Here is a 57,671-nt window from a genome sequence, read left to right as displayed (position 1 = left end):
CCGGAGTTCCACAAGATCATCGCCGAATCCGCCTCGCGGGCGGCGAAGACGCTCGAGGAAGCCGAGATCACCGACAACGGCCTCGACCTCGAGGACGTCGGCGTGCGGCGGGCGAACACGACGTGGACGTACCTGGTGCACGACAACCCGTTCGACTCGGACTTCGAGCAGACGGTCAAGAAGGTCCGCAGCATGATGCGGATGAAGAAGTCCTGATTCCTTCTTTCGGAGGGCCCCTCGCCGCGGGTGAGGGGCCCTCCGCCGTTCTCTGGCTCACCTCTGCGTAGTTTCTGTCGGTGCGGTGGGACAGAATGGCGGCATGCCGCAACTGCGCATCGCACTGGCCCAGGTCAACACCACCGTCGGCGACATCGACGGGAACACCGCGCTCACCGTCGAGTGGACCCGCAAAGCCGCCGAGGCGGGCGCGCACGTCGTCGTGTTCCCGGAGATGTCCCAGACCGGTTACCCGGTCGAGGACCTCACGCTCCGGCGCACGTTCGCCGACGCGTCCCGGCGCTCGGTGACCGAACTGGCGCGCCGGCTCGACGAGGCGGGTTGCGGCGAGGTGCTCGCGTACGTCGGCTATCTCGACCACGACGAGGTCGGCCCGCGCGACGCCGCGGCCGCGCTCTACCGCGGCGAGGTCGTGGCCCGGCAGTTCAAGCACCACCTGCCCAACTACGGCGTGTTCGACGAGCACCGGTACTTCAAGCCGGGCACCGAACTCGAGGTGCTGCGGCTGCACGGCGTCGACATCGGCATGGTGATCTGCGAGGACATCTGGCAGGACGGCGGCCCGATCTCCGCTCTGGGCAAGGCCGGGGTCGACCTGGTGGTCGCGCCGAACGCGTCGCCGTACGAACGGTCGAAGGACGAACAGCGGCTGCCGCTCATCGCCCGCCGCGCGGCCGAAGCGGGCGCGCCGCTGGTGTACACGAACCAGGTCGGCGGACAGGATGATCTGGTTTTCGACGGCGACTCGCTCGTGGTCGGCGCGGACGGGACGCTGCTCGCGCGGGCGCCGCAGTTCGTGGAGCACCTGCTGGTGCTGGACCTGGATCTCCCCACTGCGGACGCGTCGGCCACGGGCTCTTTCGACGGCTTGGAGGTCCACCGTCGAGTGCTGACCGATGCGCCGTTGCCCGCGTACGAACCGCTTTCGGCCCGGACGATCAGCGAACCACTGTCGGACGAGGCCGAGGTGTGGTCCGCGCTGGTGGTCGGGCTGCGGGACTACGTGCACAAGAACGGCTTCTCGACGGTCACGTTCGGCTTCTCCGGCGGAATCGACTCCGCGGTATGCGCGGCCCTGGCGGCGGACGCACTCGGCGGCGACAACGTGTACGGCGTTTCGATGCCGTCGAAGTACTCGTCCTCGCACTCGCGGGACGACGCTTCGGATTTGGCGGAGCGGATCGGCGCGCACTACCGGGTCGAGCCGATCGGCGAGATGGTCGATGTGTATGTCAACCAGCTGCAGCTGACCGGGCTCGCCGAGGAGAACATCCAGGCGCGGGTGCGCGGAATGCTGCTGATGGCTCTGTCCAATCTGGACGGACACCTGGTGCTGGCGACCGGCAACAAGACCGAACTGGCCGTGGGTTACTCGACCATTTACGGCGACGCGGTCGGAGCGTTCGCGCCGATCAAGGACTTGTTCAAGACGCACGTGTGGCAGCTGGCGCGGTGGCGGAACGAGGAGGCGGCCAAGCGAGGGGAAACGCCGCCGATCCCGGAAAACTCGATCACGAAGCCCCCGTCGGCGGAGCTGCGGCCGGACCAGAAGGACTCGGACTCGCTGCCGGACTACGAACTGCTGGACGACGTCCTGGACGATTACGTCGAGAACGACCGCGGGTACGCGGATCTGATCGAGGCGGGGTTCGATCCGGAGACGATCGACCGGGTGGTGCGGATGGTCGACAGAGCCGAGTACAAGCGGCGGCAATATCCGCCGGGCACGAAGATCACGTTCAAGGCGTTTGGGCGGGACCGGCGTCTTCCGATGACGAACGGGTGGCGGGAACGGAAGTCCTGAGCGGGATTCTGGCGCTGGTTGTTGTTCGGACTCGGTTGGCTGGGCTGGCTGGATTGGCTGGCGCGGTCGGCTGGGTTGGCCGGTCGGCTGGGTTGGCCGGGCTGGCTGGCGCGGTCGGCTGGACTGGCCGGTCGGCTGGGTTGGCCGGGCGGCCGGGCGGCCCGGGTTGGCGGGCGCAGTCGGCTGGGTGAACTTGGCTGACTGGGATTTCCGGCTCCACGGCCTGGTTTTCGGCCTGGCTCGCTGAAAATCCGATGCCCGGCCGGCTCACTGGGCGCGATCAGCCGCGTTGCTGAATGCGGCTGCAGGGTCATGTCGTTTTCTCGCCAGTTTCTGTCGGTGCCGGGTCGTACGCTGGCGATATGACGGTTGGGTACACGGTGTTCGACACTCCGATCGGGGCGTGCGGCCTCGCCTGGCGGGACGGTGCGGTGGTCGGAACCGCGTTGCCGGGGAGTACGGCTGAGCGGACTCGCGCGCACCTCGCGAAGCGCTTCCCTGATGCGGTGGAATCGCCGGTGCCGGAGGAACTGCGCGCGGTGGTGGATGACGTCGTCGCGCTGCTGTCGGGGGAGGCTCGCGATTTGCGTGCGGCTCCGTTGGATTACCGGGATGTGCCGGAGTTCAACCGGCGGGCGTACGACGTCGCGCGGGCTATTCCGCCGGGGAAGGTGCTGACGTACGGGGACATCGCGCATCAGCTGGGTGCGCCGGGATCCGCGCAGGCTGTTGGGCAGGCGATGGGGAGCAATCCGTTCCCGATCATCGTGCCGTGCCATCGGGTTTTGGGCGCGGGCAAGAACACTGGCGGGTTTTCGGCACCGGGAGGGGTCGAGACCAAGCGGCGGATGTTGGTGATCGAAGGGGCGTTTCCGGAGGAACCGACTCTGTTCTGACGCATCGGCTGCGGGAATCGGACCGGCCTCGGTGCCTGCACGACTTGGGCGTCGGCGCGCTCGGTCGGGTTCCAGCCGCACCCCCAGTGCCGCTGGACGCCAACCGAGCACGCCCCAAACCTGCTCAGCCCAACCGAATGAATTGACTGCACGCCTCCCCAAGTGCAGCGCAGCCAGATCGCTTGGCTTCGCGGTCCCGGGCCCATCGGCGCGCCTCGGCGAGCCGACCTGCCAGCCCGCCGACGAGCGCTCCGGCTCCCCGGGGCAGGCCGGTCTGCTCAGCAGCCAAGCCAGCTTCCCGACCGCATCAGCCACTGGGAAAAACCCGACCCGGGTAGCTCAGGCGCTGCTGCCGGAGCGACGACTCACCAAGCCAGCCCCCTGGGCGGCCACACCAACTCCCCGGCCGCCACCTGGCAGACCTAACCGGCATGGCTCAGCCCCAGCTAGCGAAGCGATCGCCTCGCCGATCGATCAGGTCAGCTGTCCCGACCGCGTGAGCCACAGGGGAACACGAGCCGCATGGCTCAGGCCCAGCTAACTCCCCCGACCGCGTCAGCTGCCGGGAACCCGACCCGCATCGCCCAACCCCAGCCATCGGAGCGAGCGCCTCGCCGATCGACCAAGCCAACTCCCCCGACCGCATCTGCCACCGGGAAACCCGACCCGCATCGCCCAAGCCCAACCACCGGAGTGACAACCTCGCGGAGCAACCAAGCCCTGTCCCTCCCGCAACCGAACCAGCCCCAACAGCCATCCGAAAAAGCTCGGCCCATCTCGATCAAGCCCAGCCCGCGTGGAAAGTCAGCTCATTCAGCCGGTTTCCAAGGCTTCAGCCAGTCCGTCTCCGGCCAGCCCTCAGCCGCGGCTTGCAGGGGCATGGCGGTGGCTCCGTCGATGGACTCGCGGACGATGTCGGCGTGGCCCGCGTGCCGGGCGGTTTCTTCGATCAGGTGCAGCAGCACCCAGCGGACGGACCAGGCAGACGCGTCGTCCGGGTACCACGGGACGCCTTTCGGGATGGGGACTTCCTGGTTCAGGTCCGCGATCCCGGCGATGACCTCTTCGGTGCGGGCGGCGACCTGGTCGTAGGCGGCGATGACCGACTCCAGCGTTTCGTCCGGGCCCAGCCGGTAGTTCTCCTGGAAGGCCTCCACGGCTTCGGCGAAGGGTTTTGGCTCGATCTTCAGCACCAGGTCGATCCAGCCGCTTTCGGTGGACGACACGTGTTTCAGCAGGCCGCCTACGCTCAGCGCGCTCGCGCTGGGGACGGCGCGTGCCTGGTCGTCGGTCAAGCCGTACGTGGCGACCTTCATTGCCTGACGCTGTTGTGCCAGGAAACCGAGCAGACCGCCGCGTTCGTCGGGGGTCGGGGAGAGCTTTCCAGCCATGGTGGCCTCACTTCCGGTGTCTGTTGCTCCGCAGCATCGCACCTGCCACCGACAATTTTCGGCCGCGGACCGGAACGGGAGTCTGGACGATGTACGCGCCGCCGATCACAACCTGCGCCGAGTGCACCACCAACTGAACCCTCGTGAACACGCCTTCCAGGTGCCCGGTCAGCTTCGACGCCACCACCAGCGCCCACGCGAGCAGCACGACTACCAGGCAACCCACCGCGCAGGCTCGCCAGCCCGACGGCCACCAGAAGACAAGGCTCAGCGCTCCGACCGCGACGGCGGCGCTCAGCAGGTTCGGGGTCACCGCGGTTTCCGGAACCCCGGCGTACACCATCAGCATGATTCCGAACGCGGACACCGAAACCGACGTCAGCCGTCCGCTCCAGTGTGCTGGCGCGAGTCGCATGAGGGCGGGGCCGGTGAGAAGAAAGGCCAGGCCGCCGATCGCCGTCGCGACCGGAAAGACCGGTTGCGCGCTGAACAGGTCCCAGACCGGCTGTTCGGTCGGCGACACCCCGGTCTGCATGAAGAACTCCAGCAGCCACGCGGAATATCCCGCCAAACCCAGTCCGAGCAGGACTATCGAAGCCACCCGCGCAGCATGCACTTGCCCACCCTAAGCGAATCTCTGCGACGAAGTGCCGGATGGTGTCACACCCGTGACTTACCGGAGGTTCCGGACACCATCCGCTACCACGAACTCACGCACCGAATCCCTGGTGGAGGTTACCGGATCCGAGTTGGCGGACTGCCAATACCTGCCTCGGGGACGGGCCGGGACTGACAGTGGCCAGCCGGATGAGGGCGAAGCGGGCCGGTGCCGAGCGAGGCGCATCAGGGCTGGGCAGGCAAGGGGTCCCTGCCGAACGAAATGCGTAGGGCCGGGCAGGCGAAGCGAGTCGAAGCCGAGCAAAGCGCATCGAGGCAGGCAGGCGAAGGGGCCAGGGGCGAGCGAGGCGCGTCGGAGCCGAGCAGCAAAAGGCCGAAGCCGAGCAAAGCGCACCGGCATCAGGCAGGCAGGCGAAGCCGAACGAAGCGTATCGGCACTAGGCAGACAAAGCAGGCGAAGCCGAATGAAGGGCGTCGGGGCCAAGCAGGCAAAAGGACAGCCAGCTCGGAAACGCCACCCTCACCCCTGCGGTCGGACGAACGGAAAGAGCACCGTCTGCCGAATAGACGTCCCGCTCAGCATCATCAGCAGCCGGTCCACTCCGAGGCCCAGACCACCGGTCGGGGGCATTCCGTGTTCCAGTGCCAGCAGGAAGTCCTCGTCCAGTTCCATCGCCTCGACGTCCCCGCTCGCGGCGCGCAGCGACTGTGCCTCCAGCCGGCGGCGCTGTTCTAGCGGGTCGGTCAGTTCCGTATAAGCGGTGCCGACTTCCGAGCCGAACGCGATCAGGTCCCAGCGTTCTGCCAGGAGCGGGTCGGTACGGTGCTGGCGGGTCAGCGGGGAGACCTCGGTCGGGTAGTCCGTGTAGAAGGTCGGCAGGACGGTCGAGCCTTCGACTAAGTGCTCGTGTGCTTTCAGGACCAGGTCGCCTGCACCGGCTTCCTCCGGCACGGGGACTCCGGCGGCGGCGCACAGTTTTCGCAATGTCGCGACCGGCGTTTGCGAGTCGACTTCTTCGCCCAAGGCCTCCGACACGGCTTTGTGCACCGGGATCACGGGCCAGTCGCCGGAGATGTCGTGTTCGACGATGCGGCCGTCGGCGTCTGGGCGTCGCACGATCTGTGCGCCGTACGCGGCTTCGGCGGCGTACTGGATCAGGTCGCGCATCAGGTGGCGCATCGCGTTGTAGTCCGCGTACGCCTGGTACGCCTCCAGCATCGTGAATTCCGGGTTGTGGGTCGCGTCGACACCTTCGTTGCGGAAGTTCCGGTTCAGCTCGAAAACCCGCTCGACGCCGGCCACGCACAGGCGCTTCAGGTACAGCTCCGGGGCGATGCGCAGGTACATCCGCATGTCGTACGCGTTGATGTGCGTGACGAACGGCCGTGCGTTGGCGCCGCCGTGGATGGTTTGCAGCATGGGGGTTTCGACTTCGAGGAAGTCGCCCTGGTGCAGACGTTCGCGGACGGCGCGGACGACTGTCGAGCGCAGGCGGAGCATGTTCGCGGAGTCGGGGTTGACCGCCAGGTCCAGGTAGCGCTGCCGGACGCGCGTCTCCGGGTCGGTGAGGCCCTTTCGCTTGTCCGGCAACGGGTGCAGGCACTTCGCCGTCACGGTCCATTCGTCCACCAGCACCGACAGTTCGCCGCGGCGGGAGGTGATGACCTCGCCGCTCACGCCGACGTGGTCGCCGAGGTCAACGCCGGTGCGCCAGCCGGTCAGGTCGAGGACCTTCGCATCGAGCATCAGCTGCAGTTCGCCGGAGAAGTCCTTGATCCGCGCGAAACACAGGCCGCCGAGGGTGCGCAGGGCGAGCACCCGACCGGCTACCCGAACGCGTTTTCCGGTGCGGGAATCCGGTTCCAGTCCGGAAAACGCGTGCACGATGTCGCCGAGGTGGTCCTCGCGGGAGAAGCCGACCGGGTACGGGTCCACCCCGAGTTCCCGCAGTTTGTCCACTTTGGCCACTCGCACGCGGACCTGTTCCGGACGGCGCTTCGCGCGAGGCACGACCTGCGCCGCTTCCTCGTCGATCCGCCGGACCTGCGCGACGAAATCCTCGCCGACGTTCTCCAGCCGCAGCGACCGCGCGCGCCCGGTGGGCACGAAGCCCTCCAGCGCGCCCGCGACGATGCCGACTCGCGGGAGCCGTCGCGCCGACGAGTAGCAGAGGAACCGCGGTTCCCAATCCGGGCCGTACTTGGCGTTCGACCGGTACAGCGATTCCAGCTGGAAGAACCGCGACGCGACGCCGAGCACCGCCCGCCACGCGCGCAGTACCGGGCCGGCGCCGATGCGCTCGCCCTCGGAGAACACCGCGCGAAACATCGCGAAGTTCAGCGAGATCCGCTGTGCGCCGATGTGCTGGGCGGCCGAAACGACCTCGGCGACCATGAACTCGTTGAGCCCGTTTTCGGCGTCCCGGTCACGGCGCATCAGGTCGAGAGAAAGGCCTCGGCGGCCCCACGGAACGAACGACAGCAAGCCGCGCAGCTCGCCGTGCGCGTCGTACGCCTCGACCATAACGCTGCGGCCGTCGCTCGGGTCGCCGAGCCGGCCGAGCGCCATCGAGAAGCCGCGTTCGGTCTCGTCGACGCGCCACTGCTGCGCGCGGGCGAGCAGTTGCACCATCTCGTCTTCGGGGATTTCGCTGTGCCGCCGGACCTGCGAGGTGTACCCGGCGCGCTGAATCCGCTTCACCGCCTGTCGCACGGACTTCCGCTCAGGACCGGTCAGCGAGAACTCGCGGACGTCGAGGACCGCTTCGTCGCCGATCTGCAGCGCGCGCAGCCCCGCGGCGGCGTACACCTTCGCGCCCTTCTCGCTCGCGCCGAGCACGCCCGGCGTCCAGCCGTACGTACGCGCTTCGTGGAGCCACGCCTGCACCGCGTCCGGCCACGCGTCCGGGTCGCCGATCGGGTCCGCGCTCGCCACTGTGGTCCCGGCGAGCACGCGGTACGTCACCGCGGCGCGGCCGTTGGGCGCGAACATGACGCTCTTGTCGCGGCGCGTTGCGAAGTAGCCGAGAGAGTCGTCCTCGCCGAACTCTCCCAGCAGACGGCGCAACTGCAGCTCTTCGTCGTCTGTCCGAATGCGACGGCTGCGTACGCCGCGGAAGAGCGTGTACAGCGCGGCTGTGGACACGAAGGTCGCGCCGAGGTCGAGAACCACGTCGATCCACGCCGGGCCTTCGCCGACGCCGATCCGGCGCAGTTGCAGGTTCTCGCCGGTGGCGTGGTTGACCACCCAGGCGAAGCGCTCCCACGCGTCGCCGAGACTGCCCGGGAACACCTCGGTGAGTGCCCAGCCGAGCACGATCACGCCGAGGAACCCGACGAACAGCACGGAAAGCCCGTTCCACCAGGCACCGGGGGCGAGCCGCGCGGGGAACGCCGGACGCAGCGACAGCAGGAACACGATCAGCAGGATCGAGATCACGTCGGCGATGGCGAGCGCGCCGACCTGCGTCGGGATGTGGCGCATCTGCCGGGCGTTGAGGGTGAGCAGGTCGGGAGCCCACAGCAGCAGGGCCTGCAGGACCAGCGTCGTCACCAGGCCGGCGACCTGGAACAGCACGAGCACGTACAGCGCAGCCTTTTTGCGCCTGCGCAGCGCCGCGCCGAGCACGACGAGCAGCAGCACGATCACCAGGCTCGAACTGGTCGGCACGCTCACCACGCCGAAGGCCATGTCGATGCCGTTCAGCAGGTGCCCGTGCCGTCCGCCGGCGAGCAGCAGCACGACGGAGAAAAGCGCTGCCAGCTGCACGACAGTGGCCACGAGGCCGCCGGCGCGGGCTTTCCAGCCGAGGCTGCGCGGACGGGCGCTCACTGGGGTTCCCATCGGTACCTTTCTTGCGGCGCGACCGCGTCGCGGGACGCGCCGGACCTTCTCACCCACCGGGCGCAAATCGGCCCGATGCCTATCAAGACGTCACAGGAGGCAAAACGGTTGTCGCTACCCGGCCGTGTGAAGCTGGTCGCACGACCTTGGGGCCCTCCGGCGCGCGTGTCACGCTGTGTCCGGTACTGACTCCACGACCCGGGGACCTCTGCGAGGCCTCGAGGGAAGGACGGTCGACGACGATGTCTGCCCAGTCTGCCCAACCCGACGGCGCCGCCGGCGAGGTGGCCGCCCCTTACGGAACCGGCCCCGCGACCAGTGCGGGCCCGGGCAAACCGAGAAAAGTCCGGATTCATCATCTGCGCGAGCTGAAGGACCGCGGCGAACCGTGGCCGATGCTCACCGCTTACGACATGTATACCGCTGAGCTTTTCGACGAAGCAGGCATCCCCGTGCTGCTGGTCGGCGACTCCGCGGCGAACAACGTGTTCGGCTACGACACGTCGCTTCCGGTCACCGTCGACGAACTGCTCCCGCTGGTCCGCTCGGTCACCCGGGCGGCGAAACGGGCGCTCGTGGTCGCCGACCTGCCGTTCGGCTCCTACCAGCTTTCCCCGGAGCAGGCGCTGGCCACCTCCGTCCGGTTCATGAAGGAGGGCCGCGCGCACGCGGTCAAGCTCGAGGGCGGGCACCGGTTCGCGGCGCACGTCGAGGCGCTCACCTCGGCCGGGATCCCGGTCATGGGCCACATCGGCTTCACCCCGCAGAGCGAGCACAACCTCGGCGGCTACCGGGTGCAGGGGCGCGGCGAGGCGGCGGAGAAGCTGCTCGCCGACGCGCTGGCGCTGCAGGAAGCCGGCGCGTTCGCGGTCGTGATGGAGATGGTGCCCGCCGAGGCCGCCAAGCGCGTCACGCACGAGCTGAAGATCCCGACGGTCGGCATCGGGGCCGGTCCGGACTGCGACGCCCAGGTGCTGGTCTGGCAGGACATGGCCGGGCTGCGCCGCGGCAAGGCGCCGCGGTTCGTGAAGCGGTACGCCGACGTCGCCGGGGTGCTGCAGAACGCCGCGACGGCGTTCGCCGAGGACGTCCGGCGCGGCGAGTTCCCGGCGCCTGAGCACGCGTTCCACTGAGCTGCCTCGTGAGTGCCGGTGCGAGCCGGCACTCACGAGCGGCGGAACCGTTCGGCGAGTTCCGGATCGTTCTCCCACCACAAGCCCTTCGCCGGTGCCTCGCCTGCCGCTGCCTCCTCGTCCAATTTCCGGTCGAGCCGTTTCGCCCGTTTTTCGTCGTCGCGGGCCCACCTGATGAAGAGCGCGCCGACGAACGGCAGCCCGGCGACGTCGCCGCCGATCCACAGCACGCCCGCGCCGATGATCTGGTCCGTGCGCCGGTCCGGACCCCAGTCGCGGTGCACCGCGTCGTAGTGCGCGGGCGCGAGCAGCGGACCGAGCCACAGCACGAGGCCGAGCGCGCCGTCGAACACCACTTCGGTGAACGAGATCCACACCGACACGAGGTGCGAGCCGTTGCGCGGCGTCGGATCGAGCTGCACGCGGCTGTAGAAGTACAGGAAGCCGGCCAGTACGAGCGCTACGCGTACGAGGCCGCCGACGACCGCTGAGTCGAGCGAGAGCTCGTACAGCGGCGTCAGGTAGATGAGCAGGAACGGCGCGATCAACACCACGGTGACGCACAGCGGGAAGGTGATGAACTGCGCGAAGCGGCCACGGCCATGCGTACGCAGCCACGTGGCGAGCTTCGGCGGCGCGGTGCGCATCAGCAGCGTCACGGGCGCGCCTAGCGCGAGAAGCAGCGGCGTGACCATCAGGAGCACGGTGTTCTGCGTCGCGCGTACCCAGAACAGCGTCGTGTCGTACACGCCGAGGAACGAGCACGTGACGAGGACGAGCGTGGCCAGCCCGGTGAGGAATGCTGTGGTCCGCCCGGCGCTCCACTCCTGACGGCGGGCCGCGGCCACGTATCCGACGCCGAGCGCGAGCGCGACGAGCACGGCCGGGACGTCGAAGGTCCAGGCCGTCAACAACGTCGATCCGCTCAGCGGTGGCAGGTCAGGCACGATTTCGATGCGTTCAGTGTGCACCCGGCGAAATTGCGCCTTACGCCGCCCCTGACACCGTGAAGAAGATCAGGCTGCCGATTCCGGCGACCGCGCAGTAGATGGCGAAGGGGGTCAAGGTGCGCGTTTCAAAGTATTTCGTCAGAAAACGGACAGAAATGTAGGACGCCGCGAACGCGACCACGCTGCCCACCAACGCCGGCCCGAGCGACGGCTTGTTCTCCGGCGTGAACAGCGACGGCATCTTCAGCGCGCCGGCGGCGAGGATCACCGGAGTCGCCAGCAGCCAGGCGAACCGGGCGGCGTCCTCGTGGTCGAGCCCGCGCCGCAGCCCGGCCACCATGGTGATGCCGGAGCGGCTGATTCCGGGCAGCAGAGCCAAAATCTGCGCCGAACCGATGAGCACGGCCTCTTTCACGCTCAGTTTGGACAACCGGAGGTCGGTGGCTTCGTCGACGGTCACCGCGCGCATCACCATCGTCTCCTCGGCGCTGAAGTCGATCGTCTCCTCCTCGCGCGCGACCCGCGCGACCTCCGGCTTCGGCTTCCGGGAGAACTTCTCCGCGGCGTAGAGCACGCCGCCGTTGAGCGCGAGAAAGATCGCCGACGGCACCGGTTTGCCGAGGACGTCGCGCAGCAGGCTTTCCAGCAGCAGCCCGGCGATCCCGACCGGGATCGTGGCGAGGATGAGCAGCCACGCGAGCCGCTGGTCGGCCGTGCGGACCTCGCGATCGCGGACCGACGTCCACAGGCCGGTGACGATGCGCACCCAGTCGCGCCGGAAGAAGAGGATCAGCGCGATCGCGGTGGCGACGTGCATCGCCACCAGCACGGCGAGATACGGCGAATCCTTCCCGATGCTCAGGTCGCGTCCCCAGCTTCCGCCGACGAGCGCGGGCAACAGGACGCTGTGCCCGAGACTGGACACCGGAAACAATTCCGACACGCCTTGCAAAGCGCCGACGACAATGGACTCGAGGTAGCTGACCGCGGACATTCACGAAGCCTTTCTCGCCGCAGTTCGGGCATTCCGCGGAAAAGCTACCGAGGATCGGGTTAACTCCGAGCAAGCCGGGCGGGAACAGACGCAGCCGACACTTTCCGGCCACGCTTTGTTCATCCCGTTCACATCCATGAACATCAATCATGTACTTGACCAGTGTTCTCTCGATGTCTTAGCGTGAGCGCACGCCGCATCCGAAGTCATCGAGCCTCGACGAGGAGGGTTGGAATGCGCGTCCGCGACCGAGTTCTGGCAGTCACTGCCGGGGCCGCAGCACTGCTCGCACTCGCCACGCCCGCGGCGTCCGCCGGGACCGTCCCGGTCAAGAACTCCGCCGAGCTGAAGACGGCGCTGGCCTCGGCCAAGCCGGGTACCACGATCCAGCTGGCCGCGAACACCACTTACACCGGCAACTTCAAGGCCGCCGCCAGCGGCACCGCGAACGGGCGCATCACGCTCACCGGCCCGCGCAGCGCGGTCGTGCAGGCGTCCGGCGGCCGCACCATCGAGCTGACCGGCAGCTACTGGACGCTGTCCGGGTTCACCGTCACCGGCGGCCAGAAGGGCGTGATGGCGCTCGGCGTCAACCACACGCTGGTCGACGGGCTCAAGGTGACCGGCATCGGCAACGAGGGCATCCACTTCCAGCACGGCAGCAGCGACAACGTCGTGCAGAACTCCGAAATCTCCGACACCGGCAAGGAAAACGGCGGGTTCGGCGAGGGCATCTACTTCGGTTCGGCCAAGAGCAACTGGCCGGACGGGCAGCCCGATCACAGCGACCGCAACAAGGCGATCGGCAACAAGATCGGGCCGAACGTGCGCGCGGAGTCGATCGACGTCAAGGAAGGCACCACCGGCGGCGAACTGCGCGGCAACACCTTCGACGGCACCGGGCAGAGCGGCGAGAACTACGCCGACAGCTGGGTCGACGTGAAGGGCAACGGGTACCTGGTCACCGGCAACAAGGGCTGCAAGGTCTTCGTGCACGACGCGACCTACGGGTCGTTCGAGGTCCACGTGCAGCTCGACGGCTGGGGCCAGAACAACACCTTCTCCGACAACACCGCGGACGTGCAGGCGCCCTCGGCCTACGGTTTCTACGTGGTCAAGGCGGCCACCGGGAACAAGGTCTGCGCCAGCAACAAGGTGACGAACGCCGGGAAGGGCTTCGCGAACGTAGCCGCGACACCAGGCTGCTGACCGCGATCACAGACGGGGGCCCGCTCAGCCCGGCGGCGGGGGCGGGCCCCCACCCTGCTTTTGAGATGCCGGGAGCTTTCGGGAAGAGTGCCCGGTATGGACGAGCTCTACCCGCCGGCCCCGGTGCGCGCCGACGGAATGCTGGACGTCGGCGACGGGCACCGGATCTACTGCCAGGAGGCCGGGAACCCGCAGGGGAAACCGGTGGTGGTGCTGCACGGCGGGCCCGGAAGCGGCATCGCCCCGATGACCCGGCGGCACTTCGACCCCGAGGCGTACCGGATCATCCTGTTCGACCAGCGCGGCGCCGGCCGCAGCACGCCCAACGCGGGCGACGACCTGTCGGCGAACACGTTGTGGCACTTGGTGTCCGACATGGAGCTGCTGCGCGAACGGCTGAACATCGAACGCTGGCAGCTGTTCGGCGGGTCGTGGGGCTCGACGCTTGCCCTGGCGTATGCGGAAACCCATCCGTCGCGGGTGTCCGAGATGGTGCTGCGCGGGATTTTCACCGTGCGGCAGCGGGAACTGGACTGGCTTTACCGCGGTGGCGCGGCGAATCTCTTCCCCGCGGAGTGGGACGCTTTCCTGGAGCCACTGGACAATGTGGACGATCCGCTCGCCGGGTACGCGGAACTGCTCCACTCCCCCGACCGCGCGGTGCGTGAACGGGCCGCGATCGCTTGGAGCGTCTGGGAAGGCGCGACGGTGGCGTTGCTACCGCAACAGTCCTTTGTGAACCAATACGCGAATCCGCAGTTCGCGCTGACGTTCGCTCGCCTTGCGGTGCACTACTTCCAGCATGGCGCGTGGCTCGAAGAAGGCCAGCTGATTCGCGACGCGGGGAAGCTCGCCGGGATCCCGGGCGTGCTGGTGCAGGGGCGTTACGACGCGGTGTGCCCGCCCATCACGGCGTATCAGCTCCACCGCGCCTGGCCCGGTTCAACGCTGAAGCTCACCGAATCCGCGGGACACGCGGTCACCGACCCCGGCATCCTCGCCGCTCTCCGCGAGGCCACCGACAGCTTCCGGTAAAAGCGCGAAAGGGCTCCTTGCGGGATTCCCGCAAGGAGCCCTTCACGGACTTCGGAGCTAGATCCGGCCGCCGCTGGAGCTGTCGCCGCCGGAAAGCCGCTGTGCCAGGTAGACCGGCACCGTCGAGACGATGATCAGTACCGCCGCGACCACGTTGACCACCGGGGCCTGGTTCGGGCGGAACAGGTTGTTGTAGATCCAGATCGGCAGCGTTTCCATGCCGGTGCCGAGGGTGAACGTCGTCACGATGATCTCGTCGAACGACAGCGCGAAGGCGAGCAATCCGCCTGCCAGCAACGCGGATCGCAGCATCGGGAACGTCACCAGGCGGAACGTCGTCATGCCGTCCGCGCCGAGATCCATGGACGCTTCTTCGAGATTCCCGCCCATCCGGCGCAACCGGGCGACGACGTTGTTGAACACCACCACGATGCAGAACGTGGCGTGCGCGACGATCGCCGTCATCAGCCCGAGGTCGAGCCCGAAGATCGTCCGGAACGCGTTGTTCAGCGCGATGCCGGTGACGATGCCGGGCAGCGCGATCGGCAGGATCACCAGCAGCGACAACGAGTTCCGGCCGAAGAACCGGTACTTCTGCAGCGCGAACGCGGCCATCGTGCCGAGCACCAAAGCGATCGCGGTCGCCGAGAGCCCGGCGATGACGCTGGTCCACAAGGCGTGCAGGGCGCCCTCGTTGGTGATCGCCCTGCCCCACCATTCCAGGGTGAAGCTCTTGGGCGGCCAGCCGAACGTGGTGTCGGCGTTCACCGAGTTCAGCAGGACCACCAGCAGCGGGAAATAGATCACCGCGAATCCGATGCCGAGCGCGGTCCACAACAGCACCCGGGCGGGTTTCGACATCCGCACGGCGGTCTCCTAGAGGTTGTCCAGCGCACCGGTGCGACGCACCGCGGCCAGGTAGACGAGCATGATGACGACCGGAACCGTCGCGACGGTCGCGGCGAACGGCAGGTTGTTGGCCGCGCCGATGTTGTCGTACACGACGTTGCCGAGCATCTGCGAGGTGCCGCCGACGATCTTCACCGCGATGTAGTCGCCGAGCGACAGCGAGAAGGTGAAGATCGAACCCGCGACGATCGCCGGGAACGTCAGCGGCAGGATCACCGAACGGAACGTGCGGAACGATTTCGCGCCGAGGTCGCCGGAAGCGTCCACCAGGGATGTCGGAAGCTTTTCCAGGCCCGCGTAGATCGGCAGGATCATGTACGGGAGCCAGAGGTAGGACAGCGTGATCACGGTCGCGGTGACGCCGTATCCCGGCCCGGACAGGCCGAGCGGGTCCAGCAGCCAGTTCAGCACCCCGTTGCCGGACAACAGGGTCCGCCACGCGTAGGCCTTCACCAGGTAGCTCGCCCACAGCGGCGTCATCACCATGATCACCAGCAGCCGCTGCGCCCGCGGCGACGCGAGCTTGGCCATGGCGAACGCCATCGGGAACGCGATCACCGCGTCGATCACCGTCACCAGCAACGCGATGCCGACAGTGCGGAACGTGATCGTGCGATAAACAGAATCACTGAAAAGAGTGACAAAGTTGTCGAAGGACCAGTCGGTGACCACCTTGCCGGTGAAGACGTCGGTGGACCAGAAGGCCGTGATGAAGAGGGCGGCGAGCGCGCCGAGGTAGGCCAGGCCGAGCCAGAGCATCGGCGCGGTGAGGAGAAGTCCGAGGCGCAGCTGGGGTTTGCGGTGGAAGAAAGCCGAGATGCGGTGACTCGGCGGGCTCACGGCGGTCATGTCTTAGCGCTTTCGGGTGCGGAAGGGAGAAAAGCCGGGGGCTGCGGGAACATTGGGGAGGGCCCGCAACCCCCGGCGGGCTCGCGGACGCCGGCGCGGTGGGTACCGGCGTCCGCGAGGGTCGGTCAACCCTTGATCTCGGTCCAGGCCCGGGTCCAGTCGCCGTAGTCCTTGCACTTGACGTCCGTGCGGCCGTCGAGGCACTGCGGGATCGGCGTGGTCCAGTACTGGATCTTGGCGGCGTACGCGGCGTCGTTGGCGTGGTAGGTGTCGCACAGCGACTTGTCCTTGAACTCCGCACAGGCCTTGGAGTTCGCCGGGGCCTCACCGAAGTACTCGGCGACCTGGGCGTTCACCTTCGGGCTCGTGATGTAGTCCATCCACTTGTACGCACACGTCTTGTGCTGCGACTTCGCGGACACCATCCAGGTGTCCGACCAGCCGGTCGCACCCTCGCTCGGCACCGTGGCCGCGATCGGCGCGCCCTCGCTCTTCGCGAGGTTCACCGTCACCTGCCAGGCCGTGCCGATCACGCCGTCGCCGCTCTTGAGCGACTGCGTTTCCTTGAGGTAGTCCGACCAGTACTCCTCGACCAGCGGGCGCTGCTTCTTGAGCAGGTCCGTGGCGGCCTTGAACTGCTTGTCGTCCAGGGCGTACGGGTTCTTGATGCCGAGGTCGGGCTGGTGCGCCATCAGGTACAGCGCGGCGTCGGCGATGTAGATCGGCGAGTCGTAGGCGATGACCTTGCCCTTGAACTGCGACTTCTCGTCGAACATCGGCGACCACGACTTCGGCTCCGGCTGCACCTTGTCGGTGCGGTAGGCCAGGACGTTCGCGCCCCAGCCGTGCGGGATGCCGTAGGCGACGTTGTTGACGCTGTTCCACGACTTGTTCTTGAGGAACGGGTAGATGTCGTTGTAGTTCGGCACGAGCGCGGTGTTGACCGGCTCGACGTCGCCCGAGGCGACCAGGCGCAGCGAGGCGTCGCCGGACGCGGAAACCACGTCGTACTGCCCGGTCTTCATCAGCGTCACGGCCTCGTCGGAGGTGCCGAACGGCTTGACGTTGACCTTGCATCCGGTCTGCTGCTCGAACGGCGTGACCCAGTTGACCTTCGGGTCGTTCGAGCCGTTTTCCGCGTAACCGGGCCACGCGAGCACGTTCAGCTGGCCTTCCGGCTGGCCGAGTTGCGTCAGCGCGTTCAGCTTCGGCGGCGTGAAGCCCTGTGCGCCCGGCGCCGACCCCGCTTTGGAGTCGGAGCCCGAGGTGCCGCAGGCAGCGAGCAGGAGGCTCACGCCGCACAGCCCTGCGAGCAGCGTCTTCCTGTTCTTCATAGCGAGAGAAACCTTCCCGTGAGGAACTAGCCGGCTTCGGGGACCCGGAAACTGTGTTCGCGGCGCCAGCGCAGGCGAACGCGACCGTCGGCGAACTCGGTCGGCTCGCTGGTGTTCTGGCGGACAACGGACAATTGGCCCCCGGCATCGAGCGCGACAGCGTAGCGCACTGTCGACCCGGCATAAACGACATCCGTCACCGAACCGGTCGCGGAGGTCTCGCCGGGGCCCGCCGGAGACGCGAGATCGCCGTCGATGCGGATCTTCTCCGGCCGGATGCTGTACACGCCCGGCCTGCCGATCACCGCCTCCGCGCTGCGCCCGCTGAGCAGGTTCGAGGTGCCCACAAACCCTGCCACGAAAGCGGTTGCCGGGCGTTCGTACACCTCGACCGGAGTACCGACCTGTTCGATGCGGCCCGCGTTGAACACGGCGATCCGGTCGCTCATCGTGAGCGCCTCGTCCTGATCGTGGGTGACGAAGACGAAGGTGATGCCGACCTCGCGCTGGATCTGCTTGAGCTCGACCTGCATGGTCTGGCGCAGCTTGAGGTCAAGTGCGCCAAGGGGTTCGTCCAAAAGCAACACTTTCGGGCGATTCACTAGAGCGCGCGCAAGTGCTACGCGCTGCCGCTGTCCACCGGACATCTGCGACGGTTTGCGGTCGCCGTAGTCCTCCAGCCGCACCGTGCGCAGGGCTTCCTTCGCCCGGTCGCGGCGTTCGGCTTTCGCGACCCGCTTGACTTTCAGGCCGTACTCCACGTTCTGCTGCACCGTCATGTGCGGGAAGAGCGCGTAGTCCTGGAAAACCGTGTTCACGTCGCGGTCGAACGGAGCCAATTGGCTGACGTCCTTGCCTTCGAGTTCGATCGTGCCCGCGGTGGGCAGTTCGAACCCGGCGATCATCCGCAGCACGGTGGTCTTGCCGGAACCGGACGGGCCGAGCATCGAGAAGAACTCGCCGGGCGGGATGTCGAGGTCGACCCCGTCCACGGCGCGCACCTTGTCGAAGTGCTTTTCCAGTCCGGTGAGCCGGATCGCCGGCTGTCCGGTCTGCGGACGCCTTCCCGGCGGCCGGGTCTCGGCGGGGGCTTGATGGGGCATGACAGGCCTTCCGATGGATCTGGTCACGACGGCTACAGCGCACTCATCACGTGTTTGACGCGGGTGTAGTCCTCGAGGCCGTACAGCGAGAGGTCCTTGCCGTAGCCGGACCGCTTGAACCCGCCGTGCGGCATCTCGGCCACAAGCGGAATGTGCGTGTTGATCCACACGCAACCGAAGTCGAGTTTCGCCGAGAACTTCATGGCTCGCTGGTGGTCCTTGGTCCACACCGAGGAGGCGAGGCCGTAGGGAACCCCGTTGGCGTGCTTGAGCGCCTCGTCGTCCTCAGTGAACCGCTGGACCGTGATGACCGGGCCGAAGACCTCGTTCTGGATGATCTCGTCGTCCTGCTGGAGTCCGGAAACCACGGTGGCTTCGTAGAAGTAGCCCTCGTCGCCGGAGCGCCTTCCTCCACAGTGGACAGTCGCGTGCTCCGGCAGCCGGTCGACGAAACCGGCGACCTTTTCCAGCTGCGCGGCGTTGTTGAGCGGGCCGAACGCGACGTCCTCGCCCGTGCCGGTCTTGTTCGCCTCGGCCTGGCGGGCGAGCGCGTTGACGAACGTGTCGTGCACGTCGTCGTGCACCAGCACGCGAGTGGCGGCCGTGCAGTCCTGGCCCGCGTTGAAATACCCGGCCGCGGCAATGGCTTCGGCGGCCGCTTCGAGGTCGGCGTCCGGGAACACGATCACCGGGGCCTTGCCGCCCAGCTCGAGGTGCACGCGCTTGACGTCGTGCGCCGCCGAACCGGCGACCTCGATGCCCGCTCGCACCGAGCCGGTGATCGACACCATCGCCGGGATGTCGTGCTCCACCAACGCCCGTCCGGTGTCGCGGTCGCCGCAGATCACGTTGAACACGCCCGCGGGCAGGTGCTCGCCGCAGATCTCGGCGAGCAGCAGCGTCGAGGCGGGGGTGGTGTCGGATGGCTTGAGCACGATGGTGTTGCCAGCGGCGAGCGCGGGCGCGATCTTCCAGATCGCCATCATCAGCGGGTAGTTCCAGGGCGTCACCTGCGCGCAGACGCCGACCGGCTCGCGGCGGATGAACGACGTGTGGCCTTCCATGTACTCGCCGGCCGAACGGCCTTCGAGCACGCGCGCGGCACCGGCGAAGAAGCGGACCTGGTCGATGACCGCGGGCAGCTCCTCCTCCATGGTCAGCGCGAACGGCTTGCCGGTGTCCTGCGCTTCGACGCGGATGATCTCCTCGCCGCGCGCCTCGAGCGCGTCGGCGATCTTCAGCAGTGCGAGCTGCCGCTGCGCCGGGGTGGTCTCGCGCCAGCTTTCGAACGCTTCCGCGGCGACCTTCAGCGCGCGGTCCACGTCCTCGGCGCCGGCCACCGGCGCGGTGCAGTACGCACGGCCGGTAACCGGGTCGACGATTTCCGCGACCTTTCCGGACAGCGAGTCGACGTAGGTCCCGCCGACGTAGTGCTTCAACTCCTGCACGCGTGCGCCTCCTGACTCTCCGTGGCAGGATGAAACATATAACTCCATATTTCAAATGACAAGGCCCTGGGGCAGGATTGGCTCCAACGGATGCCGAGACGGGTGGACCAACGATGCGCAAGGAGATGTCGAACAGCGCACGACTGGCGATGTTCGCCCCGCTGGAACAGGTGGGGCGCGCGGAGGCGGTCGCGGCGCGGCTGTTCGACGCCATCACGCTCGGTCTCCTCGACGACGCCGAGCAGTTGCCGAGCGAGGCCGAACTCGCCGCGCAGTTCCGCGTCTCCACGGTCACCGTGCGCGAGGCGCTGGCGGTGCTGCGGCAGCAGGGTCTCGTCGAAACGCGGCGCGGACGCGGCGGCGGCAGCTTCGTGCGCACCCCTGACTGGCCCGCGCAGAGTTCGTGGGCCGAACGCCTGCGATTGGTCTCAATGGCTGAACTTCGCGACTTCGGCGACCACTACCTCGCCGTCGCGGGCTCGGCGGCGAAACTCGCCGCGGAACGCAGCACTCCCGAAGATCTCGAACGGCTGCGGCTCACCGCGGAAGACCTCCTCGGCGCGAGCGGCCCCGACGCGACCCGCGCGGAACGGCACTTCCACCTCGAAGTCGCCGCCGCCGCACAGTCCCCTCGGCTCACCAACCAGGAAGTTCAGCTGCAGAGCGAACACGGCGTATTGCTCTGGGCGCCCCTCGGCGACAAGGAAACCTGCCGCGGGTCTTACGCTGAGCACCAGGCGATCGTCTCGGCGATCGCCTCGGCCGACGGCGATCGGGCGCGCGCCTTGACCGAAGAGCACCTTCTCGGCGCGCTTGATCGGCTCGCAGATCTGCACCTGACCCTCGAAACGCCGTAAGCTCCGATGACCCGCATCACGAGGTGAGCATCGTGCCCGACACCCGCACGCTGACCGGCGAAGAGGTAGTGACCCAGGTTTCCTCCCTCGTCGAGGAGATTTTCGCGCGCCTGAAACCGGTTCTGGCCGCCGCCGAGACGCTGCTCGCCGAATCCGGCGAGCTGTCCGCCGATGCGCTGCACACGATCCGGCCGCAGGTCATCGAGGCGCTCGGCGGCCTCGTGGTCGGCGCGGGCTTCGTGAGCGCGCCGAATGTCCTTGCCGATCAAGAACTCGGCTTCGAATGGTGGACCTCCTGCCGTGCCGACGACGGAGCTCCGGAACAGCTGTTCATCAGCCTCGACCCGGAGAGCCCCAATTTTCTCGACTACACGCGGCAATCCTGGTTCACCGTCCCGCGCGACAGCGGGCGGCGGCATGTCAATGGGCCGTACGTGGACTATCTCTGCACCGACGAGTACACGCTCACCTTCACCATTCCCGTCACGCGCGGTGAGGAATTCGCCGGAGTCGTTGGTGCGGACGTGTATGTGCGCGAGTTCGAGCGCACGGTGAGTCGCCGGCTGCGCGCGCTCGGCCGGACCGCCGCGTTGCTCAACGCGCAGGGGCGAGTGATCGTGTCGAACAGCGTGCGGAAGGCGACCGGGTCGCTGGTGCGCGAGATCGACGTGCCTGCCTGGTGGGCATCCGGCGCGGAACCGTATACCGCGCCGGGCGGGATGACGTTGCGGCGGTGCGGGGATTCCCCGATCACGCTGCTGGTCACGACCTGATCTGCAGCGCGAACCACAGTTCCGCGCGGACGCCCGGCGCGTCGAGGTCCCGGCCCAGCAACTCGGCGGCTTTGGTGACCCGGTTGCGCAAGGTGTGCCGGTGCACGCCGAGCTTTGTCGCGGCGAGGTCCCAGTGGCCGTGGTGCTCGAGCCAGCAGCGCAGCGACAGTTCCAGGTCGCCGCGGCCGGTCCGGTCGAACTCCCGTACCGGCGCGAGCAGCTGGTCGGAAAACGCTTGCGCGGCTTGCTGATCGATCAAGCCGAGCAACCCGGCCCCGGCGTGATCGGCGTAGCGCAGCAGCGGCACACGCTGGGTACGCGCTGCCTCGGCCGCTTCTTCCGCCTGCCTCAACGCGGTTGGAAAATCTCCTGTGGACAGTCCACTGTGGAATTCTCCGGTCTCCCCGACGATCGCGGTCACCTCGTCGTTCTCGGCCAGCACGATCAGCTTGTCTCCGCGATGCGCGGCGAACACCTGCCCGGCAAGGGTTTCCAGCCGTTCGTACAGAGTGTTCCGGGCCGCCTTGCTCCCCTTTACCGCCAGCACCGTCCACGGCTCCGCTGGGAGATCCGGTACGACCTCGCGGGCGAGCTCGTCGTGTCCGGCGGCGAGCAGCTCCAGCACACCCGTGTGCAGCTGGGACAGCGAAAGCCGCTGTGCGCGATCTTGTTCCAACGCAAGGGAAAGCAGCGAGACAGCTGTGTTGACGATGTGCTGTCCGGTGCTGTCCAACGGTTCCGCAGTACCGACCGCCAGCGCGCCCCGCGTATGCAGAGTCTGGATGACAACCTCGTCGTCGCCATGAGACACCACGCGCGTGCCCGCGCGGAGACTGGTGACGTCCAGTTCGACGCTGCGCGCTTTGGCCGACGACGCCTCGCGCACGCGTCCGGCGGAGTCGTACAGCACGACCCAGCCGTCGATGAGTCGCGCGAGCCGACGCACCACTCCCCCGGCACCGCTGCGCCCGACCGCGGTACGGGTCAGTTCCTGCTGGGCGCGGCCGATCCGCACTGTCGCGGCGTACTCGTCAGCCGCGACTGAACGGGAGACCGCGCGCGTGATCGCGATGAACGGCGTCTTCCGCGGCACCTCCAGCACTGGCAATCCGACTTCGTCGGCGACTGCCACCAACGCGTCCGGCACCTTCGCGTGGCTCAGCCCGACGCCGAACCCGAGCCCGGCGACGTCCGCGTCGACCAGCCGCCGGATGTAGGGCGCGTACGTCGCGCTGTAGAGCGTCAGACCGGTCGTGAGCAGCAGTTCGCCGCCTTCGAGGAAGACCTGCGGGTCGGTCAGTTCGGTGGGGTGCACCCAGCCGATCGGGCGGTCCAGCCCCGCCTCACCCGCGACCACGCGCAGGCCGAGCGCGGGTTCGGCGGCCAATGCCCGCAGGGTGAGTGCCATAACGGCCAATTGTAGACGTCAAGTTGGACAGAACGGCCAGCTGACGGCGGACGGCGCAGGCCCCATCCTGAGGGCGACCCACCCGAAGCTCGTGAATGCCGGTCCTCCCCGGCACGCACGACCGCGACGTAGGAGCGCCGTGACCACCAGCACCGCCGCCGAGCCGCAGGCTCCGGCACCCCGGCAGCGCAGGCTGCAGACCGAGATCCCCGGGCCCGTCTCCCGCGCGCTGCAGGAGCGCCGCGCGAACGCGGTCGCCGCCGGGGTCGCGTCGACGCTGCCCGCCTACATCACCTCCGCCAGCGGCGGCCTGCTCACTGACGCCGACGGCAACGTGCTGATCGACTTCGGTTCCGGGATCGCGGTGACGAGCGTCGGGCATTCCGCGCCCGAGGTGGTCGACCGGGTGCGCGAGCAGGCGGCGCTGTTCACCCACACCTGTTTCATGGTGACCCCGTACGAGGGTTACGTGGAGGTGTGCGAGGCGCTGGCCGAGCTGACGCCGGGCGACCACGCGAAGAAGTCGGTGCTGTTCAACTCCGGCGCGGAAGCGGTCGAGAACGCGGTGAAGATCGCCCGCACCGCCACCGGTCGCCAGGCCGTCGTGGTGTTCGACCACGCCTACCACGGCCGCACCAACCTGACCATGGGCATGACCGCGAAATCGGTGCCCTACAAGCACGGTTTCGGGCCGTTCGCGCCCGAGGTGTACCGCGTGCCGGGCTCGTACCCGTACCGCGACGGGCTCGCCGGCCCGGAGGCCGCGCGGCAGGCGATCGACCGGATCGAGAAGCAGATCGGCGGCGACCAGGTCGCGGCCGTCGTGCTCGAACCGATCCAGGGCGAGGGCGGGTTCATCGAGCCGGCACCCGGTTTCCTGCCCGCGATTTCGTCGTGGTGCAAGGCGAACGGCGTCGTGTTCGTCGCCGACGAGGTGCAGACCGGTTTCTGCCGCACCGGCAACTGGTTCGCCTCGGAGCACGAGGACGTCGTCCCGGACCTGGTCTGCACGGCCAAGGGCATCGCGGGCGGCCTGCCGCTCGCCGCGGTGACCGGGCGCGCGGACCTGCTCGACGCGGTCGGCCCGGGCGGGCTCGGCGGCACCTACGGCGGCAACCCGATCGCGTGCGCCGCGGCGCTGGGCGCGATCGAGACCATGCGGGGCGAAGGCCTGACGGGTTCCGCGAAGCGCATCGAGGAACTGGTGCTGCCGCGGCTTCGGGCGCTGGCCGAGGAAACCGGCGTGATCGGCGACGTCCGCGGACGCGGCGCGATGCTGGCGGCCGAGTTCGTCAAGCCGGGCACGAACGAGCCCGACGCCGACCGCACCAAGCGCATCGCCGCCGCCTGCCACGCCCAAGGCGTCGTGGTACTGACCTGCGGCACGTACGGCAACGTCGTCCGGCTGCTTCCCCCGCTGTCCCTGTCCAACGAGTTGCTCGACGAAGGCCTCGCCGTTCTCGAGTACGCGATCGCCACGGAGGCCCGCAAGTGACTTTCCCGTTCTGGGTGGCCGGAAAGCCGGTAACCAGCAGCGAAACGACCGTCGTCCGGCATTCGTTCGACGGCTCCGAAGCCGGTTCGCACTACCTGCCCGGACCGTCCGAAGTGGAGACCGCGGTGCAGGCCGCGGCGGACGTCGCCGACGAGTACGCGACGCTGCCCGCGCACGCCCGCGCGGGCGCGCTCGACCACATCTCGCGGCGGCTTTCCGAGCGGACGGAGGAGATCGCGCAGCTGATCACCGCCGAATCGGGCAAGCCGCTGAAGTGGTCGCGCGGCGAGGTCGGCCGTGCGGTGTCGACGTTCCGCTGGGCGTCCGAGGAGGCCCGCCGGTTCTCCGGCGACCTGCAGCGCCTCGACACCGACCCGGGCGGCACCGGACGGCTCGCACTCGTCCGGCGCGTGCCGCGCGGTCCGGTGCTGGGCATCACGCCGTTCAACTTCCCGCTGAACCTGGTGGCGCACAAGGTCGCCCCGGCGATCGCGGTCGGCGCGCCGATCGTGCTCAAGCCGGCCCCGGCGACGCCGCTGACCGCGCTCCTGCTCGGCGAAATCCTTGCCGAGACCGATCTTCCGGCGGGCAGCTGGTCGATCCTGCCGCTGGGCAACGAGGCGACCGCCGAACTGGTCAAGGACCCGCGGCTGCCGGTCGTGTCGTTCACCGGTTCGGTGCCGGTCGGCTGGGCGATCCGCGACAGCGTGCCGCGCAAGCACGTCGCACTGGAGCTCGGCGGCAACGGCGCGGTGCTCGTCTGTCCGGATTGGACTGACCTGGACTTCGCCGCGCAGCGGATCGCGACGTTCGCCATGTACCAGGCGGGACAGTCGTGCATTTCGGTGCAGCGCGTGTACGCGCACGCCGACGTTTACGACGAGTTGCAGAAGAAGGTGCTGGAGCAGGTCGCTGCGCTGCGCACCGGAAACCCGCGCGAGGACGGCGTCGACGTGGGCCCGCTGGTCAACGAAGCCGCCGCGTCGCGAGTCGAAACCTGGGTCACCGACGCGGTTGTCGCAGGCGCCAAGCTGCTGGCCGGCGGCGGCCGTTCGGGTGCGACGGTGGAGCCGACCGTGCTCTCCGAGGTTCCCGAGGACGTTTCGGTGATGGCGGACGAGGTGTTCGGTCCGGTGGTCTCGCTGGTCCGGGTGTCCTCTGTGGACGACGGCGTCGAGCGGATCAACGCGTCCCGCTTCGGTTTGCAGACCGGCGTGTTCACCCGCGACCTGCCGACCGCGTTCGACGTGTCGGCGCGACTCAAGGTCGGCGGCGTGCTGGTCGGCGACGTGCCGAGCTTCCGCGCCGACCAGATGCCTTACGGCGGCGTGAAGGACTCCGGTGTCGGCCGGGAAGGCCCGGCGGCGGCGATGGCGGACTTCACCGAGGAGCGCGTGACTGTCCTTACCGGACTGACTCTCTGAGCGCCGCGTAGGCGTCCACGAGAGACGGTCCGTACCACGTGAGGTAGCGCCCGGAAATCAGTACCGGGCGCATCTCCGGGAAGAAGCCGGGGCCGTCGTCCTGGGTGAACTCGTACGGCTCGTCGGGCAGTACGACCAGGTCGGCCCCGGTCTTCTGGAGTTCTTCCAGCGCGGGCCGGGGATAGCGCTCGGAGTGTCCTGAGTAGACGTTCTCGACCCCGACCCGGCGCAGCACGTCTCCGGCGAAGGTGTCGCGGCCCAGCACGATCCACGGCTTGCGCCACACCGGGATCACCGCGCGGTGCCGCACCGGTGCCACTTCGCGCCACAACTCGTCCGCGGTGTCGAGCCATTCCGGTTCGTCGATGCCGTACACCTGGCCGAAAATCCGCCGCAGCGACCCCAGCGCGGCGGGCACGGACTCCGCCGCGGCCATGACGAACACCGGGATCCCGTTGGCACGCAGGGTTTCCACGTCCTCCGGCCGGTTCTCCTCGGAGTTCGCCAGCACCAGATCCGGTTCGAGCGCCAGCACCCGGTCGAGCTTCGGGTACTTCGACCCGCCGACCCGTTCCACGTCCAGATCCGCCGGATGCGTGCAGTAGTCCGTCGCCCCGACCAGCCGTCCCGGCGCGCTCACCTCGACCGCTTCGGTCAGCGACGGCACCAGCGACACCACGCGCTGCGGCGAGCCCTCGATCGGCACCGGCTCGCCGAGATCATCGACCAGTTCCGCGTTCCTCATACCCGTTCGAACGACACCTTCCGCTGCTCGACGTCCACTTCGGTCAGCCGCACCGCGATCCGCTCGCCCTCCGGGAACTTCTCGCCGGAGCACTTCGCCATCACCGGCGGGTTCTCGACCAGGATCTCCGCGCGCGTCTCGTCCGCGCGCAGCACCACCGCCGTGAACTCGTGACCGACATGCTCTGCGAGTACCCACGCTTCGACCTGATCTATGCACGCGCGCTCGACCCGCGCCGCCAGACTGTCCGAAGCGGACATGTACGCAGGCACCTCGGACAACGCTTCGCGCACCCAGTCCGGCACCTCGCGACCGGCCGTCACCGCCAGGCACACCTCGGTGCCGAACCGGTCGACCAGCCGTCGAATCGGCGCCGTGACGTGCGCGTATGCCCCGCCGATCCCCGCGTGCGTCGTAACCGAGGGCAACTCACCGGCGAAGGCCGTGTACCCCGCGCCGCGCAACAGCCGCGTGGTATCCGCGTACAACGCCATCGAGGCGGGCTGTCCGGGGTCCAAAGTGGACAGGAACTCGGACACCGTCAGCTCGACCGGCCAAGCCAGCCCGACCGCCGTCGCCGACCGGCGCAGCCATTCCACCGCGTCCGGCTCCGGGGACGGCAGCGTCCGCAGCACCCCGATCCCGGCGTCGATCATGATCCGCGCCGCAGCCATCCCGGTCAGCAAAGAGATTTCGGCATTCCACGCGTCGACGACCGTCCGCGGGCGGCGGGCGAGAATCCAGCCGCCGTCGACGTCGCCGCTGATTTCCTGCTCCGGCAACTGCAACTCGACCGCCCCGCGCCGCACCGCGAGACTCCGCCGCAACCGGCCGAGTTCCGGCAGCGCCGCCACCGAGGGATGCGGCCGTCCCGCGTCCAGCGAGGCTTGCACGCCTTCGTAGTCCAACTGCTCGGTCGACCGCACCAGCGCCCGCCGAACCCGGGTGGCGACGATTTCCCCGGCCTCGTCGACGTCGATCGTCCACAGCACCGCCGGCCGCACCTCGCCCGGCAGCAGGCTGGCCGCGCCCTCGGACAGCACCGGCGGGTGCAGCGGGACGTTGCCGTCCGGGAGATACAGCGTCTGCCCGCGCCGCCGCGCCTCGTGATCGAGCGCCCCGCCCGGCGGGACGAACGCCGCCAGGTCCGCGATCGCGTACTGCACCCGGAAGCCGCTGCCGCGCCGCTCGATCACCATCGCCTGGTCGAGGTCCTTGGACCCGGGCGGATCGATCGTGACGAACGGCAGGTCGGTGGCGTCCTCGCGGCCGCCCGCGGACGCGAGCGGATCGAGCACCGCCGTTTCGGCCTCCGCGAGCACCGCGGGCCCGAACGACTCCGGCAGCGCGAACTCCGTCCGGAGACGACCGAAGTCCCCTCCCGACGCTGGTGTCCTCAGCACGAGTGGCGGCACGGTCCAACACTATCCCGCCGAACCGCCGGTGATCGCCCGTTCGGGCGCGGGCCGGTCGGGTGTAGCCTGCCTGGCATTGATAATCGTCTTCATTTTCAGAAGGGGCCGGATCGGTGAAGATCGCGTTCGTCGGCAAGGGCGGCAGCGGGAAAACCACGCTCTCGTCGCTGTTCGTCTCTTATGTGGCCGCTGCGGGCAAACCGGTGCTGGCGATCGACGCCGACATCAACCAGCACCTGGCGGTGGCCCTCGGCGCGACCGAGGAACAGGCGCTGGCGTGGCCGACGCTCGGCGACAACATGCCGCTGATCAAGGAGTACCTGCGCGGCGACAACCCGCGGATCCCGTCGGCCGACGCGATGATCAAAACCACCCCGCCCGGCCGCGGCTCGCGGCTCGTGCGGCCGTTCGAGGACAACCCGATCTTCGACGCCTGCTTCCGCCCACTCGGCGGCGTCCGGCTGGGCGTCACCGGCCAGTTCGACGAGGACGACCTCGGCGTGGCCTGCTACCACTCGAAGGTCGGCGCGGCCGAACTGCTGCTGAACCACCTGGTCGACGGCACGGACGAGTACGTCGTGATGGACATGACCGCGGGTGCCGACGCGTTCGCCTCGGGTCTGTTCACGCGCTTCGACGTGACGTTCCTGGTGTGCGAACCGACCCTGCGCAGCGTTGGTGTTTACCGTCAGTACGCGGATCACGCGCGGGACTTCGGGGTTCACCTGGTCGCGATCGGGAACAAGGTCACCGACGGCGACGACGTCGACTTCCTGACCGAGCAACTGGGTTCGGCACTGCTGGGCTGGATGACGACGTCCGGCCACGTCCGGGCCGCCGAACGCGGCACGACCCGGCCGATCGGCGAACTGGAACCGCGCAACCTGGCGACGCTGGCCGCGATGCAGGACCTGGTCGACACGACACCGCGCGACTGGGCGCGGTACCAGCGCCAGGGCGTGGAGTTCCACCTGCGGAACGCGCGGGCCTGGGGGAACGGACGCGCGGGAACGGATCTGGCGGAGCAGGTGGATCCGGAATTCGTATTGGATCCGGCCTTGGTGATGGGATAACCGCACACCTCGCCGAATCAGCCACCGGGACCGGAGCCGCGCCGCCATAATGCCGCGCATGGACTGGAAACCCTGGCTGTCCCGGTGGAGCGCGGAGTGGATCCAGAGCTCCGAGCCCGCCGATCTCGACCCGCAGGTGCTGCGCGATCGATGGCTCGGCTTCGCCCCGGCGAGCGAGGAGGCGGTCGCGGCGGCAGAGGCACGATTGGGTCTGTCGCTGCCGCCGTCCTACCGGGATTTCCTGCTGACGACAGACGGCTGGCGCGACGCCGGATCGTTCGTCTGGCGCATGCGGGACACCGCCACGCTCGGCTGGCTGCGGGACATCGAGCCGTACTGGGAAGGCTGGGAAGAACTCTCCGAGGAGGAACCGGCCGAGAGCAACAAGTTCAGCCGGGGACTGCTGATCTCGCTCGAGGCCGACGCCGGGATCCTGTTCCTCGACCCGGGCGACGTCGACGAGTCCGGCGAGTGGGCGGCGTACAGCTTGTTCTCCTGGATGGCTGAACCGCCCACCCGGTTCGCGTCGTTCACCGCGTTGATGGAGCGCCTGTACGCCGAGTTCCACCAGATGCGCCGTCCGGAAGGCGAAACTCGCGACTCGTGGGACGCCAAGGTCGAACAGGCCAGGCTCGACGCGCTCGCCGGCGATGCCGACGCTGCCTCGGCGGTTCTCGCTCAGGCCGAGGAATTCGGCCGCGACCGGGCCACGATCCTGCTCGTCCAGTTAGACCTGCTGCTCGGCCGGGAGTACCAGGCCAGCCAGTCGTTCAGCAGGCTGTTGCATCAGGCGCCAGAAGGCTTTTTCGCCGATCCGCTGTTCACCGAGGAATTCCTGCCGTGGCTGTTCGCCGAGCACGCTCGGTCCGCGACGAACTACCGCCACTCGGTACTGCAGACGGCGATGATCGGCGAACGCCCGGAGATCCAGCTCGCCATCGGCGAGGGCCAAGCCCGGCTTCGGCGGGACGGCCCGAACTTCGGCGAGCCAGCGTTCGATCAGCTGGTCAGGAAGGCCCTGGACGACCATGCAGGCGACACGGACGCCTTGTGGCGGGCCGTGCGGGCGGCGATGGAGCACTGGCGGCCGCGAAACGCCGACCACATCGCCCCGGTCGCGCTGCTCGCCGACCCGGCGCTGGCCTCGACACTCACCCCCGAGCGCGGCCGCGCCCTGCTCACCCAACCGCGAGGTGACCGATGAGACCCGTCCCGACCCGGGAAGACGTCGCCATGGAACACATCCTGCGAGCCTGCGGCAGCCCGCACGACTTCCCCGACTTCGCCCTGGAAGCGACCGAAACCCAGACCGACGCGTCCGGCCGGACCATCTGCATCAGGCGGGACGCCTGCCGAACCTGCGGGACCGTGTCGGTAAGCCAATGGCAAGGCCCCTTGCCCGAAGGCCCCGGCCAGATCGCGGTTGTCCGCAGATACGAACGGCCGGAGCCAGGAGACGTCCCCGGCCTCGCCGAGCGCACCCGGCAGGTGACCGACGCCGAGTTCATTGAATTCCTTGCCTCGAACGGCTTCCCCGACGGCATCCCCGAGGACTTCGCCCCGTACCGGCCCGCGACCACGCGCCTCGACTTTGTCCTGCGCGTCCGGGCAGGGCAGTTCATGCTGCTAGACCGAGGCCGTTCGCTCGGCGACATCCTGCCGGTACCGCCGTCCGCCGAATCCGCGAACCTGATCGACGCGGTCCCCGGCGCGGCGCTCTTCTGGCCCCCGATCCACGACGGCGAGCTCCCGTTGACCGTGGTGCTCTGCCCCGCGGATCCGGGCCCCGACCGGTCCTATGCCCGAATCGCGGAGCTGAGCTGCCGCTTTCATTCCGGCCACGTCGTCCTGCGCGAACTGGCCGGACGGGAACGGGAGCTGCCACCGCTGCCCGCCGGACACGGCGACTACCGGCTCCGCTTCCACACCGCGGATTCCGGCTGCCTGCTGCAGTTGTGGGGGCAGCCGCGTACTAAACCGCTCTACCCCGCCTGACCGCCCAGTCAGTCGCCGTCCCAGGCACGGTCGGCGTCGGCTTGCCGGGTGCATTAGCCGCTTCCACACCGCGGACTCCGGCTGCCTGCCGCACCTATGGCGGCAGCCGCGCACCAAACCGCTTTACCCCGCCTGACCAGCCCAGTCAGTCGCCATCCCAAGAACGGTCCGCCGCGTCGGCTTGCCGGGTGCGTTCACGGGCGATGTCGAGCGCGCGGCGGGCCGTGGCCTCGTCCGGGTACGGGCCGAGGAGGTCGACTCCGCGGCTGCGTTCCAGGTGCTCGACTTCGTGGGTGCGGGTGTTGTAGTACCAGCCCTGGTCCGGGTTCGGGTCGTCAGACATGGGTTCAGCCTGACACCTGCCCGCTCACTTGCGCCAGCGGAACGGAACCTCCGTGGGCTGCCCGGTGGGCCCGAAGTCGGCCGGACCGTCGTCCTCGTGGTCGGGATGCTCGTCGAACCACCCGCGAGGATCTCCGACCGGAATGCCGCGGGGCGGGGTCGCCGCGTCGTCCGCCGGGGAGGAAGCACCGTAATCCGGAACCGGCGGTACGGCCGATTCCTTGCCCGGAAAGACCGGCAACTCATCCCGATACGGCCGCACCGGCGGCGGCGTGGAGGTGCCGGTCTCCTGCCCAGGGAAGACAGGCAAGGGCCGCCCGTCCGGCCCGGTCTCAACCGCCCGACGGCGACCGCTGGGCTGCGGGAGCTGGAACGGAGCACCCGAGGTGGGAGGTGCTTGCGGCGGCTGGGCAGGCGGGTTCGCCGACTCCGCGGGTGCGGGAGGTGCAGCCGGGGGCTGTTGCGGTGCAGCAGCAGTGGACGGGATCGCCGACTCCGCGCCGGGCGCGGGAGGAGCCGTCGGCGACTGCTCGGGCATCGGTTGCGCCGCAGCAGGAGCGGGCGAGTTCGCCGACTCCGCGCCGGGCACGGGAGGAGCAGGCTGGTGCTGCACCGGTAGCGGTACAGCAGGAGCAGGCGAGTTCGCTGACTCCGCGCCGGGTGCGGCAGGAGCCGTCGGCGGCTGCTGGGGCACCGGTTGCGCCGCGGCAGGAGCGGGCGAGTTTGCCGATTCGGAGCCGGGTGTGGCAGGAGCCGTCGGCTGCTGCGGTGCAGTAGGCGCAGGCGGGGTCGCCGAATTAGCGCTGGGTGGAGCAGGAGCCGGATCGCTCGCAGGCGGAGTCGGTTGCGAGGCACCAGGCGCGGGCGGAGTCGCTGCCTCCGCGCTGGGCGAGACAGGAGCTGTCGGCGGCTGCTGCGAAGCCGGTTGCGCCTCACCGGACGTGGGCGGAGTAACCGGCTGTTGCGCAGCTGGCTGAGCCGGGGGTTGTGGCGCAGGCATCGGCGGGGTCGCGGGGGCGGGCGGCGAACTCGGGCCGTACTGCTGCGCCCCGGGCTGCGGGATCTGACTTTGCTGGACCGCCGGGTTCTGTCCATGCCACCCGGGAGCGGCCTCATGCCGACCGTGTGGCGGAACCACCGGATTCCCCTGTTGCGGCAACGGTTCCGTCGGGCGGGCAGGCTGACGCGGCTCGTGCACGTACGGCTTCGGCTGCCACGCCTGCCTCGCCTGCAACTGCGGATTGACCGCAGGCTTCGCGGGCGGCGGCACCGAGGACGGAACGCTGGTGTCGGGCGGCGGCACCGGCGGAGCGGCAGGCGGAGCCGGAGCCTCAACAGCGGGGCTGGGCTGAGGTGTCTCGTCCGCAGCAACCGTCTCCGGACCAGCAGCTTCCGAGGCCTGCTCAGCAGGCGAAACCGCCTGTTCCGCCGCGGAAGGAGCCGGAGCCGAACCCCCATGAGCGTCTGACGGGCGTATAGCCGCCGGAGCGGACTTCGTCGGCGATTCATCCCCCACCGGCCCCTGAGGCGCCGAAGATCGCCAAACCGGCGCCGGTCCGATGTTCATCGGTACCGCCGCGGCCAGCGGGCCTACCGGGGGCGCCTCGCCTGAAGGCACCGGGCCAGCGGCAGCCGGGCGCGGGATCGGGTCCAGGCAGGACACCAGAACCGTCGTCCGATCGGGGTCCTGGACCTTCCGGCCGCTCCGTTCCCGGTAGACCATCTCCCCCTCGGCGTCCATCTCCACCAGGTAACCCGCCTCCGCGAGCTGCTCCTCGTCGAGATCCACCAAGCGCTCGTAGCGGGACGGAACCACCCGGTACACCGGCCACGACAACCGTGCGTGTTCGGCGTGGAACTGGGCCAGCAAAGCCGCCATCTGCTGTTGCCACGGGAGCGACATGCTCTCGGCCAGGGAACGCGGCAGGACGACGTACCCGCCGTCGACGCCGGGCATTCCCTGGTTCAGCAGGTCCGCCAACGGGGTGCTGGACGCGGGGTGCGCGGACTGGCGCGGCGGCTGCGGTGCGCCGAACAGCGCCGCCGGGTCCTGGGGCTCGCTTTGGCCGGTCTTGCCTCGCTTGCCGAATTTCCGTGCCACGTGTGCCATCCTCTGCCAGCGCGCGGCCACGTGCTCGTGGACAGGCCGCGACTTCGGGGTGAATCCGGACCCGCGGTACTGGGCAACCCGCGGGTCAAGAGCCGGTGCCTCCCGCACCCATGCTAGACGCCGGGGCGCACCGCCTGCGGCACGACTTCGTGCTCGTCGAACGAGAACGGGCGCACGTGCACCGGCACGCCGGTCTGCTGGGCCTCGACGATCTTGCCGTCTCCCAGGTACATCGCGACGTGGTGGATGGTCGTCGGGTCGGCCGGGTCGGTGGCGAGGAAAATCAGGTCGCCGGGCTGCGCGTCGCGCACCGGCAGCATCGCGCCCGCCTTGTACTGGTCCTTCGACACGCGCGGCAGGATCACGCCCGCCGACTCGTAGGCGCGCAGCATCAGGCCGGAACAGTCATAGGAATCCGGGCCGGTCGCGCCCCAGATGTAAGGCTTGCCCTGCTCGCCGAGCGCGAACTTGATCGCCTGCGCCGCGGCCTGGCTCGGCGGCAGCGCGGCTCCCATGCCCTGCCCGCAGCCCACCACGTCGGCGATCTGGCCCATGTTCTGCACCAGCGCGGCCGCCATGGCCTCCCAGCGGTGGTACCGGTCCGGGAAACCGGACCGCTCGACCCGCTGCGCGGCGTCGCCGGGGCGCAGGTTCTCCCAGTCCGGGACGCCGAGCAGGACGTCGAAGAATTTGTTGATCGCGTAGTTCGGGTCGGTGACCTGGGCGGCGCTGCCCCAGTTCATCGACGGGCGCATCTGGAAGATGCCGAGCGAATCGCGGTCGCCGTAGTTCACGTTGTGCAGCCGCGATTCGGTCATCCCGGCCTGGATCGCGACCTGCCACGCCCGCGGCGCGAGGCTGCGCTGCTTGCCGATCGAGATGATCAGCGAAACCGTGTTGCGCGACTCCTGGTCGAGTTCCGCGGCGTCCGCCCCGCCCTGCTCCGGCTGGCCGGGCTGGGTGGGGCCGATCGCGGCGTCGCACGAGGTCAGCGCGACCCCGCCGGCCGCCGCCTGCTGCTGGTCGGTCACCGCCTTCTGCACGACGTTGGTGGTGAGCACCGTGGCGAAAACGGCGGCGATCACCACCGAGACGAGAATGGCCAGCTTCACGGTCAGCTCGCCTGGTCATAGTCCGACACTCGCCATCCCGCCGCGGTTTTGACCACGGTGATGCTGAGTTTCGGACCGTCGGTGGGGACCACGACCTTGACCGAACTGGAGTAGGACTGCGCGACCGTCGGATCGCCGGTGACCTTGGTCGCCGGGATGTTCGCGGGGTCCACAGTGGACATAATCGGGAGGTACTCGTCGGTGGTGAGCGCGCGCATCCCGTTGAGCCAGTCGGCGTTCGAGATGCCCGCCGGATGATGCACCCACGCCGTCGCCCACTGTTTCGCGACGGTCAGCGCCTGCGGGTTCGGCGCCGCCGACGACGGGGTGACCAGCGGCTGCGACAACCGGGTCGGCAGGGTTTCCGTGCTCGGCACCGGGGCCGCGACGCCGGTGTGCGGCCCGGCCGACGAATTCGGCGGAGCCGTTCCCGGATGCGCGGACGCCGGTTTGCCCAGGAGCTTGGGCAGGCCGACGCCCAGCGCGGTGATCACCACGGCGAGGAACACCAGCGTGCCCACGAGATGCCGGGGCGAGCGGAGCGGAAACCCCCACAGGCGGCGGTAGACCGCGGTCCGGCCGCGGTTGGTGCGGATCGGCATCGGTCACCGCCCCATGACCTGGTCGGTGTCGCGGACCTCGATGCCGCGCGACGGGCGGTACAGCACGAACACCGGTTTCCCGGCCACGACCTCGGGATCCACCCGGCGCGGCTGGGCCCGGATGCCCTGCGTCGGCACGGTGAAGCCCGGCTGGTCCGGTGCCGGAGCCGAGTAGCCGCGATCCGGCGCGCTCATCCGCGACGGGACGACCACCGGTTCCGGTTCGTCGCTCCACCGCCGGTCGGCGACCGGGGACGTGTCGACCTGGCGGCTTTCCTTGACCGGCCACCGCGCGCCCGCCATCACGTAGTCGCCGGGTGCACCGGCGACCGGGTGGTACTGGCCGAACGCCGGCGCACCGCCTCCGCCGCCCGAGGGCAACGCGCCCGCGGCGGACTGCGCGGGACCGACCGCACCCGGCCATGGAGCACCGGACCAGGCCGCGGCGGGACGGGCCGCCCGGGAGCCGTTGTCGAGCCGCTGCGAGCTGGCGAAAACCGCCGCCTCGGGCCGGTACCGGCCGCCGCCGACGGTCGCGCCGATCGGGCCGCGCTGCTCGCCGTCCACGACGTCGTCGGTGTCGCGGACGTTCTGCCAGAACTGGTCCTGCGGCGTCGGCTCGTTCTTCCGGCGGAACCGGGAGAACAGCCCGCCGCCCGGCGACGGCACCGCGCCGCCGACCATGCTGACCGACATCTCGACCATCTGCCACAGCCGCCGCACCGGGCGACCGACGAGGAACAGCAGCACCGTGATGAGCCCGGCGAGGACCATCTTGGTGAGCAGGTTGAGCCCGTCGCCCGCGGCGAAGATCGCCTGCAGCAGCAGCGCGTGCACGCCGGCCAGCACCGACAGCACGACCAGGTTGAACGCGATGCCGCCGGCGACCTTGAGCACGCGGCGCAGGATCTCCGGGTTCAGCAGCGCGACCAGGCCGATCAGCGGCGCGGTGAGCGCGAACAGGCGGATCAGCACCTGCGCGAGCAGCACGGACGCCTTGGCCAGCAGCTGGAAGAGCGAGTAGACGAGGCTCTGGCCCAGCGCGAGGAACCCGGCGCCGGTGCGGCCGCCCGCCTCGCCGGTGAAGTAGCCGGTGGCGGGGCCGAGTTTGGTGGAGATGTCCTTGAAGGCGGCCTTCTTGGCGTCGACGACGTTCTGCTTGCCGTCGTCGCCGTTCACCAGCTGGTCGCGGGTGAACGCCTGCGCGTCCAGCAGCGGCCTGCCGTATTGCTGGGCCTGCGGAGCGGTGGGCGAGCCGAACTCGCCGCGCAGCCAGTTGTCGTAGACGACCTGGTTGTGCAGGTCCGTGGGCAGGATGTCGCGCACGATCCGGTCCTGCGACGAATCGACGAATCCCGCCTGGATGTTGGTGGTGGTCTGGACGATCGCTTTGTCGATCGGATCGAAATATCGCAGCATCGCCAGCGAGGACGCCGCCAGCCAGACCCCGGCCATCGCGTAGAGCGCCCGCTTGCTGACCCCGGCGAGGTCACCGCGCCAGATGTTGCGGAACAACATGATCGACATAATCAGCGCGACCAGGCCGAACAGCTGCGTGTAGATGTTGTTGTAGACCTTTTCCGCACCCGATTTGACCGCGTTGTAGATCGGGTTCAGCAGCCCGCCCTCGAGGACGGTGTAGTGCAGCGAGTTCGTGGCGCCGACGATGTTCTTGCCGACGTTGAACAGCTGGTTCCCGGCCCAGGTGTCGATGGTCGAACTGGGGGAAGCGATGGCGGAAAGCGCGGTGCAGTTGGTCTGGTAGGTGTTCCAGACCATGCCCGCGTAGCTGTAGTCGATGTAGGCGCTTTGCGGCTCGCCGTGTCCCTCCGGCGGATCGAGCGCGCCGACCATGCCCGCCCCCGGACGCTCCGGGTTCGGTGATTCCCCGCAAGCCGCCGCGTTGGCCGACGGGGCGAACAGCACCGTCTGCAGCCCGATCACCGCCACCACCGCCAGCAGTGACGCGCGCCTGCTGGGGCGGCGGCCGCCCGGCTTGGGGCCTTCCTTGACGCGTTTGCGGAGCGCGTGCCAGCCGGCGGCGAACGCGAGGACGAACGCCAGCGTGAAGACGGTGTTCACGCAGGCCTCCTCACGGCCGGCGCGGGCCGGCCCGGATCACCGGGGGTCATGCGGCATCCCTGCCGGTTCCGCCGCCCTTGCCGCCGGCGCGGGCGTGCCGGTCCTCCTGCCGTCCGTTGCGCACTGCACCCTCCACCTCGCCGGTCTCGGACGCGAGCGGGTCCGGCGAGCCCAGCAGCTGCTCGTCGGCGAGACCGACCTCGAGTTCCGCTTGGAGTTCGAAGTCGTGTTCCAGCTCGTCGTCCTCCGGTGGGGCGGGGACGTACGGCTTGGCCTCGTCCTCGTGGGGTACCACGAGTTCGCTGCCGGGTTTGCTGCGCGCGTCGGGCGAGCCCGGGGTGGTGTCCATGACCGCGCGCAACGGGTCGAGATGCGGGCCGGAGAAGTCGACGCGGATGCGCTCCACGCCGCCTGCCCCGTCGCCGAAGATGAACTGCCGGGGCTCCATGTCGCGTTCGAGCCCGCGCTGGGCTCCGGGGCGGCGGCCGAGCGCGGCGACGACCTGCTCGTAACCCACGCCGACCGGCACCTTCAGCAGGCGCAGCGCGTCGGCTTGGGCATCGTCGTCGTCGAGCCTGCCGACGAACACCGAGTCCAGCAGCGCCACGAAACCCTGGATCTTCAGGAAGTCCGCCGGGATCTGCGACGACAGCAGCACCCGGACGTTCCACTTCCGCGAGTCGCGCGCGAACCGGTTCATCAGCACGCGCCCGGTCGGCACCTCGGACAGGAAGAACGCCTCGTCGATCCAGACGCCCTTGCGCAGTTCCTTCGGCTTCTCGTACACCGACCGCTGGGTCAGCCACGCCGCGAGGTTCAGCATTTCCACGCCGAGCGATTCGGCGTCGGTCCAGTACTCGCGCGGCACGCCGTCCTTCGGCAGGGTCAGCCCCGCCATGGTCAGCACGGTCATCCGGTCGTCGCGGGTCTCGGCGTACGGGTCCGCGTCGGTTTCCGGGATCAGCAGCGCCATCCGCTCGCGCATTTCGTCCAGGAAGTCCGCGACCACGACCGCGTGCTCGTGGTGCTCGCTCGAATCCCGCCGCAGCGCGTCGATGACCTGGCCCGGGTCGGCGTCGAACCGGCCGCCGACCGCGCGGACCGCGCGCAGCAGCACGATCCGGGTCTGCGCCATCCGCGACACCTCGTACGGCAGCACGCCGGTGAGCACGTCGAGCACGAGCCGCCGCCGGGTCGCCCCGGCCAGCGCCTTTTCGCGCCGCCACGAGCGTTCCGGGTCCTCCTCGTCCATGAAGTGCTCGATCAGCGGATCGGCGACCACCCGGTACGGGTTGAGAATGCCCGGCTGGGCGTTGAGCAGGTTGATCGGCCGCGCGTACGGGCGGATCTCCGGCAGGTCGCACAGCCGCGACAGCGGGCCGGACGGGTCGAGGATCGTCCAGTGCGCCCCGGCCCGCAGCGTCTTGTAGACGATGCCGCCGCCGAGGAACGACTTGCCGCCGCCCAGGCCGGCGACCATCGCGGTGAGGCCCGATCCGTCGCGGATTTCCTGTGCCATCCACGGGTCCCAGGCCACCGGCCGCCGCGTCGCGGTGACCGTTTCGCCGAGCAGGATGCCGCGCCGGTCGCCGACCTCCGCGGTCGCGGTGGGCACCGCCGAAGCCGTCCACACCACCGAACCGCGGCGCATGTACGCACCGGAAGCGAGCGGCTCGCCCGGGATGAACTCCCGGGCCATCGCGTACTGCGCTTCCGGGTGTTCGATGGCGATCTTCGGCTTGTACAGATCGAGCAGCTGCTGGGCCAGCCGCAGCGCGTCGCGCTCGGTCGGACCGGACACCGCGAGGCGCCACCACGACCGCACGCGCGTGGCCAGCGCGGTGAAGCCCGACGTCATCTCGTCGTCGATCTCCAGCACCCGGCCCGCTTGCCGGGCCAGCGACTGCGGCGGCTCCAGCTCGTGCTCGTCGGTGTAGTGCTTGACCTGCGAGCGGACCTTGTTCATCTGCCGCTGCAGTTCGCCGGACACCTCTTCCGGCCGCCGCACGTAGATCCGCGCGGACACCTCGACCGCCGCGGGCAGCCGGTCCGCGTGCTGGATCCACGGGTCGTCGACCTCGGGGATCTGCAGCCCGTGCATCTGTCCGACGGTGAGCACCGCGAGATGCCGCGACACGCCGGCGTTGGACCCGGTACGGCCGCGCACGGTGACCGTGGGCGCGTACGGGTCGGCGTGGAAATCAGCCGCGTCGGTGAAGCTGGCGAGGTCTTCGGGCTCCCACGCCGCGCCCGGCACCGCGGGCATGTTCCGCGGCGCGGGCAGGCCGAGCGAGCACGAGCGGTGCATCAGCCAGGACATCTCCTCGGCGTGCACCGGACGGCCTTCCAGCCCGGCGCTGCCGATGACCTGGTCGAGGTGCTCGATCTCGGAGTCGAGCGCGGCCAGTTCGGCGTCGACCGCCTCCGGAAGGATCCGGCGCAGCACCGGCGCGGCGCGTTCGACCGCGCGGTCCACCATGCGCCGGGTCTGCACCTGAACGCCGAGGTAGACCTCTTTTTCCGCCATCGAGCGGCCCATCAGCTGCTGCTGCTCGCCGATCAGGTAGTCGTCGAACGACAGCGCGCCCGGCACGTCGTTCGGCCTGCCGACCGCGTTGTGCACGTGCGCCTCGGCCCACATCCGGATCGGGTACGGCCGGTTCGTGACGCGCAGGTGCAGCCAGCGGCCCTGCAGTTCGGCGTACTGGCCCGCGATGGCCGCGATCAGGTCGCGGCGCTGCGAATCGGAACGGAACGACCAGCGCTGCGGCGCGAGCCGGTACCAGGCGTACACCTCGTACCCGGTGCGCAGCAGATGCCCGTCGATGCTGCGCGCGGCGATCGACGGCGTGTACGCCGGTATCGCCTGCTCACCGGGCAGCCTGCGGCCCTTGCCGCCGGACTTGCTGCCGCCGGACGGCGGACGGCCCTGCGGGGGCGTGTTCCACGCACCGGCAGGGACGTCTTGCTCCCGCTTCCCTCGGCTTCCGCCGCGACCGAACAACGACTACCTCCCGGCCCGAGCCGCGGGGCGGCTCCGGCGCGCTCGTGGTGCTCCCTGTTTCCCGGCACTCGTGCCGGCACCGCGACGCGGGTCGCGGTGCTGGTATTGCCGCCTTCTCTTGTGCTTCGGCAGCGGGCGCTCCGCCCGCACCCGGACCCGGCTGGCGCTCACCGCGCCGCCCGCGCCCGAGGTCCGTTCTCTCGGCGCGCGCAGTTCCTGGCCCATCATCGCGATCACCGCGCCCAGCGGGCGTTCGTGGCTGATCTTGGCGGTGATCAGCCTGGTGATCACGATCGTGGCCACGAACGCCCACGCCGTGGAGAAAAACCCGAAACTCCAGCCGACCCACCGCTCCACGGTGAGCACGACCAGGAAGACCGGAATGCCGACGAGCCATGCCACGTAGCGGGCTCGCCAGGGAAAAGTCGCCTTCGGCGGGCCGAGCCAGACGGCATCGACCCGGTACACCTCGTCATCGGTCCTGATCCGCACGCCTGCTCCGCCTCAGCCGGTGAACAGGCCGGCGATCCACTGGCCCACGTTCACGCCCGCGCCGCTGACCGCGAGTCCGATGATCGCGAGCGCGATGACCACGCCGGCGAGCCGCCGCATGACCCCCGCGTTGTCGCCCTTGCCGCCGCCCAGCCACAGCAGCAGCAGCGCCACCGCGAGGAGCACGAGCGGGATGATGTTGTCGAGCAGCCAGGTCCGGACGTTGCCGGTGCTGAGCCCTTCGGCCACAAACGTCTCGAGGGCGGTCATGCTGGTCATCGCGATACTCCCGGTGCACGGCGGGCGCCGCGCTGTTCTGGCTTCGGCGAAGCTACGAACACCATCATGGCGTTACAAGGGGTAATGGTCAAAGCGCGCTGCGTAGATGTCGACTTGTGGTCAATGGGCGGGTATTGCGGTCCGATGGTCAGGATTCCTCGCCCTCCATCATCGTGGCAAGGGTGCTCCGGAATAACCCAAGCCACCCGGATTGCGCAGTCTTCCGGCGGTGCGGCTCCGCGAAACGTGCGGCGCTCACTCTCGGTGCGCCCCGGACCGGCGTGTCGGGCAGGCACCAGTGTGGCATGCCCCGATCGGCGTTCCGCCGCGAGTCCGGTGAGTGACAACCGGATTGGAAAACAATCTGGAATTGATCACTCTCCGATGCGATAACGGTCACCATCGCGTCCGATGTGCGCATTTGTTCACTACAAAGCGTGATCCCGGGCAGTTCCGGACCGTCTCGCGGATCAGGGCCGGAACGCCGCGCTCGGGATCGCGCCCGCTTCGATCACCCGGCGGCTGAGCGGAGCGCACAGCTGCTCCAGCCGGGCCGTCTTCTCCTCGCCGAGGTGCTGCCACGGGCCCCGCTCCGCCGCGTTCGTCGCCGTCTCGACGCGTTCGCGCAGCTCGAATCCGCGTTCGGTGAGCGCGCCGCCGGCGTCGAGGATTCCGTCGGCGGTCAGCCGGGCCGCGGCCGCGTCCCACTCCTCGTCGCTCCAGCCGCGGGTGCGCTTGGCGGTGTCCGGCGGGGTGCCGTTCGTGGTCGCGCTGTGCGTGACCAGCGCTTCGAGGCCGGGCAGGCCATTCGTGGTCAGCGCCGCGACGTGCCCGTCTCCGCGGTGCTCGCGCAGCAAGGTGACCGCGTGCCAGAGGGCGAGGTGCGGTTGTTCGGGCCAATCCAGGTCCGCGTGCGCGGCGTAGAGCGGACGGCCTTCGGGACGGCAGCCCTCGGTGGCTTCCCGGGCAAGCTCGGCAGCTTCGGCGACCTCGGCGGACGCGAGCGTCTCGTCGCCGAACAGCCGGCGGTAGATGTCGTCGACGGCGGCGAGCCGGGCTTCCAGCACGGCCTCGGGGGCGGCGATCGTCCAGACGCGCGGGACGAAGTGGGCGATCAGGCTGGGGCTGAAGCTGTAGAAGGTGGCGGTGACCGTGCCCGGCCCGACCGCGCCCATCGCCGCGGCGCGGCTGGCGAAATAGGTCATCGACCCCGGTTTGAGCCCGGCGGCGGCGAGCCGCTCCTGGGTCTCTGGCGCGAAGTAGACGGGAGCGTGCAGAGCGTCGAAGGTGGTCCGGAAGGCGACAGCGGCGGCGACGGCTTGACCCATGCGCCCGATCGTAGCGATCGGGCGGACGAGCTGGCATGTAAGCCGGATCCTGTTCCCGGGCCGCCTCGCGGCGGACCGGGCGACGGTCATCCATCTCGGCCTGCCGTCGCCGGCAGGCTCCAGCGGCCTACCCGCAGGCATCGGGCGGGCCGCCCTCGATCGCCTGCGCAGGAGCGAACTCCCTCTTGGCCTTGCTCCGGGTGGGGTTTACCGAGCCATCCCGGTCACCCGGGATGCTGGTGGTCTCTTACACCACCGTTTCACCCTTACCCCCGTCGTGAGACGGGGGCGGTCTGTTTTCTGTGGCACTGTCCCGCGGGTCGCCCCGGGTTGCCGTTAGCAACCACCCTGCCCTGCGGAGTCCGGACTTTCCTCGGACCGGGAGAACCCGGGCCGCGACCGTCCTGCCAGCTCGTCCGCCGAAACAGCGTACCCGGGAGGCCGCGCGGCCCCGGGCACCGGCTGGCACATTCCACCGCGTGGACGCGCTTGGCCCGGTGCCCGGCCGCTGTTTCACTCCCGGCATGACCGCACCCGAACCCCTGAAATTCGCTTACTGGGTCCCGAATGTGAGCGGCGGCCTGGTCACCAGCGACATCGAACAGCGCACCGACTGGGGCTACGAGTACAACCGCGAACTGGCCGTGCTCGCCGAGAACAACGGCTTCGAATACGCGCTCACCCAGGTCCGCTACACCGCCAGCTACGGTGCCGCCTACCAGCACGAATCCACCGGTTTCAGCCTCGCGCTACTGCTCGCGACGCAGCGGCTGAAGGTCATCGCGGCCGTCCATCCCGGACTGTGGCAGCCCGGCGTGCTCGCGAAGTTCATCGCGAGCGCGGACGTCATCTCCGGCGGCCGGGCCGCGGTGAACGTGGTCAGCGGCTGGTTCAAAGACGAGTTCACCGGTCTCGGGCAGCCGTGGCTCGAACACGACGAGCGCTACCGCCGCTCGGAGGAGTTCATCCGCGTGCTCAAGGAATTGTGGACCGACGACCACGCCGAGTTCGGCGGCGACTTCTACCGGATCCACGATTTCGACATCAAACCCAAACCGGTCGCCGGGCCGGGTCGGCCGCATCCGGAGGTCTTCCAGGGCGGCAACTCCACCGCGGCGCGCAAGCTGGCCGATCGCGTCTCGGACTGGTATTTCAGCAATGGCAAGGATTTCGCCGGGTTCAGCGAGCAGGTCGACGAGGTGCGCGAGTACGCCGCGGAGAACGACCACGCGGTGCGGTTCGGGCTCAACGGGTTCGTGATCGCCCGCGAAACCGAAGCAGAGGCGCGCGAGGTGCTGCGGGAGATCGTGGCGAAGGCGAACGTGCCTGCCGTCGAAGGATTCCGCTCGGCGGTCAAACAGGCCGGGAAGTCCACTTCGGACACCAAGGGCATGTGGGCGGATTCGAAGTTCGCCGACCTGGTGCAGTACAACGACGGATTCCGGACCGGCTTGATCGGAACGCCGGAACAGATCGCGGACCGGGCGATCGAGTACAAAAAGCGCGGCGCGAACCTGTTGCTGCTCGGTTTCCTGCACTATCTGGAGGACGTCGAGCACTTCGGCCGGGAGGTGCTGCCGGTGATCCGGGAGAAGGAGCGGGTGCTGGACCGCGGCGCGGGAGTGCCGGAACCGGCGGGGATCTGAGGATTCGCGGCGGCTAGCGTTCGGGGGTGAACGGTCCCCTGTCCCTGCTGCTTCTGGCCGGAACGCTCTGGTTCGCCATGGCGCGTCCGCGCGGCCTGCCGGAAGCTGTCTTCGCGGTCCCCGCCGCCGGTGTCGTCCTCGCGCTCGGCCTGACCTCGCCGCACGAAGCGGGCGAACGGGTCGTCCAGATGCTGCCGACGATGGGCTTTCTCGCAGCGATCCTGCTGGTCAGCCACCTCGCCGCGGCGGAAGGCGTCTTCACCTGGCTCGGCGCCGAACTAGCCGAAATCTGCCGCGGCCGACAACCTCGCCTTCTGCTGCTCACCTTCGCCGCGGCAGCGATCGTCACCGCCGTGCTCAGCCTTGACGCCACCGTCGTCCTGCTGACCCCGGTCGTCCTCGCCACTGCGGCCGAACTGAAACTCACCGCGCGGCCGCATGTCTACGCGTGCGCGCACCTGGCCAACTCGGCGTCCACGCTGTTCCCTGTCTCGAACCTGACGAACCTGCTCGCCTTCACCGCTTCCGGTCTCACCTTCGCCGGATTTACCGCGCTGATGGCGTTGCCCTGGCTGGCCACGCTCGCCGTCGAGTTGGCTGCGTTCGCCTGGTTCTTCCGCAAGGACCTCCGCGAACCGGCCAGCACCCGGCAACCCGAACATCGGGAAGCGCCGGTCTTCACCCTGGTCGTGCTGGCGGTCATGCTGGTCGGCTTCGCTACTGGACAGCTGGTACACGTCGAGCCGGTCTGGATCGCCGCGCTGACCGCGCTCGTCCTGGCCGCGAAAGCGTTGGCGGAGCGGAAGATCCGGCCTTGGCAGGTGGTCGCCGAAGCGTCTCCGCTGCTGGTGCTCTTCGTGCTCGCCCTCGCGGTGGTGGTGGAAGCGGTTGACGAACACGTCCTCGGCGGCCTGCTGCGTACTCTGATGCCGACGACCGCCGGGCTGCCCGAGCTCCTGCTCGCCGCGGGTGTCGCGGCCTTGCTGGCGAACGTCGTCAACAACCTGCCCGCGACGCTGATCCTGCTGTCCGTGCTCGGCCCGCACCCGAATCAGGGCGTACTGCTCGCCGTGCTGCTGGGCGTGAACATCGGCCCGAACGCGACGTACCTCGGTTCGCTGGCGACGCTGCTGTGGCGACGGGTGGTGGTCCGGCACGGGGAGCATCCGCCGGTGGGGGAGTTCCTGAAGCTCGGCGCACTCACGACGCCGCTGTCATTGGCAGCGGCGACGTGCGCATTATGGCTGGCCCTCTAGCCCCGAGGCGGGATCGTGCTCCCCCGCGACAACGTCGGGCCGCAGTCCTCGAGGCCGTTGCCGAACCGCTGCGCCTCGACGGACATCATCGTCACCTGTGCGTAGTGCTGAACCGCCGCGAGCTTCGCCGGGTCGGTTACCGCGTCCTTGCGGACGAAGTCGCCCTGGCGCTTGCCCGGGCCGGGGTACACGAGGATCGGGACGTAGTCGCGGTCGATGCGCGGGTCGATGCTGATCTCGTTGCCGTCCGCCCACGGGCCCCACGAGTGGATGAAGGTCGGCTTGACCGTGTCGAACACGTAGTCGCGCAGGCCGGCGATGTCTTCCTTGTGCGTGAGGTCCGCGATCGGGGCGTTCACGAGTCCGGCCATGTCGACCAGTTCGAGCCGGCTGGTCATCGACGAGCCGCCGAGGTCCGGCAGCAGCAGCGACGCGTGCTGGAGGCCGAGCATGTCCGCGTACGTGTTGAAGCCGCGGCCGAAGCGGTCGGCGATCAGGCACGCGGGCACGGTCGGGCTTTTGACGAATTCCTCGTCGTGGTGCACGAAGCCGATCGCCGACGGGACCGCCGCGGCTACCAGCACGAGGGCGGCGACCGCCTTCAGCGGCACCTTCGGCAGGGAACGCAGCAGCTCGGCGAAGGCCATGACGCCGCACAACGCGCCAAGCACCCACACCGGCGTCGCGAAGCGGTACTGGGCCATCCAGTCCGGGACCATCACGCCGTACGCGATCACGCCGAGCACGAGCGGCGTGACCAGCCCGATCAGCGGACGCCGCCACGGAGCCTTGAGCAGCGCCCACACGACCACGGCGACCAGCACGAGCGTCAGCGCGATGCCCGCGTACTCCACCAGCTGGTGCGGCCGGATGATCGAGGCGAACGTCGGCAGGCCCTGCTTCTTGGCGACCGACGGGTTGGCCAGCAGCCGGTGGAATTCCGTGTAGCGCCAGACGACGTAGCCGCCGAACAGCACAGCGAACGCCGCGATGGACACCAGCGCGGACCGGAAGCTGGGCCAGAATCCTTCGCGCTTCACGCCGAACAGCAGGACGATCGGGTACGCGCTGGCGTAGATCAGGCCTTCCGGCCGGGTCAGCGCGGCCGCGGCGACGAGCACGCCGGCGACGATCGCGACCTTGAACGACAGCGAGTTTTCCTTGCGCAGCGCGGTGAACAGCAGCGCGGCCAGCGCGGTGGTGAAGAACGCGAACAGCGAGTTCTCGAGGCCGGAGACCACCCAGATCACGAACGACGGGATCGCCGCCAGCGCGAGACCGGTGGCCAGCGTGATCGCCCACGCGTGCCTGCGGAACACCTGGCGGGCCACCAGGTGGCACAGCACCAGGATGCCCGCGGCGAAGAACAGGCCGAGCAGCTTGGGGAACAGCACGTAGTCCGGGATGCCGAACAGCAGGCCCTTGTCGAACAGGCCGACGACCTTGCCCAGCGCCAGCAGGATCATCCAGGTCGGGTCGGAGAAGCCCTCCACCGGCGGCGCGCCCGGGGCCAGCACCGGGCCGAGGCCTTCGGCGACGCTGCGCGAGTAGGAGAACGTGATGGCCGCGTCGTCGACGATCCAGTGCCCGTAGCGGGTGGCGTGCCAGGCGACCGCGGCCACGCCGGCCAGCACCGCCAGCGTCGACGCCAGCCAGCTGAGCTTGAACCGCGCGGGCGGGTCGGTCGTCTTCTCCCCCGGCAGGTCGGGCTCGGATACTGCGGTGAGTGCGCTAGCCGTCATGTCCTCGTCACTGTTTCCACTTGCGGATGCTGCCGAAGAAACGCACGAGCCTGCGCCCCCCTTGAAGTCCCGGCCGGGACCTGCGCCGCGGCGCCGCGGTCGACACCGCACTCTAGCCAATACCTCATCCGGGGCGTTTCACACGTCATCCCCGACCGTGACCTGCCTCACATTTGTCCGGTTCAGGACAGATGCGAGATGTCGTTCACCAACCGGACCGAGGCGTTGCCGTCCGGGTAGAACTCGACGATCGACAGCGACGCCAGGTCGAGGTGCAGCCGGAACAGCAGCGACGGCCCGGCGTCGAGCCCCATCCGCAGCAGGGTCTTGATCGGCGTCACGTGGCTGACCACGAGCACCGTGCGCCCGTCGTACTGCTCGACCAGGTCGCGGCGTGCCTTGCCGACCCGCTCGTGGACCGCGTCGAAGCTCTCGCCGCCGGGCGGCGGGCAGGAGGAATCGCTCAGCCAGCAGCGGTGCAGTTCCGGGTCCCGCTGGGCGGCCTCGCCGAAGGTGAGGCCCTCCCATTCGCCGAAGTCGGTCTCGATGAGCCCGGGGTGGGTTTCGACCCGGCCGCCGAGCGCGTCGGCGACGGCCTGCGCGGTCTGCTTGGTGCGGATCAGCGGCGACGAAACGATCGGTGCCGGTTCGCCGTCCTCGCCGATCAGACCGGGCATCGCGGCCAGCCGTTTGGCGGCCGCGGCGGCCTGGCCCCGGCCGTGCTCGGTGAGCGGGACGTCGCCGCGCCCGGAGTAGCGGCGGTCGACCGACATCTCGGTCTGGCCGTGGCGCAGCAGGAGCAGTTTGGTGGGCGTGCCGAGGGCCCCGGTCCAGCCCGCCGGGGACACCCGGTCCGGTTCGGTGACCTTCGCCCGGGACCGCGTCTCGGCGACCGGGGCGGGCGAGGTCGCGCCGGACCCGGCGCTGTCCATGGCGACGTTCGCGAGCCGGTCCGCGTGCGAGTTCTCCGCGCGCGGGATCCAGGTGTAGCCGACCCGCTCGAAACCCGCCGCGATCTCGCGCGCCTGCGCGGCGAGCGGCTGCAGCGCGGCGTGCTTGATCTTCCAGCGCCCGGACATCTGCTCGACCACGAGCTTCGAATCCATCCGGACGTCCACAATGGACACTCCGAGTTCGGCGGCCGCGGCCAGCCCGGCGACGAGCCCGGAGTACTCCGCGACGTTGTTCGTCGCGATGCCGAGGTATTCGTGGCGTTCGGCGAGCACCTCGCCGGTCGCCGCGTCCTTCACGACCGCGCCGTAGCCCGCCGGGCCCGGGTTGCCCCGGGACCCGCCGTCGGCCTCGACGATCGCCCGTTCGGTCACAGCCCCGACTCCAGCGTGCGGACCAGGATCGCGCCGCAGTTGTCGCACTGCACGACGCTGTCCTCGGCCGCGGCCTTGATCTCGGAGATGGTGTTGCGGTCGAGTTCGAGCTGGCAGGCGCCGCACCGGCGGGCCCGCAGCAGCGCCGCGCCGATGCCCTTGTGGTCGTAGACGCGGGTGTACAGCTTGAGCAGCGGCTCCGGGAACCGCGGCAGCAGCTTCGCGCGGTCCTCCTTGCGCCGGGCCTCGGTGGTGTCGAGGTCCTTGAACGCCTCGTCGCGGCGGGCCGCGGCGGCCTCGACCGCCTGCGTCGCCTTGTCGACCTCGGCGCTCGTGCGCTGCGCGTCCAGGCCCAGCGCCTCGCGCTGCTCCATCAGCTCCAGCAGGTCGTCCTCGAGCGCGCCCTTGCGGCGGCCGAGCGTCTGCAGTTCGTGCTCGATGTCGGTCATCTGCTTGGCCCCGACCGAACCGGATTCCATCAGCTTGCGGTCGCGGTCCTCGCGCGCCCGGACCGATTCGACCTCTTTCTCCTGCCGGGCGATCTCCCGGTCGAGGTCGGACGTCGCGGTCTCGACGGACACCAGCGCGTCGCGTTTCTCCCGGACGGTCTTCTCCCCGGCCTCGATCTCGGCGAGCTCGGGCAGAGTGCGGCGGCGGTGCGCGACGCGCGAAAGCTCGGCGTCCACCTTCGCGAGTTCGAGCAGCTGACGCTGGACGGCGGGGTCGGCCTTCACTGTGCTCCCTGATTTAGTTACTGGGCGGTAGCGCGGATGGTCCACGGGTCGGTGCACCGCGTGGAGACGTGAGCTTCGACGGTACCCGCAAAGGCCGCGCCGACAAGGGCCGAGGCCTGTCCGCACCACGGCCACTCGCTGGCCCAGTGCGTCAAGCCGACCAGCGCGGGCACGGTTCCGGCGGACGCGAGGTGTTCGCCGGCGGGATGGTGGCGCAAATCCGCGGTCACGTACGCGTCGACGCCCTCGGCCGTCGCCTTCGCCAAATACGAGTCGCCTGCGCCGCCGGACACCGCGACCGTGCGAATCAGCCGGTCTGCGTCTCCGGCGCCGAGCACGCCGGGCACGGTGGCCGGCAACGCGTCCGCGACCCGCTGGACGAACTGCGCGAACGGCTCCGCGGCGGGCAGGTGCCCGATGCGGCCGATCCCGGTGGCGCCGCCGGGTTCGTGCGGGTCGAGCGGCCGGTCGACCTCGAGACCGATGGCTTGCGCGAGCGCGTCGGACACGCCGGGGTCGGCCGAATCGGCGTTGGTGTGCGCGCAGTAGAGCGCGATACCGCCGCGGATCATGCGGTGCACGAGCGAGCCCTTGGCGGTGTCGGCGGGGACGCCGTGCACGCCGCGCAACAGCAGCGGATGGTGCGCGACGATCAACTGCGCGCCGATCTCCTCGGCCTCGGCAAGCGTCTCCTCGACCGGGTCGACGCAGAAGAGCACGCGGCGGACGTCCTCGGCCGGGTCTCCGCAGACGAGCCCGACAGCGTCCCAGCTTTCCGCCAGCCGGGGCGGGTAACTGCGTTCGAGGACGGCGATGATCTCGGCTAATGCAGGCACCCGGGGATCCTCGCACGGTCGCTCTGGAAGACTGCGAACCATGCCCAAGCTGGTGTTTGTCTGCTCCGGGAACATCTGCCGCTCCCCGATGGCGGAGCTCGTCTTCCGCAAGAAGCTCGCCGACGCGGGTCTCTCGGACGCCGTGCGCGTGTCCAGCGCGGGTACGGGTCCGTGGCACGTCGGCGAGGCGGCCGACCGGCGGGCGCGCGCCACGTTGAAGGCGCACGGCTACCCCACCCAGCACATCGCGGCCGAGGTCAGCGACGAAGACCTCGAAGCCGACCTGCTGCTCGCCGCCGACGAGAGCCACCTGGGCTTCCTGCAGTCGCGCGTCCAGGACCCTTCGCGGGTGCGGCTGCTGCGTTCGTTCGACCCGTCCGCTCCGGAAGGCGCCGAGGTGCCGGACCCGTATTACGGCGGCGACGACGGCTTCGACGACGTGCTCGGGATGATCGAGCGGAGCGTGCCGGGACTGCTCGACTGGGTCCGCGAACAGGCGTGACGTCCGGTCCGGGTGCGCGCACGGAACGCGACGGCCTACCGTAGAGGGGTGCGGTTGCGGTTTCTGCTCCGGCCGGGGTGGCTGGCGTTGACAGTGGTGGTGTTCACCTTCGCCATCTGCTGTTACACGCTGCTGGCCCCGTGGCAGTTCCGCCGCGACAACGAGCAGGTCACCCAGAACAACGCGCTGACCACGTCGTTCACCGCGAAACCCGCGCCCGCGGCGCAGCTGTTGCCGCCCGGGACGAAGCCGGACAAGAACACCGAGTGGCACCTCGTGACGATCACCGGCACGTACCTGCCTTCGGCCGAGGTTGTCGCGCGGCTGCGCACTGTGCAGGGCCAAGGCGCGTACGAGGTCCTCACGCCGCTTCGCGCCACCGACGGCACTGTGTACCTGATCGACCGCGGCTACGTGGGGCTCAGCAGTGACTCCGGCGTGCTTCCGTACGCGGCGGCACCGGGCGGACAGGTGACGGTCGTCGCGCGCGTGCGAAGCGACGAGACGGACCCGAAGAACCGCGACGCGTTCGCCGACGCGTCGACGAACGGGAAGCTGCAGAGCTACACCGTCGACTCGCGCGTGGTGGCGAAGTCTTCCGGCCTCACGATCCGGCCCGGGTACTTCCAGCTCGACCAGAACCAGCCCGGCGTGCTCAGCCCGCTGCCGCTGCCGCAGCTCGAATCGGGCCCGTACTTCTCGTACGCGCTGCAGTGGCTGGCGTTCGGCACGATGGCGTTGCTGGGCTGGCTGTACTTCACGATCCGCGAACTGCGTCCGGGCGGCGCGCTGACGACCGAGCGCCCGCAGCGCGGCCGGCGCAAGTCCGTCGCGGAGATGCTCGCCGAGGACGAGGACGAGTACACGCCGACCGCCTAAGTGGCCTGGTCGTTTCTCGGGAAAATGGCTCTTTGTCGGGGCCACTTGCGGCGCTGATACTGACGGCATGCTGATCCACCCCTGGGACGCCGCGGACGAGAACGAATGGCGGGAATGGCTCGCCGGACACGATTTCGGCGAATTGGTCGCCGGCGGCCGCGGCCGCGATCTCCCCGTGGTGGCGCCGACGCACTTCGTCTTCGACGGCGACGCGACCGTCCGCCTGCATCTCGCCCGGCCGAACCCGGTGTGGCCGCTGCTGGAGGAACATCCGCGCGCCCTGCTGACGGTGACCGGCGACTACACCTACATCCGCTCGGACTGGAACACCGCCGACGATCCCGCGCTCGGCGTGCCGACTTCGTACTACGCGAGCGTGCAATTGGCCTGCGACGTCCGGGTCATCGACGATCCCGAGGAGAAGGCCGCGCTGCTGAACCACCAGCTGGCGCACTTCGAACCGGACGGCAAGCGCACCCCAGTGTCCGCTGTGGACGCTCCGGATCGGCGGCTGCTGCCCGGGATTCGCGGCATCGAGCTGACGGTGACCGAGGTGCGGGCCAAGTTCAAGTACGGCGGGAACAAGAAATCCGAAGACCGGCAGCGGATCAGCGCACAGCTGTCCGAACGGGACGGTTTCAACGACGCGGAAGCCATCGCGCACCTGAAACCCTGACGGCTCAAGGGTTTCGGCGGCGCACCCCGGTCAACACCGCCACGACCACCGACGTTCCCGCGGCCAGCCAGCCGACCACCCGGGACAGCTCCACCGCGCGCGTCACGTGCCCGGCGTCCGGATTCCGGCCGACCCCGAGCACCGGCAGCTCCACGACCCCCTGCGGGTACTCGGTCCGCCCGCCGACGCGAATCTCCAGCGCACCGGCGAAAGCCGCCTCGACCCGGCCCGCGTTCGGGCTCGGATGCGCGATCGTGTCCCGCCGCCAAGCCCGCCACGCGCCGCCCGCCGAACCACCGACGACCGGCGCGCCGAGAACCGTCAACGCAGCCGCCACCCGGGTCGGCAGGAGGTGCACGAGTTCGTCGAGCCGGTCGAGGACCCAGTGCCCGGGAAGCAGCCGGCGCAGCAAGCCGATCGTCCGCGCCGCGAGCAGCCCGGGCACGCCCGCGACCGCGCCCCACAGCAGCGGCGTGACGACCACTTCGGACGTGTTCTCGGCCAGAGTTTCCACCGACGCACGGGAAAGTCCGATCGTGCTGAGGCTGTCGGTGACGCGCGGGTCCAGTTCGGACAGTGTGTCGCGCGCGGGTTCGAGTCGGCCTTCCTCGAGATCGCGAGCGAGCTCCGTGCCCTGCGTCGCCAGCCCGGCCGCGCCGACGACCGCCCAGGTCGCCACTGCCGTGGTCGTCGCTTGCAGCACCGGGCTGCGGCGGCCGGTCCGCTCGACCAGCACTCCGGCCGCGACCGCCGCGCCCGCGATTCCCAAGCCTGCCGCACGTCGTGCCCCCGTGGCGGCTACGACCTGCCGGAAGGCGGTGACCGGCGGACGTCGCCGCGGGTCGCCGAGTGCCCCGTCTGCGGCCAAACCGAGAATCAAGCCGATCGCGCGCGCCGCGCTCACCTGTAGCCCCCCGAACGTGGACGATTCAGTCGCCGAGATTACTCGACACCGCGGCGGCGATTTCCTCGCGTGCCTGCTCCACGATGTCGCGCATCGCGCGTTCGGCGCGAGCCGCGTCGGCGAGGTCGATCGCTTCGGCGACCTCGACGTGCAGCGCGACCGCCTCGGGCTGCGGTTCGTCCGGCATCAGGCCGTGCCCGGTGCGGCCGGCGAGCACTTCGGCGACCACTGAGGACAGCTGCGCGAACATCGGATTCCGCGACGCGGACAGCAGCAGATCGTGGAATGCGACGTCGTGGCCGAGGAAGGCGTCCAGGTCGCGAGCCCGCGCCGTGCGCTGGAGATGCACCGCCAGCGCACGCAGCCGTCCGCGTTCCTCCGGGGTCGCCCGGAGCGCGGCGAACCGCGCGGCACACGGTTCGACGGCCGAACGCAGCTCGGTCAGCGTGCGCAGCGCGGTCGGCCGGTCGGCTCCGTCGAGCTGCCAGCGGATCAGCCTCGGGTCATAGTGGTTCCACTCGGCCGGCTCGCGGACGGTGACCCCGACGCGGCGGCGGCTGCTGGTCAACCCCATCGTCTCGAGGACCCGGACCACCTCGCGGGCGACCGTCCGCGACGCCCCGTACCGCTCCTGCAGCTCCTCCGAGCGCAGCACCGCGCCCGGAGCCAGCTCGCCGCTCGCGATGGCCGCGCCGAGCTCGTCGAGCATGTCCTCGTGCCGATCATTCCCCACCGGCCCAACCTAACCCTCTGACTCGATTAAGTACTACTTCTTCTTGATTAAGTAGTACTTTTGAGTTTGACTCTCCAGGGCACAAAGACGTGGGAGGTGCGCATGACGGTCATCGTGGTGATGGGCGTATCGGGCTCGGGCAAGACGACAGTCGGCACGGCGCTCGCGAAGGAACTCGGGACCGGGTACGCCGAAGCAGACACCTTCCACCCGCGAGCGAACATCGAGAAGATGACCGCCGGGCACCCGCTGAACGACGAGGACCGGGCACCGTGGCTCGCCGCGATCGCGGAGTGGATCGGCAAGCATCACGAAAACGGCGCCGTGGTCAGCTCGTCCGCGCTGAAACGGCGCTACCGCGACGTGCTGCGCGGCGGCGGGGACGTGTGGTTCCTGCACCTGCAAGGCTCGCGCGACCTGCTCGCCGAGCGAATGAAGACCCGCAGCGGCCACTTCATGCCGGTTTCGCTGCTCGATTCCCAGCTCGCCGACCTCGAACCGCTGGAAGCGGACGAGCCGGGAGCGACCTTCGACATCAGCCGCCTGCCCGCCGACCTCGTCGCGTCGGCGCTGAAAGCGTTCCAGGAGCGCGCATGACCGCCCTCGCCGCCGGCTGGACCGGCCACGACACCCGCCTGATCGTCGCCACGGTGCTCGCCATCGCCGTGATCGTGGTGCTGATCAGCAAGGTGAAACTGCATCCGCTGCTCGCGCTCACGCTGGGCTCCGGCGTGCTCGGCCTGGTCGCCGGGATGCCGATCGACAAACTGCTGAAGAGCTTCACGAACGGCGTCGGCAGCACCGTCGCGTCCGTCGGCGTGCTGATCGCGTTCGGGGCGATGCTGGGCAAACTGCTCGCCGATTCCGGCGGCGCGGACCGGATCGTCGACACCGTGCTCGGCCGGGTTCGCGGTCCGGGGCTGCCGTGGGCGATGGCGCTGGTGGCCGCGCTGATCGGGTTGCCGATGTTCTTCGAGATCGGCCTCGTGATGCTGATCCCCGTGGTGCTGCTGGTCGCCAAGCGCAGCGGGAAACCGGTGCTGCTGCTGGGAATTCCGGCGCTGGCCGGCCTGTCGGTGCTGCACGGCCTGATCCCGCCGCACCCCGGCCCGCTGGCCGCCGCCGGTTCGCTGAACGCCAACGTCGGCCTCACCCTGGGGCTGGGCCTGCTGGTCGGCATTCCCACGGTGATCATCGCCGGCCCGCTGTTCGGCCGTCTCGCCGCCAAGATGGTGCCCGACGCCGCTCCGCCCGCCCGGCTGGTCCCCGAATCCGAGGGCACCGACGAAAAGCACCGCCCGAGCTTCTTCGCGACGCTGGCCACGGTGCTGCTGCCGGTGGTCCTGATGCTGGCCAAGGCGCTGGCGGACATCTTGGCGGACAAGGGAAACCCGGCGCGCCGCGTCCTGGACTTCATCGGCGACCCGCTCGTCGCGCTGCTGCTGGCGGTCCTCGTCGGCATGGTCGTGCTGGGCCGCCCGGCACGGCTGAACCGGGAACGCCTCTCGTCGATCATCGGCGACTCCCTCGGCCCGATCGCCGGGATCGTGCTGATCGTGGCCGCGGGCGGCGGGTTCAAGCAGACCCTCGTGGACGCCGGGGTCGGCGACGTGATCACCAGCCTCTCCAAGGGCGCGGACCTGTCCCCGCTGCTGCTCGGCTGGCTGGTCGCGGTGGCGATCCGCCTGGCGACGGGCTCGGCCACGGTCGCGACCGTCTCCGCGGCGGGCATCGTCGCGCCGCTGGCCGCGACGCTGGACCCGACGCACAACGCACTGCTGGTGCTGGCCATCGGCGCCGGGTCGCTCTTCTTCTCGCACCTGAACGACGCCGGATTCTGGCTGGTCAAGGAGTACTTCGGGATGTCGGTCGGCCAGACGCTGAAGAGCTGGTCGGTGATGGAAACGGTGATCTCGGTGGTGGCGATCGCGTTGATCCTGCCGCTGGGCGCGTTGCTTTAGCGCTCCCCCTCCGGCCGCTGGGTTTCCCTCCGGGGAAGCTCAGCGGCCGTTCTTCTAGTTGACATGTGACCTTTTGGTCACCTATTCTCGGTGCGTGCCCGACGAGGACCTGGTTTTCAAGGCTCTGGCGGATCCGACCCGCCGGTTCCTGCTCGACCTGCTCTACGAGCGCGACGGCCGCACGCTCACCGAGCTGGAGTCCGAAGTGGACATGACCCGGTTCGGGGTGATGAAACACCTCAAGCTGCTCGAGGAGGCCGAGCTGGTCGTCTCGCGCAAGGAGGGCCGGGAGAAGCGGCATTTCCTGAACCCGGTCCCGATCCGCCAGATCCACGACCGCTGGATCGACAAGTACACCGCACACCACACCGCGGCGCTGCTGGACCTCAAGGCCCAGCTCGAAGCCGAAGAATCCCAGAAGGAGCCCGGACCATGAGCGACACCACGACCGTGCTGGTCAACCGCGTCTACATCAAGGCCTCCCCGCAGGCGGTGTGGGACGCCGTCACCAAGCCGGAATGGACCGCGAAGTACGGCTACACCGGCCTGGCCGAGTTCGACCTCAGGCGCGGTGGCAAGCACCGCGCCAGGCCGACTCAGGAGTTCATCGATTTGGGCGTCACCAACGATCTCCTCGACGGCGAAGTGCTCGAGGTCGATCCGCCGCGCAAGCTGGTGATCACCTGGAAACTGCAGATGGACCCGAGCCTCGTGGCCGAGCCGTACACCACGCTCACCTACGACATCGAGGAAACCCAGACCGCCGGCACCCGGCTCACCGTCACCCACGACGTCACCGGCGCGCCGAACCACGCGGCGCTCGTGTCCGGTCAGCACGAAGACATCAACGCCGGCCCGGGCGAGAACGCGGGCGGCGGCTGGGCGTGGGTCCTGTCCGACCTGAAGTCCGTCCTGGAGACGGGCAAGAACCTCACCGCCTGAGGCGAGGCAGGGGTGGCTGCTTTCGGGCAGCCACCCCAAACTCACGCGCGTTGCGTCGCGGCCTTCAACGCAGCCTTCGCGAAGTCGGAAGCCCCGAGCTTGTCCAAACCGAACAGCGCGGCACCGACCACCGGGTTCACCTCCACCACCCGCACCTACGCCCGCAGGGCGACTTTCAGGCAGCGGCGCTCGTGTCCGGTCAGCACGAGGACATCAACGCCGGCCCGGGCGAGAACGCGGGCGGCGGCTGGGCGTGGGTGCTGTCCGACCTGAAGTCCGTGCTCGAGACGGGCAAGAACCTCACCGCCTGAGGCGAGGCAGGGGTGGCTGCTTTCGGGCAGCCACCCCAAACTCACGCGCGTTGCGTCGCGGCCTTCAACGCAGCCTTCGCGGAGTCAGAAGCCCCGAGCTTGTCCAAACCGAACAATGCAGCACCGACCACCGGGTTCACCTCCACCACGCGCACCTGCGCCCGCGGTGCCACCTTCAAGCAGCGGCGTTCGATGTCCGCGATCACCGACGCGCCGACCCCGGTCAGCACGCCGCCGCCGAGGATGACCTCGGGGGCCGACGTCGTGAGGTCCAGGCGGCGCATGATCGCGGCCACCAGCAGGCTCACTTCCTCGGCGAACCGCGTCACCACGTCCTGCGCGACCTCGTCGCCGGCCGCGGCTACCTCGAACAGCAGCGGGCAGAGGCCGTGGATCGAGGCGGCATCGATCTCCTCGAAGTGCAATCCCTGCACCACATCCAGCAGTGTCGAGGCACCGTAGTACTCCGCGACCGCCGATTCCAACGCAGTCCGCGGACCACGACCGTCCTCGGCACGGACGGCCCACCACAGGGCTTCCTCACCTAGCCGGTAGCCGCCGCCCCAGTCGCCGGAAACCTTGCCCAGCGCGGGAAAACGGTAGGACCGGCCGTCCGGGGCGAAGCCAGCGCCGTTGATTCCGGCACCGCACACCACCGCTACCCCGGTGCCGTCGGAGCTTCCCGCTCTCAGCAGCGCCAGCACGTCGTTGCCGACGTCCAAAGTGGAACTCCACCCGCGCGCCGACAGAGCCTTGTGCAGCGCCGCTTCTTCCCGGGAGAAGTCGAGGCCCGCCAGGTACGCCGAGGTGTGCACGGCGAACGGCGGTTCAGCGGGCAAGCCGCCGGAGCGGAGGGCTTCCTGGACAAACTCCTCAAGTGCGGCAACGCATCCGTCGACTCCGACCCGCTGGGGAGAAACGCCGGGGCCGCGGG

51 protein-coding genes and 1 other RNA gene (2 of these 52 cut by a window edge) are annotated in these 57,671 nt (G+C 69.3%); 22 read left to right on the top strand and 30 right to left on the bottom strand.

Annotated elements, in window-relative coordinates; translation table 11 throughout:
• The 3 genes from secA2 to WA670_RS36975 form a co-directional block, all read left to right on the top strand.
• Positions 1-216, top strand: partial view of an accessory Sec system translocase SecA2 gene (gene secA2 / locus WA670_RS36985; protein ID WP_336160901.1) — the 3' end only. Its footprint begins 2,124 nt before the window's first position; only the last 216 of its 2,340 coding nucleotides appear in the window; the start codon falls outside the window, past its left edge; its stop codon occupies positions 214-216.
• 103 nt (positions 217-319) lie between these two features.
• Positions 320-2,041 carry an NAD+ synthase gene (locus tag WA670_RS36980; RefSeq protein WP_037815705.1) on the top strand — a complete coding sequence of 574 codons (1,722 nt, stop codon included), beginning with the start codon at positions 320-322 and terminating at the stop codon, positions 2,039-2,041.
• 362 nt (positions 2,042-2,403) lie between these two features.
• The gene (locus tag WA670_RS36975) at positions 2,404-2,937 is read left to right on the top strand and encodes a methylated-DNA--[protein]-cysteine S-methyltransferase (protein WP_336160899.1); all 534 of its coding nucleotides are present in this window, start codon (positions 2,404-2,406) and stop codon (positions 2,935-2,937) included.
• An 809-nt stretch (positions 2,938-3,746) separates the two neighbouring features.
• Here WA670_RS36975 and WA670_RS36970 read toward each other — a convergent pair.
• From WA670_RS36970 to lysX, 3 genes are all read right to left on the bottom strand, one after another.
• The gene (locus WA670_RS36970; protein ID WP_238608462.1) at positions 3,747-4,328 is read right to left on the bottom strand and encodes a DinB family protein; all 582 of its coding nucleotides are present in this window, start codon (positions 4,326-4,328) and stop codon (positions 3,747-3,749) included.
• Between the two features lie 7 nt (positions 4,329-4,335).
• Positions 4,336-4,929, bottom strand: coding sequence for a hypothetical protein (locus WA670_RS36965; RefSeq protein WP_037815718.1), 594 nt, complete (start codon positions 4,927-4,929; stop codon positions 4,336-4,338).
• 537 nt (positions 4,930-5,466) lie between these two features.
• Positions 5,467-8,790, bottom strand: a complete 3,324-nt coding sequence (gene lysX, locus WA670_RS36960) for a bifunctional lysylphosphatidylglycerol synthetase/lysine--tRNA ligase LysX (protein WP_336160896.1) — start codon at positions 8,788-8,790, stop codon at positions 5,467-5,469.
• A gap of 242 nt (positions 8,791-9,032) precedes the next feature.
• Between lysX and panB the strand changes: the two genes are divergently transcribed.
• Complete coding sequence (panB, locus tag WA670_RS36955) at positions 9,033-9,923, top strand: 3-methyl-2-oxobutanoate hydroxymethyltransferase (RefSeq protein ID WP_043834891.1); 891 nt, start codon at positions 9,033-9,035, stop codon at positions 9,921-9,923.
• Between the two features lie 32 nt (positions 9,924-9,955).
• On the opposite strand, the gene WA670_RS36950 is transcribed toward panB, so the two are convergent.
• Both WA670_RS36950 and WA670_RS36945 read right to left on the bottom strand, forming a co-directional pair.
• The gene (locus WA670_RS36950) at positions 9,956-10,894 is read right to left on the bottom strand and encodes a cytochrome c oxidase assembly protein (RefSeq protein ID WP_336160894.1); all 939 of its coding nucleotides are present in this window, start codon (positions 10,892-10,894) and stop codon (positions 9,956-9,958) included.
• Positions 10,895-10,910: 16 nt separating this feature from the next.
• Entirely contained in the window at positions 10,911-11,867 is a 957-nt protein-coding gene (locus WA670_RS36945; RefSeq protein WP_238608466.1) for an undecaprenyl-diphosphate phosphatase, read from the bottom strand.
• A 234-nt stretch (positions 11,868-12,101) separates the two neighbouring features.
• Here WA670_RS36945 and WA670_RS36940 point away from each other — a divergent pair, with 234 nt between their 5' ends.
• Together WA670_RS36940 and pip are read left to right on the top strand one after the other, a co-directional pair.
• A complete protein-coding gene (locus tag WA670_RS36940; protein WP_336160892.1) occupies positions 12,102-13,076 on the top strand; it encodes a right-handed parallel beta-helix repeat-containing protein in 975 nt (324 codons plus the stop codon).
• Between the two features lie 96 nt (positions 13,077-13,172).
• Positions 13,173-14,111: a prolyl aminopeptidase gene (pip, locus tag WA670_RS36935; RefSeq protein WP_336160891.1), complete on the top strand. Its 939-nt coding sequence runs from the start codon at positions 13,173-13,175 to the stop codon at positions 14,109-14,111.
• Between the two features lie 57 nt (positions 14,112-14,168).
• On the opposite strand, the gene WA670_RS36930 is transcribed toward pip, so the two are convergent.
• The 5 genes from WA670_RS36930 to WA670_RS36910 form a co-directional block, all read right to left on the bottom strand.
• The gene (locus WA670_RS36930; RefSeq protein WP_240016164.1) at positions 14,169-14,972 is read right to left on the bottom strand and encodes an ABC transporter permease; all 804 of its coding nucleotides are present in this window, start codon (positions 14,970-14,972) and stop codon (positions 14,169-14,171) included.
• Positions 14,973-14,987: 15 nt separating this feature from the next.
• A complete protein-coding gene (locus WA670_RS36925) occupies positions 14,988-15,869 on the bottom strand; it encodes an ABC transporter permease (protein ID WP_037815731.1) in 882 nt (293 codons plus the stop codon).
• 125 nt (positions 15,870-15,994) lie between these two features.
• Positions 15,995-17,203 carry an ABC transporter substrate-binding protein gene (locus WA670_RS36920; protein WP_037815733.1) on the bottom strand — a complete coding sequence of 403 codons (1,209 nt, stop codon included), beginning with the start codon at positions 17,201-17,203 and terminating at the stop codon, positions 15,995-15,997.
• A 26-nt stretch (positions 17,204-17,229) separates the two neighbouring features.
• Positions 17,230-18,306 (bottom strand): ABC transporter ATP-binding protein, encoded by a 1,077-nt coding sequence (locus WA670_RS36915; RefSeq protein ID WP_037815734.1) that lies wholly within the window; start codon positions 18,304-18,306, stop codon positions 17,230-17,232.
• Positions 18,307-18,338: 32 nt separating this feature from the next.
• Complete coding sequence (locus tag WA670_RS36910) at positions 18,339-19,754, bottom strand: gamma-aminobutyraldehyde dehydrogenase (RefSeq protein ID WP_037815736.1); 1,416 nt, start codon at positions 19,752-19,754, stop codon at positions 18,339-18,341.
• Positions 19,755-19,867: 113 nt separating this feature from the next.
• Here WA670_RS36910 and WA670_RS36905 point away from each other — a divergent pair, with 113 nt between their 5' ends.
• Together WA670_RS36905 and WA670_RS36900 are read left to right on the top strand one after the other, a co-directional pair.
• Positions 19,868-20,611: a FadR/GntR family transcriptional regulator gene (locus WA670_RS36905; RefSeq protein ID WP_037815737.1), complete on the top strand. Its 744-nt coding sequence runs from the start codon at positions 19,868-19,870 to the stop codon at positions 20,609-20,611.
• A 32-nt stretch (positions 20,612-20,643) separates the two neighbouring features.
• Positions 20,644-21,384 carry a cache domain-containing protein gene (locus WA670_RS36900; RefSeq protein WP_037816366.1) on the top strand — a complete coding sequence of 247 codons (741 nt, stop codon included), beginning with the start codon at positions 20,644-20,646 and terminating at the stop codon, positions 21,382-21,384.
• On the opposite strand, the gene WA670_RS36895 is transcribed toward WA670_RS36900, so the two are convergent.
• On the bottom strand, positions 21,374-22,792 hold the full coding sequence (locus WA670_RS36895; RefSeq protein ID WP_037815739.1) for a PucR family transcriptional regulator: 1,419 nt from the start codon (positions 22,790-22,792) through the stop codon (positions 21,374-21,376). The two genes, WA670_RS36900 and WA670_RS36895, sit on opposite strands and share 11 nt — an antisense overlap.
• A gap of 139 nt (positions 22,793-22,931) precedes the next feature.
• Here WA670_RS36895 and gabT point away from each other — a divergent pair, with 139 nt between their 5' ends.
• Together gabT and WA670_RS36885 are read left to right on the top strand one after the other, a co-directional pair.
• Complete coding sequence (gabT, locus tag WA670_RS36890; protein ID WP_037815740.1) at positions 22,932-24,287, top strand: 4-aminobutyrate--2-oxoglutarate transaminase; 1,356 nt, start codon at positions 22,932-22,934, stop codon at positions 24,285-24,287.
• Positions 24,284-25,711, top strand: a complete 1,428-nt coding sequence (locus tag WA670_RS36885) for an aldehyde dehydrogenase family protein (protein WP_336160886.1) — start codon at positions 24,284-24,286, stop codon at positions 25,709-25,711. Before gabT ends, WA670_RS36885 begins: the two co-directional genes overlap by 4 nt.
• On the opposite strand, the gene WA670_RS36880 is transcribed toward WA670_RS36885, so the two are convergent.
• Positions 25,692-26,456: a helical backbone metal receptor gene (locus WA670_RS36880; RefSeq protein ID WP_336160885.1), complete on the bottom strand. Its 765-nt coding sequence runs from the start codon at positions 26,454-26,456 to the stop codon at positions 25,692-25,694. The genes WA670_RS36885 and WA670_RS36880 overlap by 20 nt on opposite strands.
• Complete coding sequence (locus tag WA670_RS36875) at positions 26,453-27,871, bottom strand: RNB domain-containing ribonuclease (RefSeq protein WP_370318218.1); 1,419 nt, start codon at positions 27,869-27,871, stop codon at positions 26,453-26,455. Before WA670_RS36875 ends, WA670_RS36880 begins: the two co-directional genes overlap by 4 nt.
• Before the next feature lie 113 nt (positions 27,872-27,984).
• On the opposite strand from WA670_RS36875, the gene WA670_RS36870 reads away from it, so the two are divergent.
• From WA670_RS36870 to WA670_RS36860, 3 genes are read left to right on the top strand one after another with little or no spacing between them, the layout of a single operon-like run.
• Positions 27,985-28,944 (top strand): ATP-binding protein, encoded by a 960-nt coding sequence (locus WA670_RS36870; RefSeq protein WP_037815745.1) that lies wholly within the window; start codon positions 27,985-27,987, stop codon positions 28,942-28,944.
• A gap of 58 nt (positions 28,945-29,002) precedes the next feature.
• The gene (locus tag WA670_RS36865; RefSeq protein ID WP_336160882.1) at positions 29,003-30,148 is read left to right on the top strand and encodes an SMI1/KNR4 family protein; all 1,146 of its coding nucleotides are present in this window, start codon (positions 29,003-29,005) and stop codon (positions 30,146-30,148) included.
• Positions 30,145-30,939, top strand: a complete 795-nt coding sequence (locus tag WA670_RS36860) for a hypothetical protein (RefSeq protein WP_336160880.1) — start codon at positions 30,145-30,147, stop codon at positions 30,937-30,939. Before WA670_RS36865 ends, WA670_RS36860 begins: the two co-directional genes overlap by 4 nt.
• A gap of 145 nt (positions 30,940-31,084) precedes the next feature.
• On the opposite strand, the gene WA670_RS36855 is transcribed toward WA670_RS36860, so the two are convergent.
• The 10 genes from WA670_RS36855 to rnpB form a co-directional block, all read right to left on the bottom strand.
• Entirely contained in the window at positions 31,085-31,282 is a 198-nt protein-coding gene (locus WA670_RS36855) for a hypothetical protein (protein WP_037815747.1), read from the bottom strand.
• A 24-nt stretch (positions 31,283-31,306) separates the two neighbouring features.
• Positions 31,307-31,591 carry a hypothetical protein gene (locus WA670_RS36850; RefSeq protein ID WP_167754405.1) on the bottom strand — a complete coding sequence of 95 codons (285 nt, stop codon included), beginning with the start codon at positions 31,589-31,591 and terminating at the stop codon, positions 31,307-31,309.
• A gap of 1,913 nt (positions 31,592-33,504) precedes the next feature.
• Complete coding sequence (locus WA670_RS36845) at positions 33,505-34,503, bottom strand: C40 family peptidase (RefSeq protein ID WP_037815749.1); 999 nt, start codon at positions 34,501-34,503, stop codon at positions 33,505-33,507.
• 2 nt (positions 34,504-34,505) lie between these two features.
• Positions 34,506-35,105 (bottom strand): hypothetical protein, encoded by a 600-nt coding sequence (locus WA670_RS36840; RefSeq protein WP_336160878.1) that lies wholly within the window; start codon positions 35,103-35,105, stop codon positions 34,506-34,508.
• A gap of 3 nt (positions 35,106-35,108) precedes the next feature.
• Positions 35,109-37,187, bottom strand: a complete 2,079-nt coding sequence (locus tag WA670_RS36835) for a magnesium transporter (protein ID WP_336160876.1) — start codon at positions 37,185-37,187, stop codon at positions 35,109-35,111.
• 46 nt (positions 37,188-37,233) lie between these two features.
• On the bottom strand, positions 37,234-40,191 hold the full coding sequence (locus tag WA670_RS36830) for an ATP-binding protein (RefSeq protein ID WP_336160874.1): 2,958 nt from the start codon (positions 40,189-40,191) through the stop codon (positions 37,234-37,236).
• 3 nt (positions 40,192-40,194) lie between these two features.
• Positions 40,195-40,683, bottom strand: coding sequence for a hypothetical protein (locus WA670_RS36825; RefSeq protein ID WP_037815755.1), 489 nt, complete (start codon positions 40,681-40,683; stop codon positions 40,195-40,197).
• Between the two features lie 12 nt (positions 40,684-40,695).
• On the bottom strand, positions 40,696-40,962 hold the full coding sequence (locus WA670_RS36820; protein WP_037815757.1) for a hypothetical protein: 267 nt from the start codon (positions 40,960-40,962) through the stop codon (positions 40,696-40,698).
• A gap of 470 nt (positions 40,963-41,432) precedes the next feature.
• A complete protein-coding gene (locus WA670_RS36815; RefSeq protein WP_336160871.1) occupies positions 41,433-42,290 on the bottom strand; it encodes an SCO6745 family protein in 858 nt (285 codons plus the stop codon).
• 22 nt (positions 42,291-42,312) lie between these two features.
• An RNA gene (gene rnpB / locus WA670_RS36810) (RNase P RNA component class A) lies at positions 42,313-42,705 on the bottom strand.
• A 109-nt stretch (positions 42,706-42,814) separates the two neighbouring features.
• On the opposite strand from rnpB, the gene sfnG reads away from it, so the two are divergent.
• Both sfnG and WA670_RS36800 read left to right on the top strand, forming a co-directional pair.
• Positions 42,815-43,936 (top strand): dimethylsulfone monooxygenase SfnG, encoded by a 1,122-nt coding sequence (gene sfnG, locus WA670_RS36805; RefSeq protein ID WP_336160869.1) that lies wholly within the window; start codon positions 42,815-42,817, stop codon positions 43,934-43,936.
• A 77-nt stretch (positions 43,937-44,013) separates the two neighbouring features.
• A complete protein-coding gene (locus WA670_RS36800) occupies positions 44,014-45,192 on the top strand; it encodes an SLC13 family permease (protein WP_336160914.1) in 1,179 nt (392 codons plus the stop codon).
• On the opposite strand, the gene WA670_RS36795 is transcribed toward WA670_RS36800, so the two are convergent.
• The 4 genes from WA670_RS36795 to WA670_RS36780 all read right to left on the bottom strand — a co-directional run bounded on the left by WA670_RS36795 (position 45,189) and on the right by WA670_RS36780 (position 49,829).
• A complete protein-coding gene (locus tag WA670_RS36795) occupies positions 45,189-46,934 on the bottom strand; it encodes a hypothetical protein (RefSeq protein WP_037815766.1) in 1,746 nt (581 codons plus the stop codon). The genes WA670_RS36800 and WA670_RS36795 overlap by 4 nt on opposite strands.
• 182 nt (positions 46,935-47,116) lie before the next feature.
• The gene (locus tag WA670_RS36790; protein WP_336160867.1) at positions 47,117-48,259 is read right to left on the bottom strand and encodes a bifunctional RNase H/acid phosphatase; all 1,143 of its coding nucleotides are present in this window, start codon (positions 48,257-48,259) and stop codon (positions 47,117-47,119) included.
• A complete protein-coding gene (locus WA670_RS36785; protein ID WP_037815771.1) occupies positions 48,256-48,993 on the bottom strand; it encodes a zinc ribbon domain-containing protein in 738 nt (245 codons plus the stop codon). The genes WA670_RS36790 and WA670_RS36785 overlap by 4 nt, the downstream gene beginning before the upstream one ends.
• 17 nt (positions 48,994-49,010) lie before the next feature.
• Positions 49,011-49,829 (bottom strand): Nif3-like dinuclear metal center hexameric protein, encoded by an 819-nt coding sequence (locus WA670_RS36780; protein WP_336160864.1) that lies wholly within the window; start codon positions 49,827-49,829, stop codon positions 49,011-49,013.
• Positions 49,830-49,869: 40 nt separating this feature from the next.
• Here WA670_RS36780 and WA670_RS36775 point away from each other — a divergent pair, with 40 nt between their 5' ends.
• From WA670_RS36775 to WA670_RS36765, 3 genes are all read left to right on the top strand, one after another.
• Positions 49,870-50,331: a low molecular weight protein-tyrosine-phosphatase gene (locus WA670_RS36775; protein ID WP_037815775.1), complete on the top strand. Its 462-nt coding sequence runs from the start codon at positions 49,870-49,872 to the stop codon at positions 50,329-50,331.
• Positions 50,332-50,379: 48 nt separating this feature from the next.
• A complete protein-coding gene (locus WA670_RS36770; protein WP_037815776.1) occupies positions 50,380-51,210 on the top strand; it encodes an SURF1 family cytochrome oxidase biogenesis protein in 831 nt (276 codons plus the stop codon).
• Positions 51,211-51,277: 67 nt separating this feature from the next.
• Positions 51,278-51,886 (top strand): FMN-binding negative transcriptional regulator, encoded by a 609-nt coding sequence (locus WA670_RS36765; RefSeq protein WP_336160863.1) that lies wholly within the window; start codon positions 51,278-51,280, stop codon positions 51,884-51,886.
• Between the two features lie 4 nt (positions 51,887-51,890).
• Here WA670_RS36765 and WA670_RS36760 read toward each other — a convergent pair whose 3' ends face one another.
• Entirely contained in the window at positions 51,891-52,790 is a 900-nt protein-coding gene (locus WA670_RS36760; RefSeq protein WP_336160861.1) for a cobalamin biosynthesis protein CobD/CbiB, read from the bottom strand.
• 25 nt (positions 52,791-52,815) lie between these two features.
• Positions 52,816-53,499 carry a FadR/GntR family transcriptional regulator gene (locus WA670_RS36755; RefSeq protein ID WP_037815780.1) on the bottom strand — a complete coding sequence of 228 codons (684 nt, stop codon included), beginning with the start codon at positions 53,497-53,499 and terminating at the stop codon, positions 52,816-52,818.
• A 126-nt stretch (positions 53,500-53,625) separates the two neighbouring features.
• Here WA670_RS36755 and WA670_RS36750 point away from each other — a divergent pair, with 126 nt between their 5' ends.
• The 4 genes from WA670_RS36750 (at position 53,626) to WA670_RS36735 (ending at position 56,426) form a co-directional block, all read left to right on the top strand.
• Positions 53,626-54,120 carry a gluconokinase gene (locus WA670_RS36750; RefSeq protein WP_336160859.1) on the top strand — a complete coding sequence of 165 codons (495 nt, stop codon included), beginning with the start codon at positions 53,626-53,628 and terminating at the stop codon, positions 54,118-54,120.
• Complete coding sequence (locus WA670_RS36745) at positions 54,117-55,484, top strand: GntT/GntP/DsdX family permease (protein WP_037815783.1); 1,368 nt, start codon at positions 54,117-54,119, stop codon at positions 55,482-55,484. The genes WA670_RS36750 and WA670_RS36745 overlap by 4 nt, the downstream gene beginning before the upstream one ends.
• 94 nt (positions 55,485-55,578) lie before the next feature.
• Positions 55,579-55,920, top strand: coding sequence for an ArsR/SmtB family transcription factor (locus tag WA670_RS36740; RefSeq protein WP_037816373.1), 342 nt, complete (start codon positions 55,579-55,581; stop codon positions 55,918-55,920).
• Positions 55,917-56,426, top strand: a complete 510-nt coding sequence (locus WA670_RS36735; protein ID WP_238608479.1) for an SRPBCC domain-containing protein — start codon at positions 55,917-55,919, stop codon at positions 56,424-56,426. Before WA670_RS36740 ends, WA670_RS36735 begins: the two co-directional genes overlap by 4 nt.
• A 352-nt stretch (positions 56,427-56,778) precedes the next feature.
• Here WA670_RS36735 and WA670_RS36730 read toward each other — a convergent pair whose 3' ends face one another.
• On the bottom strand, positions 56,779-57,671 hold the 3' portion of the coding sequence (locus WA670_RS36730) for an N-acetylglucosamine kinase (RefSeq protein ID WP_336160856.1). 88 nt of this gene lie beyond the right edge of the window; only the last 893 of its 981 coding nucleotides appear in the window; its start codon lies off the right edge, out of view; it ends in the stop codon at positions 56,779-56,781.

Origin of the sequence: Amycolatopsis sp. VC5-11 (assembly GCF_037034185.1) — a bacterium.
GTDB classification, from domain to species: Bacteria; Actinomycetota; Actinomycetes; order Mycobacteriales; family Pseudonocardiaceae; genus Amycolatopsis; species Amycolatopsis nivea.
Note: the sequence above shows the minus strand (reverse complement) of the source record. Positions and strands in the feature narration are given on the sequence as shown.

Excerpts from the sequence above, each read along its gene's own strand:
- WA670_RS36980 (WP_037815705.1), top strand. The coding sequence starts at position 320 with ATGCCGCAACTGCGCATCGCACTGGCCCAGGTCAACACCACCGTCGGC.
- WA670_RS36975 (WP_336160899.1), top strand. The coding sequence starts at position 2,404 with ATGACGGTTGGGTACACGGTGTTCGACACTCCGATCGGGGCGTGCGGC.
- WA670_RS36970 (WP_238608462.1), bottom strand. The coding sequence starts at position 4,328 with ATGGCTGGAAAGCTCTCCCCGACCCCCGACGAACGCGGCGGTCTGCTC.
- lysX (WP_336160896.1), bottom strand. The coding sequence starts at position 8,790 with ATGGGAACCCCAGTGAGCGCCCGTCCGCGCAGCCTCGGCTGGAAAGCC.
- panB (WP_043834891.1), top strand. The coding sequence starts at position 9,033 with ATGTCTGCCCAGTCTGCCCAACCCGACGGCGCCGCCGGCGAGGTGGCC.
- WA670_RS36945 (WP_238608466.1), bottom strand. The coding sequence starts at position 11,867 with ATGTCCGCGGTCAGCTACCTCGAGTCCATTGTCGTCGGCGCTTTGCAA.
- WA670_RS36940 (WP_336160892.1), top strand. The coding sequence starts at position 12,102 with ATGCGCGTCCGCGACCGAGTTCTGGCAGTCACTGCCGGGGCCGCAGCA.
- pip (WP_336160891.1), top strand. The coding sequence starts at position 13,173 with ATGGACGAGCTCTACCCGCCGGCCCCGGTGCGCGCCGACGGAATGCTG.
- WA670_RS36930 (WP_240016164.1), bottom strand. The coding sequence starts at position 14,972 with ATGTCGAAACCCGCCCGGGTGCTGTTGTGGACCGCGCTCGGCATCGGA.
- WA670_RS36925 (WP_037815731.1), bottom strand. The coding sequence starts at position 15,869 with ATGACCGCCGTGAGCCCGCCGAGTCACCGCATCTCGGCTTTCTTCCAC.
- WA670_RS36920 (WP_037815733.1), bottom strand. The coding sequence starts at position 17,203 with ATGAAGAACAGGAAGACGCTGCTCGCAGGGCTGTGCGGCGTGAGCCTC.
- WA670_RS36915 (WP_037815734.1), bottom strand. The coding sequence starts at position 18,306 with ATGCCCCATCAAGCCCCCGCCGAGACCCGGCCGCCGGGAAGGCGTCCG.
- WA670_RS36905 (WP_037815737.1), top strand. The coding sequence starts at position 19,868 with ATGCGCAAGGAGATGTCGAACAGCGCACGACTGGCGATGTTCGCCCCG.
- WA670_RS36895 (WP_037815739.1), bottom strand. The coding sequence starts at position 22,792 with ATGGCACTCACCCTGCGGGCATTGGCCGCCGAACCCGCGCTCGGCCTG.
- WA670_RS36880 (WP_336160885.1), bottom strand. The coding sequence starts at position 26,456 with ATGAGGAACGCGGAACTGGTCGATGATCTCGGCGAGCCGGTGCCGATC.
- WA670_RS36865 (WP_336160882.1), top strand. The coding sequence starts at position 29,003 with ATGGACTGGAAACCCTGGCTGTCCCGGTGGAGCGCGGAGTGGATCCAG.
- WA670_RS36860 (WP_336160880.1), top strand. The coding sequence starts at position 30,145 with ATGAGACCCGTCCCGACCCGGGAAGACGTCGCCATGGAACACATCCTG.
- WA670_RS36855 (WP_037815747.1), bottom strand. The coding sequence starts at position 31,282 with ATGTCTGACGACCCGAACCCGGACCAGGGCTGGTACTACAACACCCGC.
- WA670_RS36840 (WP_336160878.1), bottom strand. The coding sequence starts at position 35,105 with ATGCCGATCCGCACCAACCGCGGCCGGACCGCGGTCTACCGCCGCCTG.
- WA670_RS36820 (WP_037815757.1), bottom strand. The coding sequence starts at position 40,962 with ATGACCAGCATGACCGCCCTCGAGACGTTTGTGGCCGAAGGGCTCAGC.
- WA670_RS36815 (WP_336160871.1), bottom strand. The coding sequence starts at position 42,290 with ATGGGTCAAGCCGTCGCCGCCGCTGTCGCCTTCCGGACCACCTTCGAC.
- sfnG (WP_336160869.1), top strand. The coding sequence starts at position 42,815 with ATGACCGCACCCGAACCCCTGAAATTCGCTTACTGGGTCCCGAATGTG.
- WA670_RS36800 (WP_336160914.1), top strand. The coding sequence starts at position 44,014 with ATGGCGCGTCCGCGCGGCCTGCCGGAAGCTGTCTTCGCGGTCCCCGCC.
- WA670_RS36795 (WP_037815766.1), bottom strand. The coding sequence starts at position 46,934 with ATGACGGCTAGCGCACTCACCGCAGTATCCGAGCCCGACCTGCCGGGG.
- WA670_RS36775 (WP_037815775.1), top strand. The coding sequence starts at position 49,870 with ATGCCCAAGCTGGTGTTTGTCTGCTCCGGGAACATCTGCCGCTCCCCG.
- WA670_RS36765 (WP_336160863.1), top strand. The coding sequence starts at position 51,278 with ATGCTGATCCACCCCTGGGACGCCGCGGACGAGAACGAATGGCGGGAA.
- WA670_RS36755 (WP_037815780.1), bottom strand. The coding sequence starts at position 53,499 with ATGCTCGACGAGCTCGGCGCGGCCATCGCGAGCGGCGAGCTGGCTCCG.
- WA670_RS36750 (WP_336160859.1), top strand. The coding sequence starts at position 53,626 with ATGACGGTCATCGTGGTGATGGGCGTATCGGGCTCGGGCAAGACGACA.
- WA670_RS36745 (WP_037815783.1), top strand. The coding sequence starts at position 54,117 with ATGACCGCCCTCGCCGCCGGCTGGACCGGCCACGACACCCGCCTGATC.
- WA670_RS36735 (WP_238608479.1), top strand. The coding sequence starts at position 55,917 with ATGAGCGACACCACGACCGTGCTGGTCAACCGCGTCTACATCAAGGCC.